Genomic DNA, 53363 nt, shown 5'->3' on the forward strand with positions numbered 1-53363 from the left:
TTTTGGCGCCAGCCGTTTCGCTTTCGACGGAGCGGGAGCGCGCATGGGATTCAAGGCGGGTTTTCGCTTAGATATGCAGTCGAGGCCCGTGCGGCGGATCTGATCGCGAACGATATTGCCACGGTGGAAAGCCCGTGCGTCACTGCTTCAAGGGACGCAGCTGCGTGAGGGTGCTTAGGCGTTCCTGCTCTTCGCGTTGCTGCAGGTCGGCCATCACCACGTGGCCGGCCATGGCGATGTCGCGGCACTTCTCGGGGGCAAGGCGGCTCCATAGGTACTGCGTGGCGATGCGGTCAACGCTTGCGAGCACAACATCCTGCATATGGCGCCCCTCGTCGGTGCAGGCCACGTACACGGCCTTGCGGTCGTCGGGCGCGCTCATGCGCTCGACCCAGCCGCGTTCGGCCAGGCGGTCGGTTGCCCGCACGGCGGTGGCGCTTGTGAGCTTCAGCTGCCGGGCAAGGTCGACGATGCGCATGGGGTAGCCTACTTCGCCCAAACGCTGCAGCACGCGGCATTCGCTGAAGGTGGCCCCGTCGCATGACTCCTCCAAGGCTTTCTCTATGCGCTTGCGCAGCACCTCGAAGGAGGCCAGGGCGCGGGAGGCGAAGAATTTGCGCGACATCTCGCGGGACAGCGGCGGCTCGATGGTGGCTCCCGCCATGACGGCGGCCTCGCAGATTGCGCGGAACGGCGCGGTTTGGGTAGGGAAGATGCGGTAGAGCTGGGCGATGATGGCGGGGTTGGCCTGCTCGATGTGCTTGATGCCGGCTTCGAGCACGCGCACGCGGCTCCCTCGTTTCCCGGGCGTATGGATGCGCTCGACGAAGCCGGCATCCTCCAGCGTGTTGACCGCATGGGTGATCACGTTGGGCTTCAGGTCCAATATGATGCCCAGATTCTTCTGCCCGATGGGCTCGGGCTCGGCGGCGGCAAGCTTCACGAGCACGCGATATTGCGTGCAGTTCAGGCAGCTTGCTTCGCGAAGGCCTTCCTTCAGGCCCTCATGGGCAAGCTCGAACGCCACGAAAAACGTTGAATCCAGAAGATATTTCCCGGGTTTGCGGTATTCGGTGGAGGTATCGCTCATGACGGCCTTTCGTGTCATCAAATCGTTGCACTGGTGAACCATGATACTTCTTTCTCCCCGTCTGTGGCTTATTCGTTTCATGTCCGCGTCAACCTTTCCATAATTCGGGGCCATGATGCTCGTCTGCCTTGCCGCTGCGCGCTGTGGCGCCCTTAGCGCGGTATACTGGTGACATGCCTGAAACCTAAGGTCGGGAGGGTAGCCATGAACATCGTTCACCGCGAGGACCAGCAACTGCGCGAGCATGCGCTCTTGAGCGCGGATGCGGCCAAGTCCGACGAATCCGAGGGCCGCGCGCGTTCGGGCGAGCCGGATTTCCTGCGAACCGAATTCCAGCGCGATCGCGATAAGATCCTGCATTGCAAGAGCTTCCGCCGCTTGTCGCACAAAACCCAGGTGTTCCTGGCCGCCGAAGGCGATCATTTCCGCACGCGGCTTACCCATACCCTTGAGGTTGCGCAGATAGCGCGCACCATAGCCCGCGCGCTCGGGCTCAACGAGGACCTGGCGGAGGCCATCTCGCTCGGCCATGACCTGGGGCACACCCCCTTCGGCCATACGGGCGAGGCCGCCTTGGCGGGATGCCTGGCCCGCCACCGCGGCATCGATGTGGCGTCCGCTCAGGTAGCCGCCCAGTATCGGCATAACGAGCAGAGCCTGCGCGTGGTGGAGCGCATCGAGAACGACGGGCGGGGGCTCAACCTTACCGCCGAGGTGCGCGACGGCATCCTGCACCACACCGGCGCCATCCGCGCGGAAACGCTTGAGGGCCGCATCGTGGCCACCGCCGACCGCATCGCCTACGTCAACCACGACATCGACGACGCCATCCGCGCCGGCCTGCTCACCGAGGAAGCGCTGCCGGCAAGCACGCACGAGGTGCTCGGCCCTGACCACTCCAGCCGCATCGAGCTTCTGGTGCGCGATATGGTGCGAACTTCGGCGGCCCTCGACGACATCGCGCTATCGGAGCCGGTGTGGGATGCCATGAGCGAGCTGCGCAGCTTCTTGTTCGCCAACGTTTACACCGCGCCGCAGGTGCTTGCGGAGGTCAACAAGGCGAAGTACCTGGTTTCGCAGCTGTTCGACTACTATGTGGACAATATCGAAGAGGTTCCCGAGGAATACCGCGCCATCGCCGAGGGCGACCGCCTGCAGGTTGTCACCGACTACATTGCCGGTATGACCGACCGGTATGCCACGGCCACCTTCAAGCGCCTGTTCGTGCCGCGGGATTTCATGAGGTAGCGCTATGGCGCATAGCGGGGGAGGCAGGGCTTGGGCGCCGCGTCCCGTTTGCGCGAGGTTCGTGCGGCTGGCTGCTCGAGTCCTCGCAGGAGACGGCGCGCCGCTCGCTGGGTTTGCCGACCCCCTCTCGCGTGAAAAGCAAGCCCTGTTTTCCTGATTCCGTTAGGGCTATAATCATGCGGCTATGATACAGAGAAGCGACATACAACCGGCGGTGCAGGCGGCCATCCCCATCATGCTGGGCTACGTGGCCATCGGCATCCCCTGCGGCATATTGGAAGACTCCATCGGCATGAACGCCTTGCAGGTGTTCTTCCTTTCGTGCATGTTCTATTCCGGGGCGGGCCAGTTCATGATCCCCAACATGTGGCTGGCGGGAAGCCCCCTGGCCTCCATCATCGCCAGCGTGTCGCTCGTGAACACGCGTCAGATGCTGTATTCGGCGTCTTTCGCGCCCATGTGCGCCAATGAGCGCAAACGGCTTTCGTTTTTGTTCTCCGCCACGGTCACCGACGAGAGCTTCGGCGTGAACATGGCGAACTTCGCCACGGGAACGTGGAACGTGCCGCGCGCCACCATCGTCAACATCTGCTCGTGCACCTCCTGGACGCTGTCCAACGTGGCAGGTGTCCTCATCGGAGGCGCGCTCGGCATCCCGCTCGCCATTGCCAGCTTCGCCATGACCAGCATCTTCATCTGCCTGCTGGTCACGCAGAAGATCACGTTCGAGAACGTGGTCGCCGCCGTGGTGGCCATCGTGGGCGTGTTCACGTGCAAGGCCGTGGGCCTGGCCGGCCCCGCCATCCTGGTCGGCGCCATCTTGGGCGTGGTCGCCGCCATGCTCGTCTCGCAAGTGCGCCGTCAGCGCAGGGCCGAGGATGCCGCGCTCGAGGAGAGGGCCGCGAAGGCCGCCGGGGAAGGGGATGATGCGCGATGAGCATGCACGACTTCTTCATCGTCTTCGCCACGTGCCTGGTCACCATGCTGCTGTGCCGTTGCCTGCCGCTGTTCGTGCTGAAGGGCCGCCAGCTGCCCGAAGGCCTGGCTCGCGCGCTCGGGTTCATCCCGCCTGCGGCGTTCGCCGCGCTTGTGGCCAACGACCTGCTCTCGCCCGGCATGTTCGACGCGGGCGTGTGGCCCGCCGCCATGCCGCTTGTCGCCGCAGCGGTGGTGGTCGTGGTCGCGCGCAAGACCAAGTCGCTGTTGTGGTGCGCCCTTGCCGGTTGCGCCAGCTATGCGCTGCTGGCGTTCTGCTTCGCCCCGGGCGCAGTGTAAGGCAGGACATTCCCGGTTTGCCGGGTGGGCGCCTGTTTCCCTCCGCGGCGCTTTCCCTCTCTCGGGTGGCGTCTCTTTTCTAGTAGGGCGAGCTCCGAATTATGCCATAAGCGTCGGTCGGTTCGATGGCAAAATCGAAGCGTTCGGATGAGCTTGCAAATCGACTGAGAAGCCGCTCCTTGACCTCGGTTGCGGAAATTAGTTGGCAAAACGCCTTTGCTTTGCCTGGTTTGATATAATCCCGCATCGTATATGTGCTAATGGGGACCGTAAGCGTTCGCACTGGCGAAGCGGCCGAAGCGCCGATCGAAGGAAAGAATGGGGACATTATGAGCGAACTGCTTTCGCAGCTGATCACGCCTGAGATCCAAGCGGCGTTTTCCGTCGTGGTCGTGCTGCTTGCCATCTTGTACATCCTGTCCATCGTGTGGGTTGCCCGCGATGCGTATATGCGCGGCACCTATTGGTATGTGTGGGGCATCGTCGCACTCGTCCCGCTCGTGGGCGTCGTGGCGTACTGCCTGCTGCGTCCGCCCCTGCTGCAGATCGACCGTGACGAGCAGGAGCTCGAGGTGGCCCTCAAGCAGCGCCAGCTCATGCACTACGGCGAATGCGCTAACTGCGGTTACCCCGTTGAGTCGGATTACGTCCTGTGCCCGAACTGCCATCAGCGCCTGAAGAACCTGTGCGGCCATTGTGGCCACGCCCTTGAGCCGGCATGGACGGTGTGCCCGTACTGCGCAAGCCCGGTCAGCGGCCAGCGCCAGGCGGCTCGTCGCGCTCCGCAGCCTCAGGCCGCCCCGCGTCAGCAGCGCCCGCAGCGTCCGGCGCGTCCCGAGGAATAGGCTGAACCCTTGTTGTACGCACGAGCCGTCCGATCGGACGGCTCGTTTTGCTTTTCGGCGCGCAAAGTCGCGGCCTTTGCGGGCTTGCCGTGGATGCCGCGCAGGCGGCGCGTGAAACTCCTATGCATGCGGTGGACCTTCATTTGGGATTCGCCGGTCTATGCGCTAGCATGGAGTGCGTCTGCATGCTATCTTTCTATAATCCCGTAAAACCGATGCGCAGGCGGTATGCACCTGCCCGGCTGAAGAAAGGAACGTATCATGGAAATCGTTTTGCCCGACGGCTCGAAGAAAACGCTGGACGCCGGGGCAACCGTCGCCGATGTGGCGGCTTCCATCGGCGCGGGCCTTGCGAAGGCCGCGCTTGCCGGTAAGATCGACGGCAAGCTCGTCGACCTGACCACCCCCGCCCACGATGGCGCCGCAGTCGAGATCATCACGGCGAAAAGCCCCGAGGCGCTGCACATCCTGCGCCACTCCTGCGCCCATATCATGGCCGAGGCCGTGCAGGAGCTGTTCCCCGGCACGCAGATCGCCTTCGGCCCTGCAACCGATGACGGCTACTTCTACGACTTCCTGCTGCCCGAGAACATCTCCTCCGACGACTTCGGCGCCATCGAGAAGAAGATGCAGCAGATCATCAAGGCCAACGAGCCCTTCGTCCGCGAGGTGGTCACCATCGACCAGGCGAAGGAGATCTTCGCCGACCAGCGCTTCAAGCTCGAGCACATCGACGACCTCGCCGACGAGCAGATCACCATCTACCGTCACGGCTCCTTCGTCGACCTGTGCTCCGGCCCGCACATCCCGTCTGCCGGCAAGATCGGCGCCATCAAGCTCATGAAGCTGGCAGGCGCCTATTGGCGTGCCGACGCAAGCCGCGAGCAGCTGCAGCGCCTCTACGGCACGGCGTTTTTCAAGAAGGCCGAGCTTGACGAGTATCTGCACAACCTCGAAGAGGCCGAGAAGCGCGACCATCGCAAGATCGGCCGCGAGATGGACCTGTTCATGATGCGCGAGGAGGCTCCGGGCTTCCCGTTCTTCCTGCCAAACGGCATGGTGCTCAAGAACACGCTGCTCGACTACTGGCGCGAGATCCATCGCAAGGCCGGCTACGTCGAGATTTCCACGCCCATGATCATGAACAAGCAGCTGTGGATGACCTCGGGCCACTGGGACCATTACAAGGACAACATGTACTCCACCGTCATCGACGATGAAGAGTATTGCATCAAGCCGATGAACTGTCCCGGCGGCGTGCTCGTGTACGCCTCCCAGCCGCGCAGCTATCGCGACCTGCCCATCCGCGCCGGCGAGATCGGCACGGTGCACCGCCACGAGATGCGCGGCGCCCTGCACGGCCTGTTCCGCGTGCGCTGCTTCAACCAGGACGATGCGCACCTGTTCGTGCGCCCCGACCAGCTCACCGACGAAATCGTGGGCGTCGTGCGCCTTATCGACTCGGTGTACCAGCAGTTCGGCTTCAAGTACCATGTGGAGCTTTCCACCCGCCCCGACGACTCCATGGGTTCCGATGAGGACTGGGAGGCTGCGGAGAACGGCCTAAAGACGGCTCTGGCGGAGCTTGGCATGGATTACGAGCTCAACGAGGGCGACGGCGCCTTCTACGGCCCGAAGATCGATTTCCACCTGGAGGATTCGCTCGGCCGTACGTGGCAGTGCGGCACCGTGCAGCTGGACTTCCAGATGCCGCTGAACTTCGGCCTGGAGTTCGTGGACCACGACGGCTCGAAGAAGCGTCCCATCATGCTGCATCGCGTGTGCTTCGGCTCCGTCGAGCGCTTCATCGGCATCCTCATCGAGCACTATGCGGGTAAGTTCCCCGTGTGGCTTGCCCCCACACAGGTCAAAGTGCTGTGCGTGTCCGAGAAGTCCCGCGATTACGCGCATCAGGTTGCGGCGCAGCTTGAGGAAGCGGGCATCCGCGTGGCAGTGGACGATCGCGACGCGAAGATCGGCTACAAGATTCGCGAGGCTCGCAGCATTGACCGCGTGCCCTATATGATCGTCGTCGGCGAGAAGGAGGCCGAGGAGGGCAACATCGCCGTGCGCGACCGCTCCAACGAGACGCATCCGTTCGAGACGGCCGACTTCATCGCGAAGGTGTGCGAGGAGATTCGCACCCGTGCGTAATGCGTCATAGCGGCAGCACCGTCTGCCCAGCATGTTAGATCGCAGCCCCGCAAGGTTTGCTTTGCGGGGCTGTTCAGGTATATGGCGCGGAAGCCGTTTCGCGCACGAAAGGGGAAGGCATGCGCTCGGCTGCTTCCAGATTGCATAAAGGGTTCTCGTTTGCGAATCGCTTTCGGGAGTGCAGCGATTGGATTTGCTGCGATGGCGCCGCATGGGCCGGACGCTGGGCTGCGTGGGCCCCTGGCGGGGCGGTTCGCGAAAAGGCGTTCTCGCATGTGGTGCTGGATTTGGGCTGCGGCAAGGGCGAGTACACCGTGGCGTGCGCGAAGCTGCGGCCTGACGTGCTGTTCGTCGGCTTCGACGTGGATGCGGTATGCACGCTTCGCGCTGCCGAGGCGGCAGCTGCGGCAGGCGTGGACAACGCGGTGTTCCTGATGGATGGCGTGCCGTCGTTTGGCGATGAGGTCGAAGCGGGGATTGCCGGCGGGGGCGCCGTTTCCTGCGGCGATTCCGGCAACCCTTCAAAAAGCAAGGCGCTCGAGCTTGCCGATCGTCCATGCAGCACCGCAACCGGTGCGTGCGGTGATTCGCCGGACGCTTCGTTGACGCCCGTCAAATGTCCCGAGCAGGCACATGCTTCCCGTGCATCCGCTCGTAAGGGAGCCCGTTCGGGCGCGCCCGCCGAGATCGACCTGTCGACCGTGTTCGCCGTCGGAGAGCTTTCGGCGCTGCTCATGAACTTCCCCACGCCGTTCCCGAAAAAGAAGAAGGCGCATCTGCGTCTGACGTATTTGGATCGTTTGATGGGGTATCGGCCGCTGCTCGGACGGGGCGCGGGCATCCGCTTGCGCACCGACAGCCAGCCGCTGTGCGATTTTTCCCTCACGCAGCTTGAGCTTGCAGGCTACGAAATCACGTGGCGAAGTGATGACGTCCGCGCCGAGCTCCCCGACGAGCCTTGGAGCGCCTACGAGCGCAAGCTCACCGAGCAGGGCGCCTGCGTGTTCGGCATTGCGGCATGCCCCGGACCCGCGCCCGAGCACGTGGAGCAAACGGCGCCGCTGTCGCTTGTCAGCTATTTGCCCGTCAACCTCGAGCAACTCGATTACATCCCGCACGGCATGCAGGGCTGCGTAGAGAACCTGCGCAACCGCAACGCCCGCGAACGCGCCCGCGGCAAGCAGGAGTTCCGCCCGCCGGTGATCTAACGGGCAGCTATCTGCGATAACTGATGCGCTTGGGCCGCCGCACTGTTTCAAGGACGGTTTGGGGACGTAGCGTTAAGTGTCCAAACCGTCCGAGTGCGTTCCGAGTCTTCTTGCGTGAGCCTGTGCGTTGGTTCTGGGCTGCGATGGTCCTGCCCGCCGTCTTGCGGGTTTGCGCATTCGCGGACCGGAATAGGGCTTCGAAACCTGGCATCGCGGCAAGCGTGGTAGCATCATTTCGCAAAGTAACTTCGCGGGAAGGGGAAGGGCAGTGTCCCAAAGCGATATTCGCACGTATGCCCAGGCTATGCGGCAGGCGAACAAGGAGGCGCGCGCCACGGTGGCGGCGCTTGTGTGCATCATCGTCGTGTGGCTTGTGGGCGGTTTCGGCCTGGCGGGCACCGATATCTGGGTGTTCCATACGCCGTTGTGGGTCATTGGCGGTTGCGTGGCGCCGTGGATCGCGGCGGTCGTGGCCGCGGTGGTGCTCAGCCGCCGTGTGTTCGCCGACTTCGATCTTGATGAGGTGGCGGGTAGCTGCCCTGCCGGCAGCGCCGATGCATCTGGTGGAGCTCGTGGCGCTGATACCGTTGCATACAATGGAATCGTAGCCGAACGTGATGCGGCTGGCGGCAATTTCGACGATGCGGCTAAGGACGGTGAGTAGCAATGGATAACTTCGTGGCGCTTATCCCGCTCGTCCTGTTCCTGGCCGTGGCGCTCGGCATCAGCTTCGTCGCGCGACGGCGCAGCGCTGGCGAAGGCGGCTTCGTCAAGGAATACTTCATCGGCAACCGCACGCTCGGCGGCTTCGTGCTGGCCATGACCACCATCGCCACGTACGGCTCGGTCAGCAGCTTCGTGGGCGGCCCCGGGCAGGCGTGGCTCGTCGGCTGGGGCTGGGTGTACATGGCCGTCGTGCAGGTCACGGCGCTCGTGCTGCTCTACGGCATCGTGGGCAAGAAGCTGGCGCTTGTGGCGCGCAAGCTCGACGCAGTCACCGTCATCGACGTCGTGCGCGCACGCTACAACTCCAACGCCCTTGCCAACATCAGCGCCGTCATCGTGGTGCTGTTCTTCGCCGCCACCATGGTCGCCCAGTTCGTGGGCGGCGCGAAGCTTTTCGAGGCTGTTACCGGTTATTCGTACATGGTGGGCCTCGTGCTGTTCGGCGCGGCGGTCATCCTGTTCACCACCATCGGCGGTTTTCGCGGCGTGGCGTTCACCGATGCGCTGTGCGGCATCATCATGCTCGTGGGCATCGCCGTGCTGGCTGCCGGCATCCTGACCGCAGGCGGCGGGTATGGCAACATCATGGACACCATCAAGGCGAACCATCCCGCCATGCTCGAGCCCTTCAGCGGCGGTAGCATGCCGGCCACGCTGTACTTCACGCAGTGGCTGCTCGTGGGCGTGTTCACCTTCGTCCTGCCGCAATCCATGGTGCGCTGCATGGGCTTCAAGGACACGAAGGCCCTTCACGGCGCCATGATCACCGGCACCGTGATCATCGGCCTTATGATGATCGGCGTCACGGCCTTGGGTGTGCTCTCGGCGGGCGTTTTGACCGGCAGTCTGGCAGATTACGGATCAAGCGTGGACAACATCATCCCGCGCGCCATCGCGCAGACGCTGCCGTCTTGGGCGGCGGGCGTGGCTATCATCGGCCCTATCGCGGCTTCTATCTCAACGGTGTCGTCGCTGCTGATCGCTTCGTCCTCGGCCATCATCAAGGACGTGTACCTGCACAGCTGCGAGGCTCGCGGCGTGCAGCCTTCCGAGCGCGGCATCTCCCGCGGCTCTCAGGCGGTCACGCTGTGCGTCGGCGCCATCGTGTTCGCCCTGGCCGTGGTGCCGCCCGACGTCATCTGGAAGATCAACATGTTCGCCTTTGGTGGCTTGGAGACGGCGTTTTTCTGGGTGATGGTGTGCGGCCTGTTCTGGAAGTGCGCCGGCAAGTTGGGCGCCTTGCTGTCCATGGTCGGCGGCACGGTGGCGTACTGCGCTTGCATGGCGGTGGGCTTCAAAGTGATGGGCCTGCACCAGATCGTCATCGGCATCGTCGTGGCGGGCGTGCTCATGGTGGTGGGCAGTCTTATCGAGAAATGTCCGCAAGCCGAACAGCAGCGAATCGATCAGGTGTTCTTCCCGGAATAGCTTGGCGAACGCCTAGCGGCGCTTAGGGCGCCGAACCACGAACGCCTCCCGCATCCCCGGCATCGCGACCGCCAGGGATGCGGGAGGCGTTTTGCTGCATGGTCCAGGCCGCTCGGATCGGTTTGCGGCCTTACGATTTGGTCGGACGGTTTGGGGACGGCAGCGGGGGCCAGGGCCGCCGCAGGCGACACCGCCGCAGGCGACACCGCCGCAGGCGACACCGCCGCAGGCGCCGCGGTCGTTACTTGCCGTCGTCTAGATGGCAATCGTCTATGCGCTTGCCCAGCTCGTGCATGTGGCGGCGGTACTCGCGCACGGCGCGCTCGGCGATGCGGCGCTCTTCCTCCCAGTCGCCATCCTTGAGGTGCTGCGCGAACGCTTTCGCGGCTTTCGCAGTGCGTTCGGCGGCAGCCTGGCGCGTTATATTCGCCTTCTCGCCGAGCTCCTTCAGGTCATCCTCATGCGCGGCATACTCGCGTCGGGCGAAATCGAGCATCTCGTCCATGGCTCGCTTGCGCTGGCTTTGGCGCTGCAGCGCGAAGGCGACATCTTCCCAAGCCGCCTCTTCGCCGGCGTCCCGGCGCGCCTTCGCCGCCATGCGCGCAGCTATCTCTTGACGTGCCATCATGCGCTCCAGCTCCAAGTGCTCGTGCAGGATGGACCGGATATCCTGGGGATTCTCCACGATTTCCTGCACGGCTTCGATCGGTTTCGCGTCCACCACGCGGTAGGTGAGCGATGCCAGAAGCGGCATGAGGAACACGGTGATGGCGCCTGCCGCCACCAGCACGCCGGCGGTGTCCTGGGCCATGGCGCCGGATTTCACGGCCAGGCTGGTCACGGCGACGATGATGGGAAGCGCCGTGGTGCAGTACAGCGCCACGGTGATGCGGTTGTGCATGGACAGCGCCTTGGCGTCGCGGCCCAGAGACAGCGCGACCACGATGGGCACGGCGCGCACGAGCAGCAGCGCACAGATGAACGTGATCAAAAGGCCCGGTTGCGCGCCCACGCCCGCCAGGTCGATCTTTGCGCCGGACACCACGAAGAAGACGGGCGTGAGGAAGCCGTAGCCGATGGCATCGAGCTTCGATTCCAACTCATGGTCGCCTTCGGGGATGATGTAGCGCAGCACGAAGCCGGCGGCGAACGCGCCGAGCACGATGTCCAAGTCGAATACCGCTGAAACGGTGACCAGTCCGATGAGCAGCACCACCGTCACGCGGACGAACGTCTGCGAGGTCGAGTTGCGCCTACGATGCAAAAAGCCGTACACGCCGTGGCCCGCTTTGCGCGCCTTCGACGGCACCACGGCCATCACCACGCATAACACGCCGAACAACGCCAGAATCAGCAGGGTCTGCCAGGTTTTACGGGCGGAAAGCAGCAGCGCCATGGCGAGCACGGGGCACAGCTCGCCCCAGGTGCCGAACGCCAGGATACCGTTGCCTACCTGCGTGCCTTCCAGCTTGCGTTCCTTCAGGATGGGCATGAGCGTTCCGAGCGCCGTAGTGGTCAGAGCGATGGCAACAGCAAGCCCATCGATGTGGCTCAGGGAGAAGCTAGAGGAGAAGTACACCGCCGTACACGCAAGCACCATAGAAACGGCCCAGGTGGCAAGGCCCTTCTTGCCTTGCGATCCCGATAGGCTCCTGGGGTCGATCTCGTAGCCTGCCAGCAGGAACAGAAACGCCAAGCCAAGCTCGGAGATCATGTTCATGGAGTCGGTCAGCTCGATCAGGCCGGCCATATGCGGGCCGAGCAGGGCGCCCGCCAACAGCAAGATGACGGTCTCCGGGACCAGCCCGCGCGGGATGATGCGCGCGATGATGGGCGCGCATGCGGCGATCAGGCATGCAGTGAAAAGCGAGATGAAATCGGTTGGCATGTTGCTTCCTTCGGAGGGGTGAGAGGCGTCAGGCGGTTATTTCGCCAGATATTCCTGCAGATCGTCCCAGGTGCGCGCCGCCTCGGCGTATCCTTGCGCGTACAGGTCAAGCAGCTTGTCCTGGTCGTGTTCCATGCTGTGCACCTCAACGGGGCGCTGAGGCTGTATGGCGAACACCTCGCCCGCCTCGTGCATGCGCGCAACTTGGCGGTAGGTGCGGTTGTACTCGACGTGGCGATAGCGCAGGCGCTCAAGATAGTGCGGGAAGTCGGCGTACATCTGCGAGAGCACCGGCATCAGCTTGTTGGCGCCCTTCTCGTAGGTTGCGTCCTGCGTGAGCACCACGATGTGCTTTTTACGCCCCGTCAGCAGGCTGTACGTGATCGGGACGCTGTCGCAGGTGCCGCCGTCGAGCAGCTTCTTGCCGTCCACCTCGACGATCTGGCTGACCAGGGGCATCGACGACGATGCGATCAAATAGGGAAGGTCGGCATTGCGGCCAAGGTCGCGCACGGCATGGTAGTCGGCCTCGCCGAGCTCAAGGTCGCTCGATACGGCCGTCAGCGTGATGGGGCTGTTTTTGAACGCCTGGAAGTCGAAAGGATCGAGCTTTTCCGGCACCTCGTGGAAGGCGAACTCCCTTCCGCAGGCGTTACCGGTATGCACGAAGCTTTTCATGGAAAGGTAGCGCGGGTCGTTGCAGTACTTCATATTAATGAAGCACGTTCGCCCGATTTCGCCCGATACATAGCAGTATCCGTTCAGCGCGCCGGCCGACACGCCGATCACCTGATCGCAGAACAGGCCGTGCTCCAAGAAGTAATCGAGCACGCCGGCGGTGAACTGCCCGCGCATGGCTCCGCCTTCGAGCACCAGGTTCACGGGCACGGCTTCCTTTCCTTCCCAAGCAGGTTTCGAGGCGAAAGGGGAAGAGGCCGGGTTCGCTTGGCGTGCGCTCTCGGCGTCGGATGCGCTCTCAGGCTTTTCAGAGCTGGCGCATTCCGGTGCGCGGCGCTCTTCGGAAAAGAGCGGGTTTCCCTGCTTCGCGTCCTCGGCTTCGGCTGCGTGCTCGGGGTGTGGCGGGATGGCGCGTTCGGCGGCGTTATGTTGTTCGGAGGGGAGCGTTTCGTTCATGGGTGCGGCCTTTCTCGTGTTCTGCTTCAAGTATAGCCCGAGTGCCCGCGCACCTTCCCATACCTTCACAGCGTCACCGTTTCGTAACGCCTTCTATCGCAATGGTACTAAAACAGTAACAAATATGTGACGAAGGCGTCGAAGCCCTTCCTTTGGCGGCTGCGATGGCTACAATGGGGCCATGAAACAGGTGGGCCGGCAGACCGGTTGGTCCGCCGGCCCCGGAGCGACCAAGGAGGTCATCATGTCCCAGATCATCTCTTCTGCCCAGTTCGCCGCCGAAGTGGAAGGCGCCGACGTTCCCGTGCTCGTAGATTTCTTCGCAACGTGGTGCGGGCCATGCAAGATGCTCGCCCCCACGCTCGACCAGGTTGCCGCAGAGGTTGCCGGCCGCGCCAAGGTGGTCAAGGTCGACATCGACGCCAGTCCCGATCTGGCGCAGCGCTTCGGCGTCATGAGCGTGCCCACGCTTGCGGTGTTCAAGGGCGGCAAGCTGGTGAACCAGGCCGTGGGCGTGCAGCCCAAGCCCGCCATCATGGGCCTGCTCGGTATGTAAGGCCCTTGCTCGGAGGTGTTGCTTGCAGGCATGCCGCGAATGCTCCGATCGCGCTACCTCCAGCCCGAACCGATGAAAGAGCAAACCGGCGCTAACAAGTCTCGTGCCCAAAGGGTCTCCATAACCCTGTGATATCATCTCCGCCGGAAATCAAGCGAAAGGCGTCGCCCCGAATGGGACGGCGCCTTCGTTTACGATAGCGGCGAAGACCTGCCGTGCGCGTTATGCCCTTCGTGCGGGGGCTCGCACGGCAGTGCTTGTCGCCAGGCACCCCGGCCCTTTCCCGGTTCACCGGTTCTGGGTCCCAAGACAGGAGGAAACGCGTGATCACGCGCTCGATGGTCCCCGAGTACCTGAAGTACATCCTGCCCACCATGCTCACGTTCACGATGGCGGGCATCTACGGCGTCATCGACGGCGTCTTCGTCGGCCATGCCGTCGGCGACGCCGGGCTTGCGGGCGTCAACGTGGCATACCCGCTCGTGTGCCTTATCCTGGCGGCGGGAACGGGCCTTGGCATGGGCGGCGGCGTGATCAGCTCCATCGCCCGCGGCAAGGGCGAGGCGGAGCGCTCGCAGCGCATCGTCGGCGTCACCTTGTTCATGCTCGTGGTGGCCTCGATCCCCATCTTGGCGCTGTATTCCCTGTTCGCCGAGCAGCTGTGCCGGGTGCTGGGAGGCCAAGGCGAAACGCTTTCGCAGGCGGTCTGCTACCTGAAGGTCATCGCCCTCGGCGCGCCGTTCCAGGTGCTGGTCACGGGCTGCACGCCGCTGATCCGCAACAAGGGCATGGTGGCATTCGCCATGTGCGTGCAGATCTTCGCGGGTTTGGTGAACGTGGTGCTCGATTACCTGTTCGTCATGGTGTGGGGCCGCGGAACGGCCGGCGCCGCCGAGGCGACGGTGGTTTCCCAAGCGGTCGCCTTCCTGTTCGTGCTCGGGTTCTTCCTGCACCGGGATAACCGCGTCCCGCTGCGCGATCTTCTACCTGACGGCTCCATTTGCGCGCACATCCTCAAGCTCGGCGCTGCGCCGTTCGGTTTGACGCTGCTCCCCGAGGTGTCAACGGTCGTCAACAATATCTCGCTGTCCTGCTATGGCGGCGAGACGGCGCTGGCTGCGTATGCCGTCATCGCCTATGTGGCCTTCTTCGTGCAGATCATGATCCAAAGCGTCGGCGACGGCAGCCAGCCGCTCATCAGCGTCTATCGCGGCGCCGGCGATGCCGACGCGGTGCGAAGGCTGCGCAACACCAACTATCTGGTGGCCATCGCGTTCGGCTTCGTGGGCCTTGGCATCATGTTCGCGGTGCGCAACGCCATCCCGCTGCTGTTCGGCGCCTCGGATATCGTGAAGCCGGTCATCGCGTATGCGCTGCCGGTGTTCTCCATCTGCTACATCTTTTATGGCTTCACGCATACCACCACCTCGTATTTTTACGCGGTCGACGATTCGCGTTCTTCGAACACGCTTGTCATCGCCGAGTCCATCATCGTGTGCGTCGTGGTGTTCATCATGGGCCTGCTGTTCCAGGTGGACGGCATCTGGTTCTCGCCCACGGTGCTGCAGATGCTGCTGTGCATCATCGCCGGCACCCTGCTGTATCGCCGCCATAAGGCGCAGAAGGAGTAGGGAAGGGAAGGACCTGGCGCGCCGGGGTTTCCGCAGCAACCGCCGCAGCGCGATTTCGCCATCGCGCGGTACCGCTGTCGGTCTGTAGAAATGGTACCGACATAGTAACAGTATCGTGGAAGGCCGCTTGAGCCCCTATACTGAGCGCAAGACATACAGCGAACGCGGCTTCGGGCCGCGGATATGGGGGATACCTATGAACAGCAAATCGATCGACATGCAGGGTGGATCCGGACTGCCGATTGCGTCCGGCGCCTCGGTTGCGACTGATGCCCTGGTCGCACCTGGCATCCCGGTCGCACCTGGCGATTCTGCTGCGTCCGGCGGCGCGGTCGCGTCAGAGGCGAACGGCGGCGAAACCTTCGACGTCGCCGTCATCGGCGCAGGCCCGGCGGGTTTGACCGCGGGCTTGTACGCCGCGCGCGCGGGCTTGCGCACCGCGGTGTTCGAGCAACTCTCGCCCGGCGGGCAGCTCACGCAAACCGAGCGCATCGAGAACTACCCGGGGTTTTCGGAAGGAGCCGGCGGCTTTGAGCTTGCATGGTCCATGAAGGAGCAGGCCGAACGCTTCGGCGTGCAGATTATCAACGAGGGGGTCTCCTCGCTCGACCTGGCGTTGCCGGTGAAGCAGCTGCGTACGCCATACGGGTCCTACGGCGCCCGAAGCGTCATCGTGGCCACGGGAGCCCGTCCGCGCAAGCTCGGCGTGCCCGGCGAGGCGCAGCTTACGGGGCGCGGCGTTTCGTATTGCGCCACCTGCGACGGCAGCTTCTTCCGCGGGAAGACCGTCATGGTGGTCGGCGGCGGGAACACCGCCGCGGCCGATGCCATCTACCTTTCGCGGCTGGCCGAGCGCGTCATCCTCGTGCATCGCCGCGACAAGCTGCGCGCAACGCCCGTTTATCACGACCAGCTGGCGAAACTTGAAAACGTCTCCTTCATGTGGAGCACCGAGGTGCGCGCCTTGCACGGCGAGGAGGGCAAGCTGGTTTCCGCGCAGGTCGAGCATCTAAGCGACGGCGCCTTGGAAACCGTGCCCGTCGACGGCGTGTTCGTGGCGGTGGGCACGCAGCCCAACACCGAGTTCCTCGCAGGCGCCTTGCCCCTTGACGCGGGCGGCTACATCGCGGCCTCCGAAACAGGGGAAACCCCCATCCCAGGCGTGTTCGCGGCGGGCGATGTGCGGGCGAAAGCCCTTCGCCAAGTGGTCACGGCGGTGTCCGATGGTGCAGTCTGTGCGGAGCAGGCTGCAAACCATGTCGCAATCTGATAAGATTTTACGGTTCGACAACGGCCCTGCCACGCTTATCGCGTCTGCAGGGCCCATGCCGCGGGTCCGTCCGCGGCCACCGGCAACATATGACGAAGGATGCACCGACCATGCAAGATAGCGAAATGCGCGACAAGCTGGAGAAGATCATCAAGGCTTACGAGGAGCTGCAGGCCAAGATGAGCGACCCTGCCGTGCTTGCCGATCAGAAGGAATACAACAAGCTGGCAAAGGAATACTCCGACCAGGGCGAGCTGGTGGAGAAGTCCCGCGAGTACCTGCAGGCCTGCACCGACATCGACGAGGCCAAGGAGATGCTCGGCGACCCCGACATGAAGGAGTTCGCGCAGGAGACTATCTCCGCCGCAGAGGCCAAGCTTCCCAGCTTGGAAGAGGACATCAAGTTCCTGCTCATCCCCTCCGATCCGGCCGACGAGAAGGACATCATCGTGGAGATCCGCGCCGCGGCCGGCGGCGATGAGGCCGCCATCTTCGCGGGCGACCTGTTCAAGATGTACGAGCGCTTCTGCTCCTCGCGCAAGTGGAAGATCGAGCTCATGGACGTCAGCCCCTCCGATGCGGGCGGTTACAAGGAGGTCCAGTTCAAGGTCAAGGGCGACAAGGTGTACTCGGTCATGAAGTTCGAGTCCGGCGTCCACCGCGTGCAGCGCGTTCCCAAGACCGAGTCCCAGGGCCGCATCCACACCTCCACCGCAACGGTGGCGGTGCTGCCTGAGGCTGACGAGGTCGAGGTCGACATCAACGAGAACGACCTGCGCATCGATGTGTACCGCGCCGGTGGCCCGGGCGGCCAGTGCGTCAACACCACTGACTCCGCCGTGCGCATCACGCACCTTCCGTCGGGTTTGGTCGTGCAGTCCCAGGACCAGAAGTCCCAGCTGCAGAACAAGATCGCCGCAATGGCCGTTCTGCGCGCCCGCCTGTACGAGAAGATGCTCGCCGAGCAGCAGGCCGCTGAAGGCGCCAAGCGCCTGGCTCAGATCGGCTCGGGCGACCGTTCGGAGAAGATCCGCACCTACAACGGCCCGCAGGACCGCGTGACCGATCACCGCATCGGCTTCAACTCCACCTACACCAGCGTGCTGCAGGGCGACGGCCTTGACGACGTCATCGCCGCGCTTCAGGCCGCCGATCGCGCTCAGAAGCTCGAAGAGGCCGTGTAGGTCAGAAATCCCATCAGGGGTAATCGCATCGCGGCGCGGATGAACCGTGCCGCGATGCGTCGATCGCCGAAGGCGCGCCACCGCAGCAACGGTGCCGCGCCTTCGGCGTTGTTTTGCGCTGGTCGGTTTGATTGCCGGCTTTGCGGATACGGCTCCGCGTCGCAGGCGTTTGTTTGCGGGGGAGCGGGCGTGGGCTCGATGGAAGGCGAAGGAAACGGAACATGGGCGATATGTGGACGATCAAGGCCGCGCTCGATTGGACGGTCGGTTATCTTGAGCGCAAAGGCGACGAGAATCCGCGCCTTTCGGCCGAGTGGCTGCTGTCGGAGGCGTGCGACATGTCCCGCATCCAGCTTTACGTCAGCTTCGATCGCCCCTTGTCGCTTGAGGAGCGCGATATCCTGCGCGGCTACGTCACGCGTCGCGGCAAGGGCGAACCGTTGCAGTACATCACCGGGTATGCGGCTTTCCGGCACATTCAGGTGAAGGTGCGCCCAGGCGTGCTCATCCCGCGACCCGAAACCGAGGTGCTCGTCAGCGAGGCGCTCTCGCTTCTGCCCGCGGCGCACCGGCGCGTTGCACTTGACAGCACCATCGACGCTTGGGAAGGGGATGCGCTCATCGCGGCCAAGGCAGCTGCGGCCGAGGCTGCGCAGGACGGCTCGGACGACGCGTCGGAGACATTGAAGCGCTCCCATCAGGCTATTAGCGCTTACTTGGATGCTCAGCAAGATCATGATGACGGCGATGGCTGCGATCGCCCCGATGGTTCCGCGGTCGCAAAGCCCCGACCCTTGCTGGTCGCCGATATCTGCACGGGAAGCGGGTGCATCGCGTGCTCGGTTGCCTACGAACGTCCCGATACGCGCGTCATCGCAACCGACATAGCGCCCGAGGCGGTGGCGCTTGCCAAGGACAACGCCGCCGAGTTGGGGCTTTCCGGCCGCGTCCGCATCGAGCGGGGAGATTTGGGCTCGCCGGTGCCCGCCGCTGCAATGGGCCGGCTCGATTTAGTGGTTTCCAACCCGCCCTACGTTCCCACGGCGGTGCTTGCCGAGATACCTCGGGAAGTGACCGATTTCGAGCCCGCGCTCGCCTTGGACGGCGGCGCCGACGGCAACGATATCCTTCGCCGTCTACTGCCTTGGACGGCGGCGGCGCTTCGCCCCGGGGGCGGTTTCGCCTTCGAGCTGCACGAGACCTGCCTTGATGCTGCGGCGGAGCTGGCGCGGCAAGCGGGTTTCCATCAGGTGCGCATCGCCGACGACCTGGCCGGCAGGCCGCGCGTGCTCACCGGCGTCAAGCCGGTGTAAACCGGTAACCGCATTCTGTGGAACAGCTTGAAGCGCCGCAAATCGCATGAAAACACCGAACGAAACGGCCTCGTTTCCCGGAGTGGGAAACGAGGCCGTATTGCGTTCGAACGGGGGATGGGTGAACGGGGGACGGATTATTCGACCCCTAGGTGAATGGGGTACGGAGGTGCGTTCGCAACCAGAGCACGCCTTTGCGCCTCCGTTCGCCCGCACGCATGCTGCTAGGGTGTCGGGCTGCTTACTCGATGCCGATGGCGGGGATGTTTCGCGGCATGTTCGCTCCGGCGGCCGCGATGCCGTCGCGCTCCATCTGCTTTCCGATTTCCACGTACAGGGCTGCATCGGCGGCGTTCTGGGCAACCTCCTCGTCGGTGAGCGTGCGGATCTGCTTGGCGGGAACGCCCACCATGACGGCCCGGGGCGGCACCTCGCGGCCTTCGGGCACCAGCGCGCCGGCGCCGATGAGCGCCTCCTTGCCCACGTGCGCGCCGTTCATCACGATGGCCCCCATGCCGATGAGCACGCCGTCCTCGACGGTGCACCCGTGCACGGTGGCGTTGTGGCCGATGATCACATTGCGGCCTACCGTCAGCGGGAAACCCGCGTCGACGTGCAGGCTGCATCCTTCCTGTACGTCGCTGCCCTCGCCGATGACGATCCGTTCGCCGTAATCGGCTCGGATCGCGGCCTCGGGTAACACGGTGGCGTCGCGCGCCAACTCGACGTCGCCGATAACGGTGGCGTTCAGCGCGACTCGCGCCTCGGGATGCATTTTCACGTGGCGATACCCTTCGGCGGGTACCAGGTTCTCATGGCTGTTCATGCGAGGCCTCCTTGTGCGGCTTTCGGCTTGGGCGGCGAGTCCGTCCCTGTTACCTGCATCTTCGCACGTTCGACGTGCCGCAATCCGGTCAATTTCGACGCTTCGTCCGCATTTTGAAAAAAAATTGATGGGAAACGGTTGCCATCCTCAGGGTCGGCGCTATACTAACGCCCACAAGTTCATAAACGAAATGCTTTGACGAGGATAGTAGAGACGAACCCATCTTCAAGCAAGCCGGCGGTTGCTGCGAGCCGGTGTTGGGCGGGCTCGAAAACCCCTCCGAGCAGTTCCGATGAACGCTCGGCCCCAGGCGAGGAACATTCGCGCAAGGCCGGTGCAAGTAATCTGAACCGGTGACTCCGTTATGCGTCGCATATGCGTTCATGCGTATGCCTTCTCTTTTGAGGTCCTGGTGCAGGTTGCTTGCAGCAGGATTTTTTTGTGCCCCACAAGGGCAGAAGAAGGAAGAAGGATCGGCATGCAACTTCGCAGCGACGCCGTCAGATGCGGCATTCCGCGCGCCCCTCACCGCAGCCTGCTCAAGGCAGACGGCCTGACCGACGAGGAGCTGAAGCGCCCGCTTGTCGCGGTGTTCAACTCCCGCAACGACATCATCCCCGGTCACAACAACCTCGATAAGATCTGCGAAGCCGTGAAGGCCGGCATCTACATGGCTGGCGGCGTGCCCTTCGAGATCTCCACCATCGGCGTGTGCGACGGCATCGCCATGAACCACGACGGCATGCACTACTCGCTCGTGTCGCGCGAAGCCATCGCCGACAGCTTCGAGTGCGCCGTCCAGGGCCACGCCTTCGACGCGGCCGTGTGCATCCCCAACTGCGACAAGATCGTCCCCGGCATGCTGCTCGGCGCGTTGCGCGTGAACATCCCCACGGTGTTCGTCTCCGGCGGTCCTATGCTCCCCGGCCATCAGCCCGGTTGCACGCAGGGCGCCACCACCGACCTGAACACGCTCTTCGACGGCGCCGGCCAGGTTGCCGCCGGCACCATGACCGAAGAGGAGCTCAAGTACTTCGAGGACACCGCGTGCCCCACCTGCGGATCCTGCTCCGGCATGTTCACTGCCAACTCCATGAACTGCCTGTGCGAGGCCCTGGGTATCGCGCTTCCCGGCAACGGCACCATCCCCGCCGTGTACTCCGAGCGCCTGCGTCTTGCCAAGCACGCCGGCATGAAGGTCATGGAGCTTCTTGAGAAGGGCATCTGCATCAAGGACATCATCACCGAGGCCGCCATCCATAACGCCATGGAGTGCGATATGGCCTTCGGCGGTTCCACGAACACGGTGCTGCACCTCACCGCCATCGCGCAGGAGGCGGGCCATCCCATCACCATGGACGATTGGGATGCGGCGAGCGCGCGCACCCCGCACCTGGTGAAGCTGCAGCCTTCCGGCCCGCGCCCGCTCATCGACCTGTACGCTGTCGGCGGCGTGCCGGTGGTCATGCATGAGCTGGGCGAGGCCGGCCTGCTCGACCGCAGCGCGCTCACGGTCATGGGCACCATGGACGAGTACCTGGCCAACTGCACCAAGCCCGCCGACGGCGAGGTGTGCCGCACGCACGACAACCCCTTCTCCAAGGTGGGTGCCCTGCGCGTGCTCCACGGCAACGTGGCCCCCAACGGCGGCATCGTGAAGAAGTCGGCGGTCGATCCGTCCATGCTCACGCACACGGGCCCGGCGCGCTGCTTCGACTCCGAGGAGCAGGCCTGCGAGGCCATCTTCGCCGGCAAGATCAACCCCGGCGACGTGGTGGTCATCCGCTATGAAGGCCCCGCCGGCGGCCCGGGCATGCGCGAGATGCTCACGCCCACCAGCGCCATCGTGGGCATGGGCCTTTCCAAGTCGGTTGCCCTGCTCACCGACGGCCGCTTCTCCGGCGCCTCCAAGGGCCCGTGCGTGGGTCATATCAGCCCCGAGGCCGCTGCCGGCGGCCCGATCGCGCTGATCCAGGACGGCGATCAGATCACCGTCGACATCGAGGGCGGCGCCATCACGCTGCACGTCGACGATGACGAGATGGCGGCCCGCCGTGCGGCCTTCGTCGCGCCGGCCCCGAAGCACAACCATGGCGTGCTGGCCAAGTACGCCAAGTTGGTTTCCTCCGCAGACAAGGGAGCGTATGTGTCATGAGCGAACGCAAGCAAGATAAGCACGCGTCCACCGCAGGCCAGCCCCGCGGCCTGGGCAGCAAAAACCCCAAACAGGGCGAAGAGATGATCGGCGCGCAGGCCGTGGTGGCCTCGCTTGAGGCCGAGGGCGTCGACCTGGTCTTCGGCTACCCGGGCGGCCAGGCCATCAAGATCTACGATGCGCTCTACGACAGCAAGCAGCTGCATCATGTGCTCTCCCGTCATGAGCAGGGTGCGGTGCACGAGGCCGACGGCTATGCGCGCGCCACGGGCAACGTCGGCGTCGTCATCGTCACCTCCGGCCCCGGCGCCACCAACACCGTTACCGGCATCGCAACCGCCTATATGGACAGCGTGCCGCTCGTGGTCATCACCGGCCAGGTGCCGCGCGGCGTCATCGGCACCGACAGCTTCCAGGAGTCCGACATCGTCGGGATCACCATGCCCGTGGTCAAGCACTCCTTCCTGCTGCAGTCCACCGATGAGCTGACGTCCACCTTCCGCGAGGCGTTCCATATCGCCGCATCCGGCCGTCCCGGCCCGGTGCTGATCGACATCCCCTCCGATATCCTGTCGGAGAAGATGGTGTTCAACTATCCCGATAAGGTCAACCTGCCCTCGTATCGCCCCACCTATCGCGGCAATGCCAAGCAGATCCGCGCGGCGGTCCAGCGCATCCAGCGCGCCGAGCGCCCCGTGCTCTACGTTGGCGGCGGCGTGATCAGCTCCGGTGCCGCCGATGAGCTGGTCGAGCTGGCCAACGCGCTGCAGCTGCCCGTGGTCACCACGCTTATGGGCAAGGGAGCGTTCCCTGCTTCCAACCCGCTCAACATCGGCCCCGTGGGCATGCACGGCTCGAAGTACGCCAACCTCGCCATGACCGAGTCCGACCTCATCATCGCCTGCGGTGCGCGCTTCTCCGATCGCGTGACGGGCAAGCTCTCCGAGTTCGCTCCGCATGCCGACGTCATCCACATCGACATCGACCCGGCGGAGATCGGCAAGATCCGCAAGGTGCAGATCCCCATCGTCGGCGACCTTCGCGGCGTGCTCGCCGGCATCAACGAGGCGGTTGCCAAGGCCGGCGCCAAGCCCATCACGGGCCCCTGGCTCGAGCAGATCGCCGAGTGGCGCCGTCGGTTCCCGTTCTACCACTCCGACCTGGTGGAAGACCCCGGTCGCATCGTGCCTGAGACGGTCATGCAGAAGCTCTCGCGCAAGCTCGACCCCGAGCATTCCATCGTGGTGACCGAGGTCGGCCAGCATCAGATGTGGGCTGCGCAGTTCATCGACCGCGAGAAGCCGCGCACGTTCATCTCCTCCGGCGGTTTGGGCACCATGGGTTTCGGCTTCCCGGCGGCCATCGGCGCTGCCTTCGGTTGCCCGGACGACCAGGTGGTCTGCGTCGCTGGCGACGGATCGTTCCAGATGAACTCCCAGGAGATGGCCACGGCCGCCATCAACGGCGTGCCGGTGAAGGTGCTCATCCTGGACAACCGCGCCCTTGGCATGGTGCATCAGTGGCAGAAGCTGTTCTACAACGAGCGCTACAGCTTCACGGAGCTGTCGGCCAACCCCGACTTCTGCAAGCTGGCCGATGCCTACAGCTGGAAGTCCCGCCGCATCACCGCCCCCGAGGAGGTCGATGCCGCGCTTGACGAGATGCTCGCCTGCGAGGGCCCCTTCCTGCTCGACGTGGCCATCCCCGACGACCAGAACGTGTTCCCGATGGTGGCCCCCGGCGCGGCGATGTCCGACGTGCTCGGCGCCATCGACGTAGCCGTCGGCGCCGTGCGCACCGACGTGCCCGGCCAGCCGGCGCCTGCGCCCGAGCCGGAGAAAAGCCCCTGCGCTAAGATCGATGCTCAGTTCGGCGGCCGATGGGAAAGCGATCCCGAAGACAAAGGACCGCGCGAGGGCGAGCAGCCCGAGGACGCGGACGTGGAAGGGGAGTCCCGATGAAGCACATCCTGTCCGTTTTGGTTGAGAACAAGCCCGGCGTGCTCTCGCGCGTCACGGGCATGGTCTCCCGCCGCGGTTTCAACATCGATTCGCTGTCGGTCGGTCCCACCGAAGATCCCACCATGTCGCGCATCACCATCATCGTGAAGGCCGACGAGCTGGCGTACGAGCAGCTCACCAAGCAGCTCAACAAGCTGGTGAGCGTGTTCAAGATCACCGACCTCACCGATACCTCCGCCATCGAGCGCGAGCTGGTGCTGTTCAAGGTCAACGCCGCGCCCGACCGCCGCAACGAGATCATCGAGATCGCCAACGTGTTCCGCGCCAAGATCGTCGATGTCGGCCGCTCAAGCCTCACCATCGAGGCCACGGGCGACGAGTCGAAGCTCAAGGGCATGGAGGACCTGTTCCGCGCATACGGCATCAAGGAGATCACGCGCACCGGCAAGATCGCCATGTCGCGTGCCTCCAAGGAATCGTAGGCGCCATGGCTTCCCGCAGTACGCTGTGGCAGCGCAGGCTGCGCATGTGGGCGATGCCGTGATCGGCTAAGCGCCATGTTCGGGCGTTCGCTAGTACGTAGCTCGCGCGATGAGCTGCGCTAACCGTCGGGGTTCGAATGCGGCATGCGGGCGATGCGCTTTGCAGCCGCCTGCCATGCGCAGATGCGATTTCGCACACGTTATACTTCCAGGTACATCAGCCAAGAAGAAAGGAATTACCACCATGGCTGTTACGATCTACTACGAAAACGACGTCGATCCGAAGATCATCCAGGGCAAAAAGGTCGCCATCATCGGTTACGGCTCCCAGGGCCATGCCCATGCCTTGAACCTCATGGACTCCGGCGTCGACGTGCGCGTCGGCCTGCGCGAGGGCTCCAAGAGCTGGGCTAAGGCCGAAGAGGCCGGCCTGAAGGTCACCACCATGGACCAGGCCGCCGAGGAAGGCGACGTCGTCATGATCCTCGTTCCCGACGAGCTGCAGCCCGAGGTCTACGAGCAGCACATCGCCTCTCACCTGAAGGCCGGCAACACTCTGGCCTTCGCCCACGGCTTCAACATTCACTACGGCTACATCAAGGCTCCCGAGGACGTCAACGTCGTCATGTGCGCCCCGAAGGGCCCGGGCCATATCGTCCGTCGTCAGTACACCGAGGGTTCCGGCGTGCCGGATCTGGCCTGCGTGTACCAGGACGCCACCGGTGACGCTTGGGATATCATCATGTCCTACTGCTGGGGCGTCGGCGGTGCCCGTTCCGGCATCATCAAGGCCACGTTCGCCCAGGAGACCGAGGAAGACCTCTTCGGCGAGCAGGCCGTCCTGTGCGGCGGTCTGGTGGAGCTGGTCAAGGCCGGTTTCGAGACCCTGACCGAGGCCGGTTACCCGCCCGAGCTGGCTTACTTCGAGTGCTACCATGAGATGAAGATGATCGTCGACCTCATGTACGAGTCCGGCATCCACTTCATGAACTACTCCATCTCCAACACCGCCGAGTACGGCGAGTACTACGCCGGCCCGAAGGTCATCAACGAGCAGTCCCGCGAGGCCATGAAGGAGATCCTGCATCGCATCCAGAACGGCGACTTCGCCCGCGAGTTCGTTGCTGATTGCAAGAACGACCACAAGTGGCTCTTCGAGCAGCGCGAGGCCATCAACAGCCACGAGATCGAGAAGACCGGCGCCAAGATCCGTGGCATGTTCTCCTGGGTCAAGTCCGACGAGGCCGAATAACCCGAACGTTTCGGTTTTGGCGTGTAGCCGTACCAGGGTGCCTGCCATCTTGTGAATCGGTTTCCCTCAAGGGGCCGGGCATAGTGCCCGGCCCCTTCGCTGTTTGCCGCCATACTGATGTCAGAGCCTATAGAGGGGCGGGCGGCGTTCGCGTTCGTTCGCCGCTGCGGTTTCGAAACGCCTTGCGCATGCCGCGGTTGGCTGTCCCGGGCACCCCTCGCGCGCTTCGCCGACACGTCACGTTTTCGCGCACTCGTTCGCGACTATCGGCCTTTCTCCGGATATTTGAAGCTCGGGTGCGCCGCGCCGACGCGCGTTGTGTAGTATGAAGGCATATGCGAACACAACACGAAGGGTGGTTATAGCGCATGACGAAGAAGGTCCTGGTTACCGAGAAGCTGGCGCAGGCCGGTTTGGACCGCCTTGCGGAAAAGGGCTTGCAGGTCGATGTCAAGCTGAAGATGTCCACGGATGAGCTTATCGAGGCCATCCCCGAATATGACGCGCTCGTGGTGCGCTCCGCCACGCATGTCACGCGCGAGGTCATCGCCGCGGCTTCGAAGCTGCGCATCATCGGCCGTGCCGGCGTGGGCGTGGACAACGTCGACGTCGAGGCTGCGACCGAAGCCGGTATCATCGTGTGCAACGCCCCCACTTCCAATATCGTCTCCGCCGCTGAGCAGACCATGTGCCTCATGCTGGCCTGCGCGCGCAACACCGCCCAGGCCAATGCAAGCATGCATGCGGGGGAGTGGTCCCGCGGCAAGTTCTGTGGCAGCGAGCTGTATGAGAAGACGCTTGCCATCTTCGGCCTGGGCCGCATCGGCGGTCTGGTGGCCGAGCGCGCCCGCGCCTTCGGCATGCATCTGGTGGGCTACGATCCCTACTGCAGCCCCGAGCGCGCCGAGCAGCTGGGCGTGGCGCTTTACGACAACATGGATGAGCTTCTTCCCCTGGCTGATTTCATCACGGTGCATCTGCCGAAGACCGACGAGACCATCGGCATGTTCGGCCCCGATCAGTACGCCGCAATGAAAGACGGCGTCATCTTGGTCAACGTGGCGCGCGGCGGCATCTACAACATCGACTCCCTGGCTGACTTCCTTGCGGCCGGCAAGATCGGCGCCGCTGGCATCGACGTGTTCGAGGACGAGCCCTGCACGCAAAGCCCGCTGCACGAGTTCCCCAACGCCATCCTCACGCCCCATCTGGGCGCTTACACCTACGAGGCGCAAAGGCGCGCGGGTGTGCAGATCGCCGATTACATCGCCGCCGGCCTCGAGGGCAGCGTCGTTCCCACCGCGCTCAACATGGCGCCCGTGCCGCCCGAGGTCATGGACGCCGTGGGCCCGTACGTGCCCGCTTGCCAGATGATGGGCAGCATGCTCGCCCAGCTGGGCGGGGAAGTGCCCAAGCGCTTGTCGCTCACCGCTTCGGGCAAGGCCGCTCCCGCCGATGCCACCATTCTTATGGCGGGCACGCTCCAGGGCCTGCTTTCCTACAAGAACCTGGCGACGGTCGTCACGCCCGTCAACGCCGAGGCCGTGGCCCGTCGTCACGGTATCCGCGTGGATACCGGCGCGCACGCGTCCGCGGGCGCGTACTCCTCTTCGGTGACGGTGGTCGCCGACGGCCGCGAGATCGGCTGCACGCTTTCCGGCGAGGACCAGCACGTGCGCCTCATCTCGCTGCTGGGCTACAAGGTCGATATCGCCCCTGGTCCGCAGGCGCTCATCTTCCAGTATGAGGACCGCCCCGGCCGCGTGGGCACCATCGGCTCCATCCTCGGCGACGCCGGCATCAACATCACCACCATGCAGATCGTCAACGATCCCGAAGCCGGCCAGGCCATCGTCTACATGAACATCGAAGGTGAACTCGATGACAGCGTGCTGGCTAAGCTGCGCGAGAACCTCGAGGACCTGAAGAACCTCTGGTACGTGAAGCTGTAGCCCAACAACCGTATATCGCTATGCGCCCGCCGCGTGAGATCACGGCGGGCGTTTTTGCGTTTGGGGGGCCAAAGCTTGCTCGGGTCTCCTCAACCAGGGATCTTCGCATTCCGGCGGCAAAAGGGTTGCTTGCGTTTCATCCAATGATCGCGCCCTGCGATACGAGGGTGTGCTCCGGATGCTTTTCCGCGTCTTGTTAGCCCAATACTCCTTCGCGTTTCGACATGCAAATTCCCCTGCATTGCATCCCGCGCTAGCGCCCGATGCCGCAAAAGCGTTACCGAATGCTCGATTCGGTCAAGTTTTAACATGTGGGTAACTTGTTGAACGGAGTTTTAACTCGACCGTTGCGCTAGGTGTATTAGAATGAGTTGCGTTTTTGTTAACAGAGCTGAAAGGAACGGAAATGACGCGCAAGATCGCAATTTTCGACACAACGCTGCGCGACGGCGAGCAATCGCCGGGCGCTTCCATGAACACCGAGGAAAAGCTTGTTGTGGCGCGTCAGCTGCTACGTTTGAACGTCGATGTCATCGAAGCGGGTTTCCCTATCTCCAGCCCCGGCGACTTCGAGAGCGTCCGCCGCATCGCCGAGCTGGCTGGCGATGACGCCACCGTCGTCGGCCTGACCCGTGCCGTGGCCAAGGACATCGACCGCGCCGCGGAGGCGTTGAAGTACGCCAAACGTCCGCGTATCCATACGGGCATCGGCGTCAGCCCCAGCCATATCCATGACAAGCTCCGCATCACCGAGGACCAGTGCATCGAGCGTGCGGTGGCCGCCGTCAAGCATGCGAAAAGCTATGTCGAGGACGTCCAATTCTATGCTGAGGATGCCGGTCGCGCCGACTATGCGTTCCTGGCGAAGGTAATCCAAGCCGTTGTCGACGCCGGCGCAACCGTCGTGAACATCCCCGATACCACCGGCTACAGCCTGCCCGACGAGTTCGGCCGTCGTATCAGGTACCTCATGGAGAACGTTCGCGGCATCGAGAACGTCACCGTGTCGGTGCATTGCCACAACGACCTGGGCATGGCCACGGCCCTGTCGCTGGCGGGTGTTGAAAACGGCGCAACCCAGATCGAGTGCACCATCAACGGCCTGGGTGAGCGCGCGGGCAACACGGCCATGGAGGAAGTGGTCATGGGCATCAAGATGCACGGTCAGGAGCTTGATGCCCACACCGACATCAACACCCGCGAGTTCCTTAAGGCTTCCCGCCTGGTTTCGTCCATCACCGGCATCAACGTGCAGGTGAACAAGGCTATCGTCGGCGCCAACGCGTTTGCGCATTCCTCCGGCATCCATCAGGATGGTGTGCTGAAGAAGCGCGATACCTACGAGATCATCGACCCGGCAGAGGTCGGCGCAGGCCAGTCGCAGATCGTGCTCACCGCACGCAGCGGCCATGCGGCGCTGAAGCATCGTCTTGAGGAGCTCGGCTATGAGCTTGACCCCGAGCAGCTTGATAAGATGTACAACGCCTTCCTCGATCTTGCTGACAAGAAGAAGGAAGTCTACGACGAGGACCTCGAGTCGCTTATGCATGAGAGCCATCGCAACGAGGCGGCTCTGTACACGCTCGAATCCGTGCAGATCTCCTGCGGCTTCCCGCTTACTCCCACGGCTACCGTTACGCTCCGCAACGCGGCCGATCAGGTGGTCACCGCGTGCGACTACGGCACCGGTCCCGTCGACGCCGTGTACAAGGCTGTGAACAAGATCGTGCAGGTTGACAACGACCTCACGGAGTTCTCGGTGCAGTCCGTCACGCGCGGCATCGACGCTCTTGGCGAGGTCACCATCCGCGTTACCGCCCCTGACGGGGAGATTTACACGGGCCGTGGCGCCGATGGCGATATCATCGTCTCGTCTACCAAGGCTTACCTGAACGCGTTGAACCGTCTGCTCAACGATAAGGCTGAGCACCGCAAGTAAATCTGCGAACGGGTGAAACGTTCATAGGCAGGGTGTCTGCGCAAGCGGGCGCCCTGTTTTGCGTTGCACGGCAGGGTAGTCGGATATGGGACCTGCAACGCACTTGGGTCGGACATGCCGGCTATGACATCGATGCGCATCGAGCCTTTGGGGTCGGATGCGTGCCCCATCCTGTAATCCATATGCCGCATTGGACGCCTCGAATCGACATCCCGGTGCAACTTGGGGCAAAAGAAAAGGCGTTGCCCTCAAGCAACGCCTTTTCGCGATGACACGCTGTCGCATTTACAGGTTTCTGCGCAGCTGCGCCTCTTTGATCTCCATCTCAAGCGAGTTGTGGATGATGTTGGCGAACGGACCGGCGTTGGCGGCAAGATGCTCGACGTTGGTCTGATCGCATCGGCGGATGAAGTAGTACAGGAATGCGCACGTATAGAACTCGGCCAGAAAATCAATGTTATCCTGCGGCAGATAGCGATTCGACAAGATGATATCGATGTCTCGCTTGATGGCGTTCACGTACAGGTTGTACAGGTAGTTGCGCAGCGAGTAAGGGCCGTTATCGATGAGCGCTTCGCGATAAAAATGGCGACGGGCCTCTAAAACCTCGGCAAAGCATGAGAAGAACTCCGCATGGTCAAGCGAGCGCACGCCTGATTTCTGGGTGATGTAGTAAGGGAAATGGGAAATGGAATCATCGCTGGGCTTCTCGTAGAGCAGCACGGATTCCGAGAAATGCTTCTTGAGCACTTGTCCCATGTCGTAGCGGAAGATCCAGATGATCAGGCGATCTTTGTTCTCGAAGTGATAGTAGAACGTTTTGCGGTTCTTTCCCGTTCTTTGAACTATGTCGCTGATAGATACCTTGCGAAGCGGCATCTCGTCGCATAGCGACACGAATGCGTCCGCGATCAACAGCATAGTCGAAAGCGCGTTCATTGTGGCGACTCCTTCCTTTGTTTGTCCGGCCACGCATCCAATACCGTCATTGTAGGGGCGTTGGCTTGCGAAATCTAGGACATATTTGAAATTATGAGTAATCGTCTGTGCTGAGTATACGTACGGGATTGCGCGTATGGTCAAGACTATTGGGTAAACTTGTCATCAAAACCTATGACTATGTGAGAGTTACCTATACTAAAACACACAATATCGTGATTCTGTCCATCGCACTCGCAAATATCACTTCGTAGAATAGCAGCAGAAGGTAACGAGAAGGCCTTTGGAACTACGCCGATGGCCGAAACTTGTTGAAATGGGTAACAACGTTATCGCCAAGCAATCAAACTTGAGATAACGCCTTTCTCAGACGAGAGCATCCCGCCTTCAACACTCACAAGCATCATTCGGAAAGGAGCTGTGCTGTGGCAAAGTACCAGAAACTTCTGGAGCCCCTCAAAATCGGTAACGTGGAGCTGAAAAACCGCTTCGTTATGCTGCCGATGACCATCGAGAAGGTGGACAACTACCATGTCACCGATGACTTGGTGGACTTCTACGAGAAGCGCGCTGAGGGCGGTGTCGGCCTTGTTGAAATCGGTTCCGCATACGTGTGCGACTGCTTCAACACCACGCCGAAGTATCACACCACCACCGGTGCTTGCGGCATCTGGGACGACGAGTTCATCCCCGGTTTCAAGCGCGTTGCCGATGTGTGCCACGCTCATGGCTCCAAGGTCGCCGCTCAGCTGCAGCTCTGCTATGAGTGGCGCGCCACGGGCGACGATCCGCTGCTGTCCTATGCTCCTTCCAAGGACGTCATGAGCGGTCCGTTCGTCGGTATGCCCGAGCGCGAGTACACCAAGGAAGAGATCGCGATCGTGGTCGATCAGTACGGCGCAGCCGCCAAGCGCTGCAAGGATGCCGGCATCGACATCATCGAGATCCACGCAGGCATCGGCTACATGGTCATGCGCTTCCTGTCGAAGTACTCCAACCATCGTACCGACGAGTACGGCGGATCTGCTGAGAACCGCGCTCGCTTCCTGACCGAGATCATCGACAAGATCCATGAGACCTGCGGCGCTGACATGCCGATCCTCATCCGCATCTCCGCCAACGACCTCATGCCTGGCGGCAACCGCATCGAGGATACCCTCGAACTTGTGCCGATCATCGAGAAGCACGGCGTCGATGCATGGTCTGTCCAGGCCGGCTTCCATGAGGCTCCGCGCCCGGTTGCAAATCAGATCGTGCCCGAAGGCGAGTTCATCGATCTGGCCAAGCAAGTCAAGACGGTCACCAACAAGCCCGTCTTCCCCGGCACCCGCATCAACACGCTCGACATGTGCGACAAGGTTGTGAACGAGGGCTACGGCGACGCTGTGGGCATGGGCCGTCAGTTCATCGCCGACCCGGATACCGCCAAGAAGGTTGCCGCCGGTCATCCCGAGCAGGTTCGTCCTTGCATCGTGTGCTCTCGCTGCCTGGACAACATCTTCATCGGCAAGCCGTGCCAGTGCTCCGTCAACGCACATGTGTGGGAGGGCGTCAAGGTCGGCACTCCCGAGCAGCATCCGGCCGAGAAGCAGAAGCACGTGGTCGTCATCGGCGCCGGCCCTGGCGGTTGCGAGGCTGCCCGCGTCGCGGCTATCCGCGGCCACAAGGTCACGCTGATCGACAAGTCCGATCGCGTCGGCGGCCTGCTGAATATGGCTCAGGTCCTCAACGCCAAGATCGAGCCTTTGGTGAAGTACTGGAATGAGGAGATCAAACTTCATCCCAACATCGAGCTGAAGCTCAACACGCCGGTCGATGCTGCGGCTGTGAAGGCCCTCAATCCTGACGAAGTCATCGTTTCCCCTGGTGGCGGCATCATCGCTCTGGATGTGCCCGGCATCAACGGCAAGAACGTCGTTAAGTCCGAGGACATCAAGGCCATGTGCGCCGGCAAGGTTCCTGAGGGCAAGGGCATGCTGTGGAAAGCAGCCGTTGCAGCCATCAAGGCTCAGGGCGGCACCGTCGAGTTCATGCGCTTCGGCCTGAACATGGCATCCGGCCCCACCGCTATCGTTGGCAAGCGCGTCGTGGTCGTCGGCGGCGGCTTCGCCGGCCTGGAGGTTGCCGAGGCCATGTGCGAGAACCGTGAGATCACGGTCATCGAGGAGGCCAAGAAGCTTGGCAACGGCATCGGCATCATCGACAAGAACCCGACCATCAACCTGGTCAAGTCCAAGGGCGTCAAGCTCATGCCGCTGACCAAGCTGGTCGAGGTCACCAAGAAGGGCGCGAAGGTCCAAAACGTCGAGACCGGCGAGACCCAGCTGCTCGAGTGCGACACCGTTCTGACTTCCTTGGGCGTCGAGGCCAATACCGATCTGTACGACCAGATCAAGGCCGTCATCCCCAACACCCACCTCATCGGCGACGCCACCACGCCTGCTGGCAAGGTGCACCGTACGCTCGAGGCTGTCAAAGGCGGCTACGAAGTGGCCATGTCCATCTAAAGCACTTCCCGAGATGCGCGCATACGCAACCATCTCGAAATGTAACAACGGGGCGTCCCGTGCAAACGCTTCGGCGGCGCCCCCTTCATCACTTTTGGTTCAGACACGCGAGTGTTTTGAATACAGGTAGGTAAGTAGTTCCCAGTTAGTTTCCTTAAGGAGGAAAAATGGATTACAGCTACACCCCGGAACAACTTGAGATCAAGCGCGGCATTCGTGAGTGGGGCAAGAAGCACCTCACCGAGGAGGCAATCGCTGCCGGTTACAAGAACCGTGGTATCGCCCCCGAGATCGCTAAGTCCTGGGTTGACGAGGGCTGGGGTCTGTATGGCCTGCCCGAGGAGTACGGTGGAAAGCCGGTTGATCATCAGACGATGGCGATGATCATCGAGGAGCTGAACCACTGCGGCGGCAACATCCCCATGGCTCCCAACCTGCTGATCATGTTCGACATGTGCGAGTTCGGCAACCCCGAGCAGGTCAAGTACGCTATCGATTACTACAAGGAGAACGGCTACCCGCCGTACTGCCTGGCCATCTCCGAGCCCGGCGCCGGCTCCGACAACCAGGGCATGACCACCACCGCCACCAAGGGCGAGGATGGCAAGATCCACATCAACGGCACCAAGACCTGGGTTACCTCTGGTGAGACCGCTGGCGGCTTCATCGTCGTGTGCAAGGACGAGGATCCGGCTCGCGAGAACAAGAACATGTCCATGTATCTGGTTCCCTCCGATGCCAAGGGCGTCACCATCGAGCCGCTGAACAAGATCGGCATGCAGATCATGCCCTTCTCCATGATCCACTTCGACGACGTCGTCGTTGACGAGGACCAGCTGCTCGGCATCAAGGGCAAGGGGTTCTATCAGCTGATGAAGAACTTCGAGTGGGAGCGCTGCGTGCTTCTGGCAGAGCTGCTCGGCGAGGCTCAGGCTGCTATGGAGGATGCTTGCGCTTGGGTTAACGATCGTCAGCAGTTCGGCAAGGGCATCAAGACCTTCCAGCTGGTGCAGGAGCACATCGTCGAGATGCAGATCGAGCTCACCAACACCCGTAACTTCCTGTATCGTACCTGCTGGAAGCTGGACAACGGCATTCCGGTCAACAACGATGCCGCTATGCTGAAGCGCTACGGTGCTCCGGGCCTGACCGACTGCTGCTCCCGCGCTCTGCAACTCATGGGCGGCCTTGGCTTCACCGATGAGACTCGCGTCTCCCGCCTCATGCTCGACTGCCGTGGCTTCCAGATCGGTGGCGGCACCGTCGAGATCATGGTGCACATCTCCGGCCGTGGTATCCTCAAGGAGTACGCAAAGGGCGTCGAGGATCCCGATCATCTGTGGACCCTGTAAAGCCGCGTAAGCTCTCCTGCTTATCGGCTGCGTAAGCTGAACAGCTTGCCAACCTACAAAGACCCTGGTGCGAAAGCGCCGGGGTCTTTTTGCTATACGCGATTGTCCCCTGTTCAGTACATGAAAAAGCCTCCGACGTATAACGCCGGAGGCTTTGCAACCAGTGTGCCGAAGCGTTTGCTTTAGGCGGTTTTCCTCTCGTCGGTTTCGGATTTCTTAAACTTGCCGCGACGGCCGTGGCAGTTCATGCCGATAGCGCGGATGCTGCAGAAATCACGGTTGCGGCAGCGCGTACAGGCGCGTTTCCGGCCGCGTTGCGAGGCATCGTACATGCCGATGACGCCAAGCGTGGCATTCTCGGAATTAAGGGAGCCGTCGTCCTCGCATGCGAATCCCAGGCGCCGTTCGGCTTGCGTGTAGAACAAAAGCTGCGTGTTGGAGTCAAGCGGGAAATCGCCTTCTCCAGCTTGCAGCAGGTTGTCGATATGCAGCCCCAGGGAATGGGCTTCTTCGTTGATCGCATCGGTGATGATCTCCTCCGCGCGTCCTCCCATCGCCTGCAGGCATGCCTCGAACGCAGCGAAATCGTCCGTGTCGTGAACCAAAAGCACGCGCAGCGCCTGGATATTCTCGGTGGTGTCGACGCTTACCGCCACCATGACGCAGTGGTTCGCGCGTCGCATGCGCTCGTATACCGCTTCGCCATGAAGCACGGCCATGGTCCCCACAAGCTTGATCCCGGGCTCGGTATAGTCGGGCGGGAGGGTGCAGATGGCCGGGTTGAAGACCTTGTACACGCCGCGCGGGTGCAAGGATTCGCAGCAGCGCGCTGCAATGGGGGCGATGCGGGAAAGCACTTTGGGATCATCTTTCACCGAGTCGTCGAGAAACGCGGCGACCGTTTGGTCATCTAAAGCATCGATCGTGCAATCGATTTCCTGAATTTGATGAGCTTGGACAGCCATCACTGCCTCTTTCAGTAGAAATGGTCATACGTTATATGGTCTATGGTAACAAGATTGCCCGAATGATATCTGCGTGATTGCAATATATCGGGTATATCTATCGCTTATCTCAACAATATATGGGACAGATGCCGATATATGTGCATGTTTTGAGAGAGTGTCAGAACGTATAATATTCATAGGATTTTAGGGGATCCGACACCAGTTGCGTCGGATATCGATCTGCAACTTCTCTTATTTCATGTGAAATAGCCAGAGCGGAGGGATCGCGATAGTGAAACGAGCACTTACGCCCGGCACGTTCGACCCGATCACAAGCGGGCATATGGACGTCATCACGCGTGCGTCGCGCATCATGGACGAGGTTATCGTTGCGGTTGCCGCATCGGACAAGAAGAAGCCGCTGTTCGATCTTGATGAGCGCGTTTCCCTTGTGAAGCAAGCGGTCTGCCATATCCCCAATGTTCGCGTGGAGCCATTTGACGAACTGCTCGTTGATTTTGCACGCCGCATGGATGCGGAGGTGGTGATCAAGGGGCTTCGGGCCATCACCGATTTCGAATACGAATTTCAGATGACCGCGATGAACTACCAGCTTGACCGGGAGCTTGAGACCACGTTCATCATGTCGCCTCCCCAATACATGTATCTATCCTCATCTATCGTGCGCGAGATCGCCTCGATGGGCGGATCGCTGAATGGCCTTGTTCCGGATTGCGTCAAAGCCGCGCTTCGGAACAAATTCGGCAAGGAATAACGGTTTGTAAGGAGATATGGATGATACCCATAGATATGTCCGATAGAAACTTGGGTATTTTCCTAAGCTAACTACACAAGCTGGAATATGTATCCGTTTTACTCGGTCAATACCTTGGATATGATGGTTTTGAATTGTACGTGCCATTTGTGCTAGCCACATAAGCCATGCAAGGAGGGTGTAATGAACATCGTAGTTTGCGTCAAACAGGTCATGGACACGGAGGCTCTCATCGAGCTCGGTGAAGATGGCAACGTGTTGACCGAAGGCCGTACCCAGATCATCGACCCCTATGGCGAGTTCGCCGTCGAGAAGGCCGTTCAGCTCAAAGAGCAGCTTGGCGGGGAAGTCACCTGCCTGTGCTATGGCGACGATGGTTGCACGTCCGCTATCCGCCATGCGCTGGCCATGGGCGCCGACAAAGCCGTTCTCGTGGAGGATGAGAACTGGCGCGCCGTCGATGCCGCACAGTGCGCCGAGGTGCTTGCCGCATCCTTGAAGGACATGGATGCCGATGCGATCATGGGCGGATGGACGTCCGGCGATACCGCAAGCGCGCAGGTCATGGGCCGAATCTCGGCAATCCTGGGCATTCCCTTCGCCAATATGGTCACAGGCCTTGAGGCAACTGAAGCAGGCGTAAAGGCCACCTGCGAGGTCGACGACGGCTTCGAGGTGTGCGAGTACCAGCTCCCCGTTGTCATCGGAGCGCAGCAGGGTCTGGCCGAGCCCCGTTATCCCTCCGTGCGCGACGTCATGCAGGCGCGTCGCAAGCCCATTGAGCGCAAAGCTGCCGAGGTCTCGACGCAGCCCGTGATCGAGGTTGCGGACCGTGAGTTCAAGGGTGCACGTAGCGGTGGACGCATCGTTGAAGGCGAGACCGTCGCCGATGCGGTTGCGGAAACGGCCCGTCTGCTTCGCAGCGAGGCCAAGGTCCTCTAACGTTTCTCTTTTCATCGATTTTCGTTCATATCAGCGATCAACGAGAGGAAGGTCGTCCTCATGTCCGGTATTTGGGTTTGCATAGAGGCAGGCAACGGTGAGCTTCGCGGTGTCGCCTATGAGATGATCACCGCCGCACGCACGCTTGCCGATGCTTGTAGCCAACAGGTCGGCGCGCTTGTGTGGGGCGAAGGCGCGAAGGACAATGCCGACAAGCTTGGCGCTTGCGGCGCCGACAGCGTTATCGTCATCGAAACGGCTGGTGATGAAGCGGGCCGTCCCGCCGAGGTGAGCGGCGCAGTTGCGCAGCTGGCGCAGGAGCAGTCTCCGAGCGTGGTCTTGTTCGCCGATGGCGCGTTTGCACGCTCCGTTGCGCCTGCGTTGGCCCAGAAGCTCAACGCGGCGTATGTTGGCGATGTCGTCGACGTCGCCTTCGATGGCACCCCCGTCTTCACGCGCCTACCGTATTCCGGCAAGGTCATCGAGCAGGTCCGTCCTGCAAGCGGCGCCGCTACCGCCATCGCCACCATCCGGCCGAAGGCCTTCGAGGCCGCCAAGCCGCAAGAGGGCCGTACCGCCGGCGTCAGCACGTTCGCCGCAACCCCTGAAGCGGCCGCCCGCGTGCTCTGCGACGTCATCCGTTCCGTCTCCGAACGCGTCGATCTTTCCGAAGCGGATATCGTCGTTTCCGGCGGTCGCGGTGTGAAGGGGGCCGAGGGCTTCAAGATCCTCGAGGAACTTGCCGATGTTCTCGGCGCCGCCGTCGGCGCATCCCGTCCGGCGATCGACGAAGGCTGGATCGATGCGCAGTATCAGGTGGGCCAGACCGGCAAAACCGTTGCCCCGTCGCTCTACATCGCGTGCGGTATTTCCGGCTCCATCCAGCATATGGCGGGAATCTCCGCATCCAAATACATCGTCGCCATCAACAAAGACCCCGAGGCCGAGATCTTCGCTCAGGCCGACTACGGCATCGTCGCCGATCTGTTCGAGGCCGTGCCGCTGCTGACGCAGCAGCTTCGCGACATGCTGCAAGCATAAGCGGGCGCGCAAGAGCCAGCATGTGATTCATCGATTGCAACCAAGGAAGGCATTATGGAAGACACCGCAACGCGTGAGGTAATGTGGAACATCGATCATTCCCTTACCTGGGTAATGTATGTGCTCTTCCTGGTTGCGCTCGGTTTCTGCATCTACTTCCTGGTAAAGCGCTGGCGCCTCATGTCCATTGGCGCGCCGGTGGATCGAACGAGCAATTGGAAGGTTCGCGCGAAGGGCATGATCGCCGACGCGCTCTTGCAACTGCGCGTCCTGAAGAAGCCCGGTGCAGGCGTTATGCACCTGGGTATGTACGTCGGCATGATCATCATGCTCATCGCCACGGTTGTCACGGCGGCGCAGTTCGACCTAGGCTTTCAACTCATCTACGGCGATTTCTACCTGTACTTCATGGCGCTTGCCGTCGATCTTGCCGGCTTGGCATTCTGCATCGCCATGGTTGCCTGCATCATCAGGCGCATCGTGAACAAGAAGCTCGATACGAAGCCCGGCGACATCATCGTGCTTGTGCTGTTGCTCGTCATCGGCTTGAGTGGTTTTGTGGTCGAGGGCCTTCGCATCGTCGGCACCGACGACCCGTGGCGCGCATGGTCGCCTATCGGCAGCATGGTTTCCATGCTGTTCGTCAACTTCACCCCCGAGCAAATCTCCCTGGCCCATCAGATCATCTGGTGGAGCCATATGGGCATGGCTTTCGCGCTTATCGCGTACTGGATGTACTCGAAGCTCGTGCACGTGCTGCTCATGCCCGCCGATGTGTGGTGCCGCTCCCTTGAGCCGAAGGGCACGCTTCCCTATATCGACGTCGAGGACGAGAATCTCACCACCATGGGCGTTGGGCAGCTTGAGGACTTCACCTGGAAGGATTTGCTCGATGCCGAGGCCTGCATTCGCTGCGGCCGTTGCGAGGACGTGTGCCCTGCGTTCAACACCGGTAAGGACCTTTCGCCGAAGAACATGGTGCAATCCTTACGCAGCGAGCTTGAGATTCGCGGCCCGATCGTGTGGAGGGCCCAGCACGATGGGGCGCTGCGGGATGAGATGGGTGTGTACATCGCGAAAAGCGGAGAGCCCTATGCGTTCGATGAGCAGCAGCAATCCACCATGGACCGCAAGCTTGTCGGCGATGCGGTGAATACCCAGGCGATATGGGATTGCACAACCTGCGGCGCGTGCATGGCGGCTTGCCCGACGTTGGTCGAGCATGCCCCGAAGATCGTCAAGATGCGCACGTATCAGGTGTCCATGGAAAGTGCGTTTCCCTCCGAGGCCCAGGCCACGTTCCGCAACCTTGAGAACAACGGCAACCCGTGGGGTCTTGGATGGCAGACGCGTTCGAAGTGGACGGAGGGATTGGACGTCCCCACGTTGGCCGAACATCCCGATGCCGAGTATCTGTACTGGCCGGGCTGCTCCGGTGCCTTCGATGCCCGTAGCCGCAAGGTGTCGGTTGCGCTTGTGGGCCTGCTGAAGAAGGCCGGCGTCGATTTCGCCATCCTTGGCAACGAGGAGAAGTGCTGCGGCGATTCGGCTCGTCGTCTTGGTAACGAATTCGTGTACTACATGCTTGCGCAGGAGAACATCGCGACGCTGCAGGCGTATGGCGTGAAGAAGATCATCGTGCAATGCCCTCACTGCATGCAGTCCTTGTCGCGCGACTATCCTCAGCTTGGCGGGCATTTCGAGGTCATCCACCATTCCCAGCTTCTCGCCCAGCTTGTTCGGGAGGGGAAGCTGCAATGCGCTGCGTCAGACGGAAAGAAGGTGGCGGTGCACGATTCCTGCTACCTTGGCCGTTATCAGGACGAATACGAGGCTCCTCGCGCGGTCGTGAGCGCGGCGGGCGGTCAGGTCATCGAGTTCGAGCGCTCACATGAGAAGAGCTTCTGCTGCGGCGCAGGCGGCGGGCGCATGTGGCTTGAAGATGCCTCCGGAAAGCGCATGGGCGACGAGCGCGCAAAACTGGCGCTTGACACCGCATGCGATGAGGTTGCCACGTCGTGCCCCTTCTGTCTGACCATGCTCGGCGATGGCATGGCCGCCTGCGATAGCGAGACGAAGGTTTACGATATCGCGGAACTGTTAGCGCAGGTGCAGTGATCATGGATAAGCCTCGCATTCTCGGAATCACCGACATCCTATCCTCGGGCGCTTGCCTTGAGTATGACGTTCCCCCCAAATTGCTTGATGGCGTTGCCGCGTATCTTGAACGGCGCGATGCCGGCGAGGATGATGCAGCGAAGCCTCGTCTCTCCTCGACCGTCATGCTGCTTCGCGATAAGAACACGGCTTCATCGGGCTTACAGGTGTTCATGCAGCAGCGAGCATCCACGATGGCGTTCGTTCCTGATGCGGTCGTGTTCCCTGGTGGCAGCTTCGACCCGATCGATGATGCGCATGATGTTCCGTGGGAGGGTCCAAGCGTGTCCGAATGGGCTTTGCTGATGGGATGCGATGAGCAAACGGCGCAAAGGGCTCTTGTCACCGCAGCGCGCGAGGTGTTCGAGGAAACGGGGGTGTTGCTCGCTCGGAAGGCGAATGGCGCCGATTTCGAAGACCCCATGAAAAGCCCTGAGCTTCGTCAAGCCAGGGAGCAGCTTTCGGAGCACGCGCTTTCGTTCGGTCAAATGCTTGAGGATATCGGCGGCGTGCTCTGGACGGATCTGCTTCATGCGTGCGCGCATTGGGTCACGCCGCCCAGCGAGCGACGTCGTTACAGCACGTTCTTCTTCCGAGTGCGCATGCCGCAAAGCCAGGTTGCGGACGGGCGTACCACCGAAGCGGTGAAAACGGGCTGGGCGGACCCTTCGTGGCTTTTGGATCAGCACAGGAGCGGAAACCTGTTGATAATGCCGCCAACCGTTTCGAACCTATGCGATTTGGCGGCTTCGGAGAACGTGACGCAAGCATGCGAACGGAACAGCACGATTCACGTGTATCCGTCCCCGGCTCGTAAATCCGATGGCGCATTAGTGTTTAGGAGCGTGATTGGCTGATGGCTGCAGTGAATCGATGGTCCGGCGGGCAGGTCGGCGAGTATGCATACTGCATTCTTGCGAACAACCCTTCGCCGCTTACGTATATCGGCACGAACACGTGGATCGTCGGCGCCCCTGATGCCCCGGCATGCGTGGTGGTCGATCCAGGCCCCGATGACGCCGACCACCTCCAGGAGGTGCTCGATCATGTAGCTAAAGCGGGGAAAAAGGTCGCCGCCATCATCGCCACGCACGGCCATGCTGATCATGCCGGCGGCGCGCATAGCCTGTCGATCTTAAGCGGGGCTCCGGTATTGACGCAAGCCGACGGGCTGCTGCCGGCCGGTCCTTTGAACATCAACGGCATCGGCGTCGACATGGAGGTCGTCTCGCTGCCAGGGCATTCGAGCGATTCGGTCGGCATCTACGTCGCGCAGGGCAAGTTCGTTTTGACGGGCGACACGATCTTCCGGCAAAGCTCGACGATGATCTGCTGGCCGGATGGCGTTTTGGCCGCCTATATGAACAGCCTCGACACGCTTGCTCGTTTCGTTGAGGAAAACGATGTGGAGCTGTTCTTAACCGGGCATGGTCCGTATATCGAGGACCCCGCAGACCGTATCATCCGTGCGCGTGCACATCGCATGATGCGCTTGAGCCAGGTTGTTTCCGCGGTGCGTTCCGGTATTCCCGCCCGCGTCGACGTGCTGGTGGAAACCCTGTACAACGACGTGGATTCCAGCCTTATGCAAGGCGCGCGTCGTAGCGTCAACGCACAACTGAGGTTTGCCTACGATACAGGTTTGCTTGAGGAACACTGACAGGATGAGGAGGGCTCGTGCTCGTTCGCCCGCAGATGGCACGAGCCCTTTTTCATCTGACGATACGCACATACATCTCAACTGCACGCGTTACGAAAGGAGAAGACACATGGCGCTACTGTACACGGAGGAGCAAAGAGAGCTCATCAAAGCCGTTCACGATGTGGCCGAGAATCAGATCAAGCCGCACGTTGCCGCAGCGGATGAGGCGGGCAAGACCCCTGACGAGCTTTGGAAGTACGGCTTCGACCTCGGTCTGCATCTTGTTGAGATCCCCGAGGAGTTCGGCGGCCTTGGCCTTGACTACGAAACCTGCGCCATGATGTTCGAGGAGCTTGCAAAGGTCGATGCCGCATACGCCGACACCTTCGTGACGAACTTCGTCGCATTCCGCAACATCCACCTGAAGGGCACGTCCGAGCAGGCTCAGCACTTCGTCGATATGACCATCGACAACGGTTTCGCCGCCTTCTGCCTTACCGAGGCCAATGCTGGATCCGATGTTGCCGGCATGAAGTCCACTGCCGTGCTTGATGGCGATGAGTACGTGCTCAACGGCACCAAGACCTTCATCACGAACGGCTCCATCGCATCCATCTATGTCATATTCGCCAAGACCGACCCCGAGGCGCGCGGTCATGGCATCACGGCGTTTTTGGTAGACCGAGACACGCCCGGTTTGTCCGCCGGCGCTCATGAGAACAAGATGGGCTTCAGGCTTTCGGACACCACCGAGGTCATCATGGACAACGTTCGCGTTCCGAAAAGTGCGGTCATCGGCCAGCCTGGGGAGGGCATGAGCATCGCTCTGAACGCCTTGAACCTCTCTCGCGCCTTCATTTCCACGTTGGGCGTCGGCATCATGCAGCGCGCGCTCGATGAGGCGGTGGTCTACGCTCAGCAGCGCAAGCAGTTCGGCAAGCGCCTCATCGATTTCCAGATGGTGCAGTCCCTGCTCGCCGATATGGCCATCAAAACCGAGGCATCCCGCGTTATGGTGAACAACTGCATGCGTTTGATGGACCAGGGCGATTTGGTCCGCGGCGAGGGCGCCATCGTGAAGACGTTCGTCACCGATGCCATGCAGGAAGTCACCTCCAACGCCGTTCAGGTGTTCGGCGGCTACGGCTTCAGCAAGGATTACCCTGTTGAGAAGCTCATGCGCGATGCGAAGGTGTTCCAGATCTTCGAGGGCACTAATCAAATCCAGCGCATGACCATCGCGAAGAACCTGGATACGGAATATCGTCAGGGTTAATCGTTCGATATAAGATTGTTGCTTAGGCGCCGGTTTTTGCCGGCGCTATTTTTTGTTGCCGATACAAAAGAAGGACCGCATGTGCGGTCCTTCTTTGGAGTGATTTCCGGTCAGGCGTTATTTCGGATCGTTGGCCATGCGCTCCTTGAGGATTTCGGCAAGCTCGAAACGCTTCACCTTGCCCATGGGGGTCTTGGGGATCTCGGGGATGTACTCGACGCGCTCGGGCCACAGGCGCTTCTGAACGTGCTGAGACTCCAGGTAATCCGTGATCTCCTTCAGCGTGGGCTCGTGCTCATCGCGGGCGACGGCGAACGTGCAGATACGCTCTCCAAGGCGCTCGTCGGGCATGCCGATGGTGGCCGTCTCAAGAAGCCCAGGGCACTCTACCAGGTCGTCGTCGATCTCGCGAGCGCTCAGGTTCTCGCCGCCGCGGATGATGATCTCCTTCTTGCGGCCGTTGATGCGCAGGCGGCCCTCCTCGTCGATGAAGCCAAGGTCGCCGCTGTGGAACCAGCCGTCATCGTCAAGCGCGCGATCGGTGCGCTCGGGCTCGTCCAGATAGCCTACGAACAGATGCGGACCGGTAGAAATCTCTTCGCCCTGCACGCCAGCCGGCACCTCGTTGCCGTTATCATCGATACACTTGATCTCGATGCCGGGGTAGGGGACGCCGGACCAGTCGCCTTTCCATTCCACGCACATGTCGATCGGCACGAAGACATGCGGGCAGCTTTCCGTGGAGCCATACACCTCGCACAGGTCCACGCCATGCCTTTTCGCGCATTTCACCAGGCGCGCCGGCACCGGGGCGCCGCCGCACAGCCACAGGTTGAGCGTCTCAAGCTGTGGGCCGTTGTCGTATTCGATGCACTTCAGGATGTCGTAGATAAACGGGGTGGAGGCCATGGTCCAGGTGCATCCCTTGCGGTTCATGAGCTCGATGGCCTCGCGCGGGGAGAACTGCTGCATCAAAACGCTGCGCCCGCCGGTCAGCATCGGGGCGATGAGACCATGCCAGAAGCCGACAGCATGATTGAGCGGCGAGCAGTCGAACATGACATCGTCGGGACCGCGATGAGCCTCCTGAGCGAAGATACGCTCGGAGTACAGCATGTTGTTATGGGTCAGCAGGGCTGCCTTGGGCTTGCCCGTGGTGCCCGAGGTCGATAGGATGACCACCACTTCGTCGGAGGAAACCTCCGGCTTTTCCTGGAGCGGCTCGTGGGTTTCGCAGATCGTCGACAGGGAGATGGTGCCGTAACGTGCGGGCTCGAACTTATCGCAGACGGCGATCGCCTTGACGCTGGGGCATTCCTTCATGATGTCGATGGCTTGCTGCTCGTAATCCGTGTGATGGAAATACGTCGGGCAGATGAACGCCTTGGCGTGGACAAGGCTCATGATGTAGGTCAAATCCGCGTCATTGTAATTCTTGGGCACGGGGTGGATCACGGCGCCCACTTTGAGAATGGCAACATAGGCTACGGTGAACTCGGCCCAGTTCGGGAACTGGATGGTGACGACATCGCCCACCTCGATGCCGATCTCCTTAAGCCAGGATGCCAAGCGCGATGCCTTGTCATCTACTTCCGCATACGTGTAGCGACGCCCTTGATCGTCTGCGACGTATTCGCGTTCACCGTAGTTCTTGACCGCATTGTCCCATGCGTCAAGAACGGTATCTTTCCCCCAATACCCCTTCTCGTAATACATTTGCTTGCGTTGCTCGTTGATTTTCAGGCCTGTGATCATGCTGCTCAATCCTTCCTCGTTACCTCGAAAAAAGTGCATGAACTACCTAGCCGCGACCCCTCTGCGGCCTTTACAAACAAAATCAAATTGGAACAGGGCAAGGCATCGCCGTTTTGACACCCAGGCAATGGCGATGCCTTGCAGAAGCGCTTTAGTCCAAATACCCCAATTGCGCCTTCAGACGCTGGCATTCGCGCGCGATGGTGATGCGCTGCACGGTCGGGGCTCCTTCTTCGAGCCACAGTGCGCGGCAGTCGCGATATAAACGCTCGGTCGGCCCATACGGGGATTTTTCGAAGTACCCGTCGCCGCCGAAGATCTCAAGCATCTCATCCGAGCAGGTTTTCACCGCTTGGATGGAGTTCAGTTTGCAGATGGCCGCCTTCTCGTCGACGTAGTCGTTGTGCGGGTCGACGTCGAAGTCGCGTGCGAAGTCGTACACCAGGCAACGCAGCGCGTGCGTGGCGGCCGCCATATCGGCGATCTTCATCTTGATGGCCTGGCGTGTTGCGATCGGCTTGCCGAACGTGATGCGGTCATTGGCGCGCGCGATGCTCATCTCGAGCATGCGTTGGCACATGCCCAGATTCGATGCGGCGATGTGCACGCGGGAGATGGACAGGGAGTGGATGGCCACTTCCATGCCCTGGCCTTCGTGGCCGAGCAGGTATTTCGGGTCAAGTCGAACATCGGTGAACTTCAGGCCGGCGTGTCCGGCTCCGCGGCAGCCCATCATGTGCGGCATCTCGACCAGCTCGAATCCCGGCGCATCCATAGGAACCAGGAATGCGGAAAGGCGGGAATCCTTATCGTCGGTCGGGTCGGTGACCGCGATCACGTATGCATATTGGGAGCAATCGGTGTGGGAGATAAGCCACTTCTCGCCGTTGAGGATATAAGATCCGTCTTCTTGGCGAATGGCGGTGGAATGGACATCGGCGCCGGTGCCGCCCGTCTTCTCCGTCAAGGCGAAGCAGGTGAAGACGCTCTTGTCCTGGAACTTGTCCATGAGCTCGGCCTTCACCTCAGGAGTTCCGTACTCGTTGAGGATGCGCCAGTTCAGGTCGGCGGCGTAATGAAGGTGCATGCGCATGCCGCCAGGACCGCGGCTGAACTCCTCTTGCACCTTCAGGATCTCCAGTTCGCTCAAATCCCAGCCGCCGTACTCGGAAGGAAGCGCGAAGCGATACAGATCATTCTCGCGAGCCAAATCGAAGAAACGCTGCGGGAAGACGTTGGTCTGCTCGACTTCCTCCTGCATTTCCTCGAACGGGCCCTCCGCAAGCGTTCGGACCTTGGTAAGGAACTCAGCAAACTGCTCGTCGCTGATCTTTGCATTTGGGTTCATGCGCATGCCCCTATCGATGTATATCTTTAGAACGTAGCATGTGCGTTTACGGTAATCTCACCTAGCACATCTTTCGCGTTCCCCTTGCTGACATACATGATAGCGAGCGAAATCGACCTTGTGCGGCTTGAACCCATTGACGTTTTCTGGCGCAATCTGCCCATCGATAGGTTGCATCTATCGAATTCCGGAATCCGTTCACCAGATTCCAGGATGTGTGAGGTAATGGGCACAAAATCGAAATATTGTCCGTATGAATACCTTTCAAAAGGCGGCATTCTGTATCTAGTCCACAGGACAGTTACGAAGTCTGGGACAAACTTTCAAAGCTTGAGTAAATCAAGAAAGGGGTCGCCATGAGCGTCTATCAGGAAAGCTATCATCTGCCCGAGTTTACCTACGAGTATGAGAAGCTGAAGATCGACAAGCGTGGTCCGGTTTACGTTTGCGCATTCGACGATGCACAGAACCTCAACGCCATGTCCTATCAGCAGATGGCTGAGTTCAACGACTTTTTGATCAAGGTCCGCATGGACAAGGATTGCCGCGTCATCGTCCTGACCGGCGAGGGCCGCTCCTTCTGCGCTGGCTTCAACCTGAACGACCTGGCTCTGGAGCCGCCTGAGGACATGGGCCGCATCCAGCGTGACTTCTACATCATGCAGCGTATGTGCTCCGACCAGATTGTGAACATGCGTCGCTGCGAGCAGCCGATCATCGGTGCTCTGAAGGGCTACGCCGTCGGCGGTGGCCTGTCCATCTCCTGCGCTTGCGACCTGCGCGTCCTGGGTGAGTCCTACAAGATGAACGCCGGCTACCTGTCCATCGGCTACACCGGCACCGACATGGGCGGCGCCTTCTTCCTGCCCAAGATCGTCGGCTACGCTCGTGCCGCCGAGATTCTCATGAACCCTGCCCGTCATGACGCTCAGCAGCTGCTCGACTGGGGCTTCGCGAACCGCGTTGTCGCCGACGACGACGTGCTCGAGACCGCAGTCGCCATGGCTGAGGACATGTGCAAGCAGACCGCTCCGTTCGGCCTGCGCCTGACCAAGGAGTGCCTGCAGACTTCCCTCGACGGCACCAGCTTCGAGAACGTCATCAAGATGGAGAACCGCAACCAGGTTCTGGCCTCCAACACCAACGACGGCATCATGGGCACCCTCAAGATGAACCCGCACAACAAGCAGGACGTCAAGGACAACCCGGACAAGTACGCGTTCCACAACATGTAAGTCACTGCTCTTGTGACGTGGTGCCCTCGATCGATTGCGGTCGAGGGCACTTTTTGCTATAGGGGTACAGGGGGCGCGGTCGCACGAATCCGGCTCGGTCGGAGGCGCCGATGCGGCTGCAGGGTCACGTAAGCGATTAGGAGACGAGAATGAACATTCTGGCCATCAACGGTAGCCATCGTGCCGGAAAAGGCACTGCAGCGCTTTTGAGCGCCGTTTTGGAGACTGCCGGACATCAAGGTGCCACATGCGAGCTCATCGAGCTGTCGCATCTTGATATCCGCTTCTGCTGCGGTTGCAACAAATGCTTGGGTTCCAATCGCTGCACCATCCATGACGACATGGATATGCTCTACGACAAGATGATGCATGCTGACGGCATCGTTTTGGGTTCGCCGGTGTATTTCGGCAGCGTATCCGCGCGCATGAAGAACTTCATGGACCGCACCCGTCCTTTGCATATGGTCGACAACGCCCTTGCCGGCAAAGTTGGCGGCATGGTCACGTGCTCGGGCTTGCCCGATTGCGGCTGCCAAGGCGCTCTTGCGGCGATGGATCATTTCTTCGCCACGCATGAGATGCTCGTGGTCCATCCGCGTCCGCTCGGCCCGGTCATCGGCGACGGCGTTGCGGCAACGCAGCTTGCCCGTTTCAACGAGGCGGGCGATCCGGAGTGGCGTAGCATCGAAGACGATCAGAACGCCTTCAAGTGCGCTCGTCGCCTCGGTCACGACATGTTCAACCTCATCGCCCGCTTATCCTAAGCGCATTCAACGCATCGTATGCAACGGCGGTCGCTTTCCCGGTGACCGCCGCTTTATTTTGCGTCGATACATGCCTGCATCCTGCTGTTGAATCGGCGATGGATTTTAGCATATGAGCCGTTTGCCGTCTTTGCATCGGCATCGACGATCGGTTGCTACGTAAAAGCGCTGCGGAAATGGCAGACAAGCGCCAGACGATGCATAGATGGCTGATATCGCGGACATATAGGACGGAGACTTATCTTTCCGGTCTGATGAGCTGCTCTCGTTCGTGATCGAGTGGGAAGGGACATCGCGTTCATCGTGCCGGCCCATGCGCGTTGGGCAGCCCTCTGCGCCATCGTGCGGTTGCGCGTGCTCTGGTTGGTCCTCCGGCTGCCGTAGCACTGAGTGGGGTGGCATCGCAATGCGGTACCTATATATAAAGAGAAACGCCCGCAACGTTTTGTTGCGGGTGTTTCGAAAAGAACGCTTGAAAGGAGATTGGGATTTACCAGTTGCAGGCAGCTTCTCCCTTGACCTGACGCTCGGACTTGAAGATGGTGTCCGGCACTTCCTTGCCATGCCAGCACTTGATAGCGCCGTCCTCTTCAGCCTTGGCAATCTGCTCATCGGTGTAACCGAGCTTCTCCATGATCTCGGTGGTGTGGTAGCCGATGGGCTTGGACAGGATGATCGGTGGATCGCCATACTCGCGGAAGCGCAGGGGGCTCATCGGCAGGGCCTTCTTGCCATAGCCCTCGTACTCGACCCAACGCAGGGAGTCGTTGTCGTAGGCTTCCTGGTCTTTGACCACGTCGGTGTAGCGGAAGCACTTCTGATGGGGAACCTCATGCTCGCGCAGGATTTCGTCCCACTCGTCGAAGGTCTTGGTCGAGAAACCGGCCTCGAGCCAGCTGATGACCTCAGGCTGCTTTTCGGAAGCCTTCAGTGCGGGCAGGTTGCAGGTGTCGGGCTGGTCGACGTGCTCGGCATTGCCGGTGATCTCCATCATCATGTTGTAGTACTTGTCGTACTGCGGCATGCAGATGAGCATCCACTTACCGTCCTTGGTGCGGTACGTGTTGTTGAACGGGTTGGGCACGTGCTTACGCGACTTCGGGTACGGTGCACCGAACTGCGTGGCCATGATGCCGATGTTGCCGCCCCAGATGGCAGCGCCGTACAGGTTGCAGGTGACCTTGTCGCCCTTGCCGGTGCGGGTGCGGTTGAACAGAGCAGCCAGAATACCGCCGGCCATGATGGAAGCGGCGTTGTAGTCGCCGAAAGCCTGCGGCGGGATTGCAGGGGATTCGCCATCCTCGCGGAAGCAGTTGGCAACGCCGCCACGAGCAGCCCAACACACGGCGTCGAAGCCGGGGGTGTTGGCCTCTTCGCCGAACTCGCCGTAGCCACGCAGCTGAGCCCAAATCAGGGACGGATACTTGGCAGCCAGGGCGTCGTAGTCCAGACCCAGCTTGACAAGCGCCTTATCGCGCAGGTTGCAGACGAAGACATCGGCCTTGGAGAGCAGCTTGTCCATAACCTCGAAGCCCTCTTCGCTCTTAAGGTTAAGGGCGATCCAGTTCTTGTTGGTGTTGTTTAAGTCGATCGTGGGGTCTTCGGTTTCGTTCTGCTCGCAGCCAAAGCCCGGGCCCTGGGTACGCTGGGCATCGCCGTGCAGCGGCTCGACCTTCATGATTTCAGCACCCATTTCGGACAGGATACGAACGGTTGCGGGAGCTGCAACCCACTCGCACAGTTCGACGACCTTCACGCCGTTCAGAGGGCCATAACCGTTAAGTTTCTCGCTTACCAGCATTATGAGGCGCTCCTTTCATTTTCGTTTCGGGTGGTTCTTGCGTTTGCAGAATTAATATTTACAGGTAAATGCGCCTAGTTCTATGGACAATAATTCAATATTGTGTGATTGCCTATAAGAAATGTTCGGTAAAACATAGGTAAGCTTTTGCAAAACCTCTATTTATGTGGGACAAACCACTTTATATGTTTCCGCATTTGTGGCGTTATGTGGCCAAGATGACGAAAATGGGTGGAGATACTTTGGAAAGCTTGCCGAATGTTCATCGGTTTGGTCGAAAACGGGATATTGGCCGTCAGGGCTATTACGACTCGCTGGTATATTGAGTGCATAAGTTGGTATGCATTGCGTCTATGTCCGAGAGCACAAGGGGGGTTCGCGGTGGATTTCAATCTTTCGTCCGATCAAAAGAAGCTTGTAGCTGCTTTTCGTGCATTCGGCACGGAAACGTTTACGCCCGATCACGTTTCGCAGTGGTGCAGAGACCAGGGATTGCCCGACGACGTCATGAAGCGTTTTGCCGATACCTATTTCAAGAGCGTCGATAAACGGCTTTCATTCGTGGCTGGGCATACGCTCCTCGATCAGGCGCTTATCATCGAGGAGCTGTCCCGATGCGCTGGCGCCACCCTGCCATTTCAAAATGATCTGTTCAATCTGCAGATCGTCGATGCCCTTTCCGCCGCGGGCAACCTCGATCCCGTCCTCGACGAGTATCGATCGACGGGTCGCCTTATGTTCGCGCTCGCCATTTCCGAGCCGGAGGGCGGTTCGGATGTCATGTCCATGAAGACCAACACGAAAACCCTTGATGGGAAGATCGTCTTGAACGGTCGCAAGTCCTACGTCAACAACGGCGAATATGCTCCGTACATCGTCGTCGCTGCCATTGACGCCGATGCTGAGAGCGATGATCCGTATCCGGCGCTTGCATTGTGGCTGGTGCCTCGAAACTTGAAGGGCATCGCCGCGGTCCCCATCGACAAGATCGGGCAAGATATGCTTCCCTTCGCGTCCTTGTCGTTTCAGGACGTCGAGCTGAAGCCCGAATACCGCATCTCGTCCGATCAAGGTGATTTCAGGCGCTTGTTCCAAATGCTTGAATATGGTCGCGTGCTGCTGTGCGCATCGTCGCTTGGCATGGCGCAAGCCGCGATGGAGGATGCCTGTGCGCATGCGCGCTCTCGCAAGGCATTCGGCGTGCAGGTCGGTCGTTTCCAGCAGATCGAGACCATGTTGACTGATATGGAGCTGCGTCTGACCAATATGCGCGCAATCTTGTACCGTGCCGCATGGGCTGTCGACGAGGGCGATCCCGATCGACGATTGGCCGTGTCCCTCATGAAGCGATACATCCCTAAAACCGCTGTGGAGGTGGCCTCGGACGGTATGCAGATCCTCGGCGGTCTGGGCTATACGGAAAGCTCTCGCACGTGTCGTGTTTGGCGCGACTGCCGAGGCAACCAGATCGCAGAGGGCACCGATCAGATCATGGTGTACATCGCCGCACCTTTGATTGCCGAGAAATACCGCGATTTTTAAAAAATGTCCCATCACGTAATTGCCGAATCAGCAATTGTGCCCGCAAAAGTCTCTTTTATCGATTTCTATAGGCTATAGGTGATTCTGATATATACACATATCTCATATACTGACCACTTTAATTCTACGAAACCGGATAAATGAGTGAGTTCTGTCCGTATCTTCCGTAGGTTTTGTGATGTACAAAGTACTTGGATAAGCGGAAGGGTGCTTATCCGGTTCATCACATCAGGGGTTCTAGGTATGCGTTTTGCGAAGGAAAACCTACGACAAGGAGGTATGTTTTGGCACAATCGACGAAAGAGAAGATGAGCATGCGCCATCTTCTCGTGGTGCTCACGGGCATCATGATCACCTTCGGCTGCTCCGCACTGTGCTTTTCCACGTGGGGTCTGTTCCAGCCGGTAGTTGCCGAGGGGCTTGGCGTTGAGAAGACCGCATTTGCAATGTATGTCACCGTTATGTACCTGACGATGACGGTTGCATCTCCGTTCGCTGGCAAGCTCTTGCAGTCCATGGATGCGCGCGTCATCCTTTCCGGTTCCGCCATCTTGGTGGTTGCGGCGTTTTTGCTCATGAGCATCGCGAACACCATCGTCTTGTTCTACGTGGCAGCGATTATGCTGGGCCTTGGCGAAATCACGCTTCTGTGGCTTGCCGTTCCTACGCTGATCAACCGTTGGTTTGCCGATCGCGCGGGCTTCTTCATCGGCCTGTGCATGGCGTTCACCGGCATCGGCGGTGCCATCTGGTCCGCCGTGTTCACCGCGCTGCGTGCCGATGGCATGGACTTCCACACCATCTATCTGATCTGGGCCGTTATCGCCGCCGTGACTTCTCTGCCGTTCACGCTGCTGTGCGTGCGCAGCAAGCCTGAGGATTGCGGCCTGCAGCCCTATGGCGCCGCTGCCGCCGCTGCCGCTGCCGGCGCTGCCCCGAAGGCTTCCGGCCTGTCCGCTTCCCGTGCGATGAAGACCCCGACGTTTTACGCCGTGTGCGTGTTCGCCGGCATCATCAACATCGCAATCCTGATCGCCATGCAGTTCCCGAGCTACACCAAGACCCTGACGAGCGCTCCGTTCGACGTGGCCGTCGTCGGCGGTCTCATGACCACGGTCATGATGGTCGGTCAGGCTCTGTTCAAGGTCATCCTCGGCGGTGCTGCCGACAAGAGCGCGAAGGGCGCTTTGATCTTCGCCTTCTGCGCTGGCGTTGCCGGTATCCTGCTGTGCTGGTTCGGCGCAGGCACCGAGCTCATGCTCTACGCTGGCGCCTTCATCTTCGGCGGCTGCTACGCCACGGCCGTGGTTCTGGTCCCCGTTGTGGTTCGCCAGTCCTTCGGTTCCCGCGAGTACTCTCTGATTTACTCCCGCGTTTCCACCGTGTTCAACCTGATCGCGGCATTCGCTTCCATGATTTGGGCTTGGGTTCAGACATCCTTCGGCTTCAACGTCGTGTTCATCACCGGCCTGATCATGCTGGTCGTCATCCTGCTGCTCGGCCTGTACGTTATGCAGAGCGCTAAGAAGTACAAGTCTGAGTGGACTACTGATTAAGGGCTTCCTACAAAGAGCTTACTCTAGAACCTAGTACGAAGACGGCTCCGCAAGGGGTCGTCTTCGTATGTTCGGCCTTGAAAACCGGCAAGAACCACCGTAAGCTTTTTCCGCTGTAAGGGGTTTACTTTGGCTTGATTTTTCATTTCAATCGCAACGGTCCCGAAAAGGTAGTGGCCCACGGCCCTCGGTAGAATGGTGTTTGCCTAGAACATCATACGAAAGAGACCAGCTATGAGTAGTCAAGACCCGTAAGACAAGTTTTCT

The 53363-nt window shown here is 61.0% G+C and carries 41 protein-coding genes; 32 read left to right on the top strand and 9 right to left on the bottom strand.

Annotation, left to right across the window (positions count from 1 at the left end; all coding sequences use genetic code 11):
- Window positions 1-139: 139 nt before the first annotated feature.
- Window positions 140-1132 (bottom strand): MarR family transcriptional regulator, encoded by a 993-nt coding sequence (locus DW178_RS04045; protein WP_286168500.1) that lies wholly within the window; start codon window positions 1130-1132, stop codon window positions 140-142.
- A 162-nt stretch (window positions 1133-1294) separates the two neighbouring features.
- Between DW178_RS04045 and DW178_RS04050 the strand changes: the two genes are divergently transcribed.
- The 8 genes from DW178_RS04050 to panF all read left to right on the top strand — a co-directional run bounded on the left by DW178_RS04050 (window position 1295) and on the right by panF (window position 9974).
- Complete coding sequence (locus DW178_RS04050) at window positions 1295-2338, top strand: deoxyguanosinetriphosphate triphosphohydrolase (protein WP_118349804.1); 1044 nt, start codon at window positions 1295-1297, stop codon at window positions 2336-2338.
- 184 nt (window positions 2339-2522) lie between these two features.
- Window positions 2523-3275, top strand: coding sequence for an AzlC family ABC transporter permease (locus DW178_RS04055; protein WP_286168501.1), 753 nt, complete (start codon window positions 2523-2525; stop codon window positions 3273-3275).
- Entirely contained in the window at window positions 3272-3613 is a 342-nt protein-coding gene (locus DW178_RS04060) for an AzlD domain-containing protein (protein ID WP_114620371.1), read from the top strand. Before DW178_RS04055 ends, DW178_RS04060 begins: the two co-directional genes overlap by 4 nt.
- A 329-nt stretch (window positions 3614-3942) precedes the next feature.
- Complete coding sequence (locus DW178_RS04065) at window positions 3943-4458, top strand: zinc ribbon domain-containing protein (RefSeq protein WP_118349805.1); 516 nt, start codon at window positions 3943-3945, stop codon at window positions 4456-4458.
- A 261-nt stretch (window positions 4459-4719) separates the two neighbouring features.
- Window positions 4720-6612 carry a threonine--tRNA ligase gene (thrS, locus tag DW178_RS04070; protein WP_118349806.1) on the top strand — a complete coding sequence of 631 codons (1893 nt, stop codon included), beginning with the start codon at window positions 4720-4722 and terminating at the stop codon, window positions 6610-6612.
- A 275-nt stretch (window positions 6613-6887) separates the two neighbouring features.
- On the top strand, window positions 6888-7820 hold the full coding sequence (locus tag DW178_RS04075; protein WP_158574050.1) for a class I SAM-dependent methyltransferase: 933 nt from the start codon (window positions 6888-6890) through the stop codon (window positions 7818-7820).
- A 268-nt stretch (window positions 7821-8088) separates the two neighbouring features.
- Window positions 8089-8484, top strand: coding sequence for a YhdT family protein (locus DW178_RS04080; protein WP_118349808.1), 396 nt, complete (start codon window positions 8089-8091; stop codon window positions 8482-8484).
- 2 nt (window positions 8485-8486) lie between these two features.
- Complete coding sequence (gene panF, locus DW178_RS04085) at window positions 8487-9974, top strand: sodium/pantothenate symporter (RefSeq protein ID WP_118349809.1); 1488 nt, start codon at window positions 8487-8489, stop codon at window positions 9972-9974.
- A 241-nt stretch (window positions 9975-10215) separates the two neighbouring features.
- On the opposite strand, the gene DW178_RS04090 is transcribed toward panF, so the two are convergent.
- Window positions 10216-11862, bottom strand: a complete 1647-nt coding sequence (locus DW178_RS04090) for a cation:proton antiporter (protein ID WP_118349810.1) — start codon at window positions 11860-11862, stop codon at window positions 10216-10218.
- Window positions 11863-11898: 36 nt separating this feature from the next.
- On the bottom strand, window positions 11899-12996 hold the full coding sequence (locus DW178_RS04095) for a patatin-like phospholipase family protein (RefSeq protein ID WP_118349811.1): 1098 nt from the start codon (window positions 12994-12996) through the stop codon (window positions 11899-11901).
- A 244-nt stretch (window positions 12997-13240) separates the two neighbouring features.
- Here DW178_RS04095 and trxA point away from each other — a divergent pair, with 244 nt between their 5' ends.
- The 5 genes from trxA to DW178_RS04120 all read left to right on the top strand — a co-directional run bounded on the left by trxA (window position 13241) and on the right by DW178_RS04120 (window position 18950).
- Window positions 13241-13552: a thioredoxin gene (gene trxA, locus DW178_RS04100; protein ID WP_114620363.1), complete on the top strand. Its 312-nt coding sequence runs from the start codon at window positions 13241-13243 to the stop codon at window positions 13550-13552.
- A gap of 323 nt (window positions 13553-13875) precedes the next feature.
- Window positions 13876-15183, top strand: coding sequence for an MATE family efflux transporter (locus tag DW178_RS04105; protein ID WP_118349812.1), 1308 nt, complete (start codon window positions 13876-13878; stop codon window positions 15181-15183).
- A gap of 196 nt (window positions 15184-15379) precedes the next feature.
- On the top strand, window positions 15380-16453 hold the full coding sequence (trxB, locus tag DW178_RS04110) for a thioredoxin-disulfide reductase (protein WP_286168502.1): 1074 nt from the start codon (window positions 15380-15382) through the stop codon (window positions 16451-16453).
- Between the two features lie 110 nt (window positions 16454-16563).
- The gene (gene prfA, locus DW178_RS04115) at window positions 16564-17637 is read left to right on the top strand and encodes a peptide chain release factor 1 (protein ID WP_286168503.1); all 1074 of its coding nucleotides are present in this window, start codon (window positions 16564-16566) and stop codon (window positions 17635-17637) included.
- Between the two features lie 221 nt (window positions 17638-17858).
- Window positions 17859-18950, top strand: a complete 1092-nt coding sequence (locus DW178_RS04120) for a N5-glutamine methyltransferase family protein (RefSeq protein WP_118349813.1) — start codon at window positions 17859-17861, stop codon at window positions 18948-18950.
- A 241-nt stretch (window positions 18951-19191) separates the two neighbouring features.
- Here the strand turns inward: DW178_RS04120 and DW178_RS04125 are convergent, their stop codons facing one another.
- Window positions 19192-19776, bottom strand: coding sequence for a gamma carbonic anhydrase family protein (locus tag DW178_RS04125; protein WP_114620360.1), 585 nt, complete (start codon window positions 19774-19776; stop codon window positions 19192-19194).
- A gap of 478 nt (window positions 19777-20254) precedes the next feature.
- Between DW178_RS04125 and ilvD the strand changes: the two genes are divergently transcribed.
- From ilvD to DW178_RS04155, 6 genes are all read left to right on the top strand, one after another.
- Window positions 20255-21931, top strand: a complete 1677-nt coding sequence (gene ilvD / locus DW178_RS04130; RefSeq protein WP_118349814.1) for a dihydroxy-acid dehydratase — start codon at window positions 20255-20257, stop codon at window positions 21929-21931.
- Window positions 21928-23892 (top strand): biosynthetic-type acetolactate synthase large subunit, encoded by a 1965-nt coding sequence (gene ilvB, locus DW178_RS04135; protein WP_118349815.1) that lies wholly within the window; start codon window positions 21928-21930, stop codon window positions 23890-23892. Before ilvD ends, ilvB begins: the two co-directional genes overlap by 4 nt.
- Complete coding sequence (gene ilvN, locus DW178_RS04140) at window positions 23889-24374, top strand: acetolactate synthase small subunit (protein ID WP_042434435.1); 486 nt, start codon at window positions 23889-23891, stop codon at window positions 24372-24374. Before ilvB ends, ilvN begins: the two co-directional genes overlap by 4 nt.
- A 244-nt stretch (window positions 24375-24618) precedes the next feature.
- On the top strand, window positions 24619-25626 hold the full coding sequence (ilvC, locus tag DW178_RS04145) for a ketol-acid reductoisomerase (protein WP_118349816.1): 1008 nt from the start codon (window positions 24619-24621) through the stop codon (window positions 25624-25626).
- Window positions 25627-25994: 368 nt separating this feature from the next.
- A complete protein-coding gene (gene serA / locus DW178_RS04150; RefSeq protein WP_118349817.1) occupies window positions 25995-27578 on the top strand; it encodes a phosphoglycerate dehydrogenase in 1584 nt (527 codons plus the stop codon).
- A gap of 406 nt (window positions 27579-27984) precedes the next feature.
- Window positions 27985-29517 carry a 2-isopropylmalate synthase gene (locus DW178_RS04155; RefSeq protein WP_118349818.1) on the top strand — a complete coding sequence of 511 codons (1533 nt, stop codon included), beginning with the start codon at window positions 27985-27987 and terminating at the stop codon, window positions 29515-29517.
- Window positions 29518-29802: 285 nt separating this feature from the next.
- On the opposite strand, the gene DW178_RS04160 is transcribed toward DW178_RS04155, so the two are convergent.
- Window positions 29803-30456 (bottom strand): TetR/AcrR family transcriptional regulator C-terminal domain-containing protein, encoded by a 654-nt coding sequence (locus tag DW178_RS04160; protein ID WP_118349819.1) that lies wholly within the window; start codon window positions 30454-30456, stop codon window positions 29803-29805.
- Between the two features lie 425 nt (window positions 30457-30881).
- On the opposite strand from DW178_RS04160, the gene DW178_RS04165 reads away from it, so the two are divergent.
- Both DW178_RS04165 and DW178_RS04170 read left to right on the top strand, forming a co-directional pair.
- Window positions 30882-32963, top strand: coding sequence for an oxidoreductase (locus tag DW178_RS04165; RefSeq protein ID WP_118349820.1), 2082 nt, complete (start codon window positions 30882-30884; stop codon window positions 32961-32963).
- Window positions 32964-33130: 167 nt separating this feature from the next.
- Entirely contained in the window at window positions 33131-34315 is a 1185-nt protein-coding gene (locus DW178_RS04170) for an acyl-CoA dehydrogenase family protein (RefSeq protein WP_118349821.1), read from the top strand.
- Between the two features lie 182 nt (window positions 34316-34497).
- Here DW178_RS04170 and DW178_RS04175 read toward each other — a convergent pair whose 3' ends face one another.
- Window positions 34498-35280: a phage tail protein gene (locus tag DW178_RS04175; RefSeq protein ID WP_118349822.1), complete on the bottom strand. Its 783-nt coding sequence runs from the start codon at window positions 35278-35280 to the stop codon at window positions 34498-34500.
- Between the two features lie 274 nt (window positions 35281-35554).
- Between DW178_RS04175 and coaD the strand changes: the two genes are divergently transcribed.
- From coaD to DW178_RS04210, 7 genes are all read left to right on the top strand, one after another.
- Window positions 35555-36037, top strand: a complete 483-nt coding sequence (gene coaD, locus DW178_RS04180; RefSeq protein ID WP_118349823.1) for a pantetheine-phosphate adenylyltransferase — start codon at window positions 35555-35557, stop codon at window positions 36035-36037.
- Between the two features lie 183 nt (window positions 36038-36220).
- A complete protein-coding gene (locus DW178_RS04185; protein WP_118349824.1) occupies window positions 36221-36979 on the top strand; it encodes an electron transfer flavoprotein subunit beta/FixA family protein in 759 nt (252 codons plus the stop codon).
- A gap of 60 nt (window positions 36980-37039) precedes the next feature.
- The gene (locus DW178_RS04190) at window positions 37040-38020 is read left to right on the top strand and encodes an electron transfer flavoprotein subunit alpha/FixB family protein (protein WP_118349825.1); all 981 of its coding nucleotides are present in this window, start codon (window positions 37040-37042) and stop codon (window positions 38018-38020) included.
- Between the two features lie 54 nt (window positions 38021-38074).
- Entirely contained in the window at window positions 38075-40138 is a 2064-nt protein-coding gene (locus DW178_RS04195; protein ID WP_118349826.1) for a heterodisulfide reductase-related iron-sulfur binding cluster, read from the top strand.
- A gap of 2 nt (window positions 40139-40140) precedes the next feature.
- Entirely contained in the window at window positions 40141-41034 is an 894-nt protein-coding gene (locus DW178_RS04200; RefSeq protein ID WP_118349827.1) for an NUDIX hydrolase, read from the top strand.
- Complete coding sequence (locus DW178_RS04205; RefSeq protein WP_118349828.1) at window positions 41034-41837, top strand: MBL fold metallo-hydrolase; 804 nt, start codon at window positions 41034-41036, stop codon at window positions 41835-41837. Before DW178_RS04200 ends, DW178_RS04205 begins: the two co-directional genes overlap by 1 nt.
- A gap of 109 nt (window positions 41838-41946) precedes the next feature.
- On the top strand, window positions 41947-43095 hold the full coding sequence (locus tag DW178_RS04210; RefSeq protein WP_118349829.1) for an acyl-CoA dehydrogenase family protein: 1149 nt from the start codon (window positions 41947-41949) through the stop codon (window positions 43093-43095).
- Between the two features lie 117 nt (window positions 43096-43212).
- On the opposite strand, the gene fadK is transcribed toward DW178_RS04210, so the two are convergent.
- Both fadK and DW178_RS04220 read right to left on the bottom strand, forming a co-directional pair.
- Window positions 43213-44850, bottom strand: a complete 1638-nt coding sequence (fadK, locus tag DW178_RS04215) for a medium-chain fatty-acid--CoA ligase (RefSeq protein ID WP_118349830.1) — start codon at window positions 44848-44850, stop codon at window positions 43213-43215.
- 151 nt (window positions 44851-45001) lie between these two features.
- Window positions 45002-46198: an acyl-CoA dehydrogenase family protein gene (locus tag DW178_RS04220; protein WP_118349831.1), complete on the bottom strand. Its 1197-nt coding sequence runs from the start codon at window positions 46196-46198 to the stop codon at window positions 45002-45004.
- Window positions 46199-46554: 356 nt separating this feature from the next.
- Between DW178_RS04220 and DW178_RS04225 the strand changes: the two genes are divergently transcribed.
- Both DW178_RS04225 and DW178_RS04230 read left to right on the top strand, forming a co-directional pair.
- Entirely contained in the window at window positions 46555-47433 is an 879-nt protein-coding gene (locus DW178_RS04225; RefSeq protein ID WP_118349832.1) for an enoyl-CoA hydratase/isomerase family protein, read from the top strand.
- A gap of 149 nt (window positions 47434-47582) precedes the next feature.
- Window positions 47583-48197: a flavodoxin family protein gene (locus tag DW178_RS04230; protein ID WP_118349833.1), complete on the top strand. Its 615-nt coding sequence runs from the start codon at window positions 47583-47585 to the stop codon at window positions 48195-48197.
- A gap of 490 nt (window positions 48198-48687) precedes the next feature.
- Here DW178_RS04230 and DW178_RS04235 read toward each other — a convergent pair whose 3' ends face one another.
- Window positions 48688-49998 (bottom strand): CaiB/BaiF CoA transferase family protein, encoded by a 1311-nt coding sequence (locus DW178_RS04235; protein ID WP_118349834.1) that lies wholly within the window; start codon window positions 49996-49998, stop codon window positions 48688-48690.
- A 381-nt stretch (window positions 49999-50379) separates the two neighbouring features.
- On the opposite strand from DW178_RS04235, the gene DW178_RS04240 reads away from it, so the two are divergent.
- Both DW178_RS04240 and DW178_RS04245 read left to right on the top strand, forming a co-directional pair.
- Window positions 50380-51540 carry an acyl-CoA dehydrogenase family protein gene (locus DW178_RS04240; RefSeq protein WP_118349835.1) on the top strand — a complete coding sequence of 387 codons (1161 nt, stop codon included), beginning with the start codon at window positions 50380-50382 and terminating at the stop codon, window positions 51538-51540.
- Window positions 51541-51824: 284 nt separating this feature from the next.
- Entirely contained in the window at window positions 51825-53096 is a 1272-nt protein-coding gene (locus DW178_RS04245) for an MFS transporter (RefSeq protein ID WP_286168504.1), read from the top strand.
- Window positions 53097-53363 lie beyond the last annotated feature (267 nt).

The sequence above is a fragment of the Eggerthella sp. AM16-19 genome, assembly GCF_003474385.1.
Classification (GTDB): Bacteria; Actinomycetota; Coriobacteriia; order Coriobacteriales; family Eggerthellaceae; genus Senegalimassilia.

Coding starts and splice junctions, on each gene's coding strand:
- DW178_RS04230 (WP_118349833.1), top strand. CDS start 47,583: ATGAACATTCTGGCCATCAACGGTAGCCATCGTGCCGGAAAAGGCACT.
- trxB (WP_286168502.1), top strand. CDS start 15,380: ATGAACAGCAAATCGATCGACATGCAGGGTGGATCCGGACTGCCGATT.
- DW178_RS04185 (WP_118349824.1), top strand. CDS start 36,221: ATGAACATCGTAGTTTGCGTCAAACAGGTCATGGACACGGAGGCTCTC.
- ilvB (WP_118349815.1), top strand. CDS start 21,928: ATGAGCGAACGCAAGCAAGATAAGCACGCGTCCACCGCAGGCCAGCCC.
- DW178_RS04090 (WP_118349810.1), bottom strand. CDS start 11,862: ATGCCAACCGATTTCATCTCGCTTTTCACTGCATGCCTGATCGCCGCA.
- ilvN (WP_042434435.1), top strand. CDS start 23,889: ATGAAGCACATCCTGTCCGTTTTGGTTGAGAACAAGCCCGGCGTGCTC.
- DW178_RS04160 (WP_118349819.1), bottom strand. CDS start 30,456: ATGAACGCGCTTTCGACTATGCTGTTGATCGCGGACGCATTCGTGTCG.
- DW178_RS04170 (WP_118349821.1), top strand. CDS start 33,131: ATGGATTACAGCTACACCCCGGAACAACTTGAGATCAAGCGCGGCATT.
- serA (WP_118349817.1), top strand. CDS start 25,995: ATGACGAAGAAGGTCCTGGTTACCGAGAAGCTGGCGCAGGCCGGTTTG.
- DW178_RS04200 (WP_118349827.1), top strand. CDS start 40,141: ATGGATAAGCCTCGCATTCTCGGAATCACCGACATCCTATCCTCGGGC.
- DW178_RS04195 (WP_118349826.1), top strand. CDS start 38,075: ATGGAAGACACCGCAACGCGTGAGGTAATGTGGAACATCGATCATTCC.
- trxA (WP_114620363.1), top strand. CDS start 13,241: ATGTCCCAGATCATCTCTTCTGCCCAGTTCGCCGCCGAAGTGGAAGGC.
- DW178_RS04050 (WP_118349804.1), top strand. CDS start 1,295: ATGAACATCGTTCACCGCGAGGACCAGCAACTGCGCGAGCATGCGCTC.
- thrS (WP_118349806.1), top strand. CDS start 4,720: ATGGAAATCGTTTTGCCCGACGGCTCGAAGAAAACGCTGGACGCCGGG.
- DW178_RS04235 (WP_118349834.1), bottom strand. CDS start 49,998: ATGCTGGTAAGCGAGAAACTTAACGGTTATGGCCCTCTGAACGGCGTG.
- DW178_RS04205 (WP_118349828.1), top strand. CDS start 41,034: ATGGCTGCAGTGAATCGATGGTCCGGCGGGCAGGTCGGCGAGTATGCA.
- DW178_RS04065 (WP_118349805.1), top strand. CDS start 3,943: ATGAGCGAACTGCTTTCGCAGCTGATCACGCCTGAGATCCAAGCGGCG.
- prfA (WP_286168503.1), top strand. CDS start 16,564: ATGCAAGATAGCGAAATGCGCGACAAGCTGGAGAAGATCATCAAGGCT.
- DW178_RS04210 (WP_118349829.1), top strand. CDS start 41,947: ATGGCGCTACTGTACACGGAGGAGCAAAGAGAGCTCATCAAAGCCGTT.
- fadK (WP_118349830.1), bottom strand. CDS start 44,850: ATGATCACAGGCCTGAAAATCAACGAGCAACGCAAGCAAATGTATTAC.
- DW178_RS04220 (WP_118349831.1), bottom strand. CDS start 46,198: ATGAACCCAAATGCAAAGATCAGCGACGAGCAGTTTGCTGAGTTCCTT.
- DW178_RS04045 (WP_286168500.1), bottom strand. CDS start 1,132: ATGGTTCACCAGTGCAACGATTTGATGACACGAAAGGCCGTCATGAGC.
- DW178_RS04060 (WP_114620371.1), top strand. CDS start 3,272: ATGAGCATGCACGACTTCTTCATCGTCTTCGCCACGTGCCTGGTCACC.
- DW178_RS04120 (WP_118349813.1), top strand. CDS start 17,859: ATGGGCGATATGTGGACGATCAAGGCCGCGCTCGATTGGACGGTCGGT.
- DW178_RS04155 (WP_118349818.1), top strand. CDS start 27,985: ATGACGCGCAAGATCGCAATTTTCGACACAACGCTGCGCGACGGCGAG.
- ilvD (WP_118349814.1), top strand. CDS start 20,255: ATGCAACTTCGCAGCGACGCCGTCAGATGCGGCATTCCGCGCGCCCCT.
- DW178_RS04055 (WP_286168501.1), top strand. CDS start 2,523: ATGATACAGAGAAGCGACATACAACCGGCGGTGCAGGCGGCCATCCCC.
- DW178_RS04190 (WP_118349825.1), top strand. CDS start 37,040: ATGTCCGGTATTTGGGTTTGCATAGAGGCAGGCAACGGTGAGCTTCGC.
- DW178_RS04175 (WP_118349822.1), bottom strand. CDS start 35,280: ATGGCTGTCCAAGCTCATCAAATTCAGGAAATCGATTGCACGATCGAT.
- DW178_RS04125 (WP_114620360.1), bottom strand. CDS start 19,776: ATGAACAGCCATGAGAACCTGGTACCCGCCGAAGGGTATCGCCACGTG.
- DW178_RS04095 (WP_118349811.1), bottom strand. CDS start 12,996: ATGAACGAAACGCTCCCCTCCGAACAACATAACGCCGCCGAACGCGCC.
- panF (WP_118349809.1), top strand. CDS start 8,487: ATGGATAACTTCGTGGCGCTTATCCCGCTCGTCCTGTTCCTGGCCGTG.
- DW178_RS04225 (WP_118349832.1), top strand. CDS start 46,555: ATGAGCGTCTATCAGGAAAGCTATCATCTGCCCGAGTTTACCTACGAG.
- ilvC (WP_118349816.1), top strand. CDS start 24,619: ATGGCTGTTACGATCTACTACGAAAACGACGTCGATCCGAAGATCATC.